Raw genomic sequence first — 50,739 nt, forward strand, 5'->3', positions numbered from 1 at the left:
TGGAGGAGTACGAACAATATGGAGAAAAATATAATGATAATGCTGGTTTCTTAGATGGTGAATGGACCACTTGGAGAAAAAATTATTATCACAAACCAATTGCCAATCTTAACTGGGATTGGGATATTAGTGATAATAAAACATTATCAACTGTATTATATGCCTCTTGGGGTAGAGGAGGAGGAACAGGTGCTTTAGGTGCAAGTTCAGATACTTATAATCTTTTAACTTCAGATAAAGGACTTGCTGATTTTGATGCGGTTTATGCAAACAATTTAGCAGAATCGGATGCCAATAATTTAGGATCTTATAGTAATGGAGGTGTAATTAGATCATCTGTCAACAACCATAATTGGTATGGTTTAATAACTAATTACAACTACGATACTCAAGAGAACTGGTCTTTCAATGTAGGTGCTGATTTTAGATTTTATAAGGGAACACACTTTAGGCAATTGGTAGATTTATTAGGACTGGATGGTTTTAAGGACAATTATAAATCAGCTAGAAGGGATAGTGATTATGTGTTATCAGAAACCTTTAAAGCAAATCCTTGGTCTGCACTTTTTGATTATGCTGATTCTGATCAAAGATATGATCGAGATTATTCTGAATGGATTAATTATCAAGGTATTTTCGCACAAGCTGAATATGCCAATAATGGTTTTTCAGGTTTTTTCCAAGGAGCCTTGTCTAATCAATCCTATCAAAGAGAAGAGAGGTATACGACGCCCACTGATGAAAAATCAGATAAAATAAATAAAATCGGTTATAACCTAAAAGGAGGTCTAGCTTACGAATTTATTGAAAACCATAAAGTTTTTGCTAATGCAGGTTATTATTCTCGCCAACCATTTTTGGATAATATTTTCGATAATGTAACTGAAGGAAATGATTTGGTAGATAATGGGGATGTTGATAATGAGGAGGTTCTTGGCTTGGAAGCCGGGTATACTTTTAAATCCAGCGATATCGTTATTAACCTTAATGCCTACTATACCAATTGGAAAAATCGATTTTTATCTGTAGGGGGGTCAACATTGGTAGATGGTGTTGACACTGATGTTTATTATTATTATACTGGTATTTCACAGGTACACAAGGGTCTTGAGGCAGATTTTAAATATAGGCCATCTACTGCATTGATGTTGAGATGGTATGGGACAATTGGTGATTGGGAATATGATGGATCAACACCATATCGTATCCAAGTACAAGATCAAGGATCAGGATCAAGCGATGTATTGGAAAGGGGCGAAATTGACCTTACAGGAACTTATGTTGGTAATGCCCCACAAGTATCTACTGGTTTTGGTCTTGATGTTGACGTCCTTAAAAACTTGAGTTTTGACATAGATATGAACATTTATACTAAATTATATGGCTTTGTTGATACTGAAGATGTAATTGATATTGCTTCCACTGGAGATGTATACCAAGCAGAGAAATTACCAGCCTATACTCTATTTGATGCAGGTTTAACTTATGATTTCTCTTTAGGATCAAATGATTTAAGACTTAGAGGTAATGTCTATAATCTGTTTGGTGAAAACTTTATTAATCAAAAGGATCAATATGGTTATTACTTGGGTAATGGAACTACATATAACGTTAGTCTACGTTTCAATTTCTAAGGATTGAAATAGTATTTAAAAAACCCTGACGGCAACGTCGGGGTTTTTTTATGCTCAAGAGGTAATTGTTCCAAGAGAACAAATGACTTATGTAAGTAGAAAATTTGATATACAAGCCTATTTATCATCGGCTTTTTTAACGGTTTCCTTTCTAGAGAGCAGGAGGGGCAAAGACACCCCAATAGTAATTGCAATCAGAATGAATAAGGTGGTAAAACCATTATAGAATATGGACACGATTAATTCAACTCTTTCCGGGCTCCCCTTTTCCATAAAAGTAAATGACATTATAGACAGTACGGTTTCATAGGCGTAATACCCTGGAATCATCGGAATAACGGCAGGAATCGAAAAAACGACCGGCGGATGATGGACCTTGTGGGCTAATGGGCTACTTAAAATCCCAACAAAACTGGCAGCCACTAAACTTGACAATACGATATTGACATTAAAATGAATAAGTAGGAATTTCACCAGACCTGCGGCGAACCCCAAAAAAAATACGACCAAAATGGTTTTACGGGGAATATTGAACAATATTCCAAAGCCAACAGCCGCAATACCTGACCATATGGATAACTCCAATACATTAATTATAGCTTCTTCCATCAATTCAATTGAAATAGTAACATGGTAACGAAAAGTCCAAGGGCAATGGATAGAAAGGTCATCGCCCCATTTGTGAATCTAACCATGCCATTCAGTATGTTGTTGTCCAATAGATCCGTAAAGGAATTTATCAAGGGAACTCGGGGTACTAAAAATAATACAGAGGTTGCCAAAGCTGCTTGGGGGTGCTCCCCTAAATGGTAGAACACACCCAATGAAGCAAGGAAAGAGGCGGAGAAGGAGGCCAGAAAAGTCGCTATATAGGCGTTGATTTTGTGGTTATGGGCGGTTTGTAGAATAAATAAGCCTATTAAGGTACTGATGAAGGCCACGAGCATATTTAGATAATCCCCCTTGAAAATATTACAAAACCCGGCTCCAGCGAGACTCACGGCTATAAGGACTAAGGTTCTGGGATACCTGTTATGTGATTTTATGATATGTAATTCTTTTTCTATTTGGGCTATGGTCCAATCATCCCTTAAAGCACTCCAACTCGCTCTACTAATAGACGAAATGGTAGAAAAATTGATTCGGTACTTAGGTATTTTCTTGACTCTTGTAAAAGTTGCTTCGGTTTCATTATCGGTAACGGTTAAAACCAGGGTCTTATGGGTGACCATACTATAGGCCTGGCAATTTAAGGTGGAAGCGAACCGGGTAAGACTTAGATTTATTCTGTTGGTGTTAGCTCCTGATACCATTAATAGGGAGGATATGTCCAACAATAGATCCGCCGTTTTTTTAAGCTTGTCCATGACGTTTGTTTATATCAGAAAAGAAAAAGCAAAATTACTGTTTTTGGGGGTTCGTGGTATAAGGCATAGATCTTATTTTTTATGCGTAAAAAGTAGTATTTTTAGGCAATCATATTAATCAACTTAAAAATTATGGAAGAACCAGGACTTGCATATCAATGGGTACTGCAATTACACTCGTATTTGGCCTACGTGGCATTAGCTGTATTATTTTTGGCCGTAGCCAATGCTATCATCGGATTGGTTAGCAATAAAATGTTTTTACCTCAAAAAGACTTCCGTATAAGCCTTTTCGCGCTTATCCTATGTCATTTACAACTCTTGGTGGGGCTTCTGCTTTTCTTTGTATCTCCCAACGGTTTAAATGCCATACAGCAATTGGGTATGGGCGGAATGGATTCGGCTTCCCGATTGTTGGCCGTTGAACATCCTTTTATCAACATTATAGCTTTGGTTTTGATAACCATAGGCTGGTCTAGGCATAAGAAGTTTATGGAAGGCCATAAAAAATTCAAGAGTATTGCCGTGTTTTACGGACTCGGATTAATACTTATTTTGAGTAGGATTCCATGGTCCCAATGGTTATAGGGAATTATGTTCTTACTTTTTGGCTTATACAATAGAATTCAAACTAAAAATAATCAATAATGAAAAATGCCTTACTACTAGTAGCCTTACTCTTTTCCGCATCGGGTTTTACCCAGGAAAAACCCTTGTTTAACGGAGAAGACCTTACCGGGTGGACGGTCTATGGTACCGAAAAGTGGTACGTGGAAGACGGTTTGTTGGTTTGTGAAAGTGGGCCTGACAAACAATACGGATATCTGGCGACCAATGAACACTACAAGGATTTTACGCTTACCCTGGAATTTAAACAGGAAGCTAATGGTAATAGTGGTGTTTTTATTCGTTCCACGATAGAAGGCACTAAAGTTAGTGGTTGGCAAGTTGAAGTGGCTCCTCCGGGCCATAGCACTGGTGGGGTTTACGAATCCTATGGGCGTGGTTGGTTGATCAAACCAGATCCAGAAAAAGACAAAGCCTTAAAGATGGGTGATTGGAACGAAATGAAAATTCGGATGAATGGCGACACCTTGACCTCTTGGTTGAATGGAGTGGAGATGGTCACCATTCAGGATGAAAAAATAGGTGCCGGTGAAGGTTCCATCGCCTTACAAATCCATGATGGGGGTGGCATAAAGGTTAATTGGAGGAATATTAGGATTTCAAAACCTCAATAACCCCTATTGTACAGGTTTAATAAGGTATAAATATACCGGAAAATGGTCACTGTACCCACCGGTATAACTGCCCCCTGCATAGGTGCGAAAAGGATAGCCCTTGTAGTTGCCCTTTTTTGTAAATAAATAGGGGGCGGTAAATACATTTGCCTTCCAGAATTGGTAACCATCCTTGCTATTCAAGAAATTGCTTGTGAAATACATTTGGTCAAAAAGGTTCCATTGGTCTCTGTAAGCCAGGGAGCCAATCCCTTTTTTGAATAGTTTTTCCATTGGATTGTAAAGGTCGTTTTCTTCCAGCCCGTTCTTCATTCCTTTGGTCTTGAGTATTTTCTTAAGGCTGTCATCCACGGGGTCATCATTCAAATCGCCCATACTGATTATTTTTGCCGATACATCCTGCTTTACAATAGAGTCGATAATCCTTTTGTTCAAAGCTGCGGCGGCCAACCGATTTGGTTTGCTTCTTTCGGCACCGCCACTTCGCGAGGGCCAATGATTAACGATGAAATAAATTTGTTCATCGTCCAATAAACCGCCGACAACCAGTTGATCACGGGTATAATCCCGTTCACCATCGTCATTCTGGAGTAATAGTCTTCTGCTTTGAAAACTTGTAGGAAGGAAGGATCCATGTTTGTAAATAAGGGCCACGTCTATACCCCGTTCATCAGGGGAATCAAAGTGGAGGATTCGATAATCCATTTTTTGCAGTCGGGGATGGTTTACCAAATCCTCTAATACTTTTAGATTCTCAACCTCACAGAGCCCTAGAACATCGGGAGAGGTGCTTATTTGGCTGCTACCGATATCCGAAATGACCTTAGCTATATTGTCAATTTTCCTGGAATACCTTTCAGTGGTCCAATGGTCTTTTCCTTGGGGAGTGCGATCATCATCAAAAGTCAAGGAATCATTTTCAATGTCGAAAAGATTCTCAACATTGTAAAATGCTATGGTCTTGATTTTAAACGTGTTCCCTTTTTGGGAAAATAGGATGAGTGGAAAACAAATTGAAAGAAAAACAAGCTTAAAATTCATAGGTATTCGCAGTAATTCATCGAAAATATAATAATTATTAGGTAAAAAACTACAAAATATTGCGTATTCTTAATATATTTAACAAGAGAATCAACCGAATTTTTAAGTTTTGCGACTTTTTTTAGTACCATTTTTCGCATTGTTTATATGCCAGTTGATAAACAGTCAGGAAACCGATCATGTTTCCGGCACTGTGCTTTCCTCATATTCAAAAAAACCCATTCCTGTAGGTATCATTAAGTTGGAAGGAAGTACTATTTCCTGTAAACCGGACAAGAAAGGCGTTTTTAGACTTCCGCTGCAGACTATAGGTCATTTTATCCTAAACATTACCGCTTCAGGGTATATTCCCAAACGTATTCCAATATTTTTCGAAGGTGACAATATGGAATTAGGCAATATCTTTCTTGAACAGGACATTGAAATGGACAAAACGGATAATCTTATAACGCTAACCGATGCTGAATTTTCTGATGGGGAAGATGCTATGGTCGCAGTAGGTTTACTTCAGGCGACAAGGGATGTATTCTTAAAGAGGGCGGCCTTCGATTTTGGTCAGGCTTTTTTTAGGGTGCGGGGTTACGACTCCAAGAATGGTATGGTCATGATCAACGGTATACCTATGAACAAATTATTTGACGGTCGACCACAATGGAACAATTGGGGCGGATTGAATGATGTTACAAGAAACCAAAATTATTCTAATGGACTGCATGCTTCGGAATATACGTTTGGGGGTATTTTGGGCAATACCAATCTCGATACCAGACCTTCTGGATTTCGTCCTGGACTTCGGTTTTCCGCATCGGCCTCCAATCGGACCTATACGGGTCGTATCATGGCTACTTATACTTCCCCAAAACAAAACAAAGGACTTACATATTCCATATCAACGTCAAGAAGATGGGCCAAGGAGGGTTATATCAATGGCACCCTGTATGATGCATATTCCGTATTTGGTGCCTTGGAATTTGAAATGGATTCAAAAAATAGTTTAATGGCCACGGTAATTATGGCTTCCAATCGACGAGGCCGTTCCTCCGCAATTACGGAGGAAGTACAAGATTTGGTAGGCCAACGATACAACCCCTATTGGGGATACCAAAATGGTGAAATACGAAATTCAAGGGAACGTAAAATTGCTGAACCCATCCTAATGGTAAACCACTATTATGAAACCGATAAATTTAATTTGAATACAGGAATCTCGTATCAGTCCGGCATCCATTCCAAAAGTAGGTTAGGCTATTATAACGCCCCAAATCCCGATCCAACCTATTATCGGTATTTACCCAGTTTTTATATCAATAGCCCTATTGGTGCCAACTTTATAAGTGCTGATTGGGCTAAACAAGGATTTTTGGGGAATCCCCAAATGGATTGGGAAGCGATTTATACGGCCAATGCCACAGAACAAGCATCCTATGTCCTTTATGATGATATTGTCGAAGATCAACAGTTGGTCATCAACAGTGTTGGAAACCTGCAATTCTCCGAAGGTATTAAATTGGATTTTGGCTTTAATTACAAGCAATTACAATCGGATAATTATGCCAAGATTGTCGATCTCTTCGGGGCTGAATATCATGAGGATATAGACCCATTCTCAAATACCGCCAATAATCTTGATGGAAACACGAATCGACAGGAGAATGAAATATTCAATTATAATTACGAACTGACCGCGGACCAATGGAACGCTTTTGTGCAATTGGGATATACCAGGAAGAAATGGAGTGGATTTGTTGCTGCCAACTATCTGGGTACCGATTATCAAAGAAATGGACTTTTCAGAAATGAACGATATGTCGATGATTCTTTTGGGGAAGGACCTGCGGTGGACTTCTCCAACTTCGGTTATAAGGGTGGAGTTTCCTATCAAATAACAGGAAGACATTGGATTAGGCTAAATGGTGGGGTTATTGAGCGACCCCCGGTTTTACAAAACACCTTTATCAATCCAAGGGAGAATAATGGGATTGTTTCCAATCTTCAAAGCGAAACGGTTTCGAGTATCGATTTTAATTATTTTCTGCGGTTACCGAAGCTAACAGGGCGGTTGACCGGTTTCTATACCCGCTTTCAAAATACCACGGATGTTAATTATTTCTTTGTGGACTCAGGGGTGGGTTCCGATTTTGTCCAAGAGGTCATTACCGATCTGGATAAATTGCACATGGGTACAGAACTGGGGTTGGAGTACGAAGTGTCCCCAGCCGTAAAACTTTCTGCCGTTGCGGCAATAGGTAAATATTTGTATGCCAGTGATCCTAATATCAACATCAATTTTGATACAGCCGGAGCGGAGGAAGAGTTGATAAATATTGAAGGAGCCATTGATTTGGGGATCGCAAAGATCAAGGACTATAAGTTGGCACAAGGTCCGCAGAAAGCCTATGCACTGGGAATAGAGTATCGAGATCCGAAATACTGGTGGGTGGGGGCCACGGCAAATTATTTAGCGGATAATCACGCGAATATCTCAATGATTACAAGAACACGTAGTTTTTATTTGGATCCTGAAACCGGGCTTCCATTTCCCGATGCCACTGACGAGAATGTGGCACGATTATTAAAACAAAGTCCAATGGATAATTTTTATCTGTTGAATTTGGTTGGGGGTAAATCATGGTTGAGGAAAGGGAAGTATATCAGTGTTTTTGCCAGTATCAATAATGTGTTCGACACTGTTTTTAGAACGGGAGGGTATGAACAAAGTAGAAATGGTAATTACGGACAATTAAAACAGGATAATTTAAGTGGTAATCCGTCTTTCGCCACCAAGTATTGGTATGGCTATGGGCGGACATATTTTTTGAATGTAGCGTATAGTTTTTAAGGATTGGTAGAATAAGTTTGTGGCGATTGGTAGCCAATTCACAGGGTATTCCCGTAAAGCTGGTTTGTTGTCCTAGGAGGTATCCCTGCGAAGCTGGGTTGTTGCCCTGCAAGGTATTCCCGTGAAGCGGGTTTGTTGACCTGTAAGGTATTCCCGCGGAGCTGGTTTGTTGACCTGCAAGGTATTCCCGCGAAGTTGGTTTTGTTGACCTGCAGGGTATTACCGCGAAGCGGGTTTGTTGACCTGCGAGGTATTCCCGCGAAGTTGGGTTGTTATCCTGCGAGGTATTCCCGTGAAGTTGGGTTGTTACCCTGCAAGGTATTCCCGTGAAGCGGGTTTGTTGACCTGCAAGGTATTCCCGCGAAGTTGGGTTGTTGACTTGCAAGTTAACTCTGGGAAGCGGGTTTGTTGCCCTGCAAGGTATTCCCACGAAGTTGGGTTGTTATCCTGCAAGGTATTCCCACGAAGTTGGGTTGTTGCCCTGCAAGGTAACTCTGGGAAGCTTGGTTGTTGTCCTGCAAGGTATTCCCGCGAAGTTGGGTTGTTACCCTGCGAGGTATTCCCGTGAAGCGGGTTTGTTGACCTGCAAGGTATTCCCGTGAAGCGGGTTTGTTGACCTGCAAGGTATTCCCGCGAAGCGGGTTCCTTGTAGGTCTAAAGAAAAATAAGTTGGTATGGCATTAAAAATATCGAAATCAAAAATAAAAATATGGATTACTATAGTAGTTATAGTGATGCCCTTTGGATGTATCAACGACCGAAGTTTTGATACACCAAAGGAATCGTGTACCACAGAATTGGCGGCTACTACTTCATATGCAGAGGTCAAGGCATTATATGTCGATGAGACCGTTCAAATCCAGGATGATTTGATTATTGAGGGTTACGTGATTTCATCGGATAGGGAGGGTAATTTTTTTAGTTCGCTTCATTTCCAGGATGGTTTGGAAAATCCGGAAGGGGGATTTCAATTGGATTTTGATTTAAGGGATTCCCATTTGTTCTTTCCCGTGGGAAGTAAAATATTCATAAAATTAAAAGGACTCTATTTAGGCAAACAACAGGGAGTTTATAAATTGGGAGGGGTTTTTACTTCATTTGGCAACTTATCTGTAGGCAGGTTGCCTGCCCATGTTGTTACCCAGCACGTATTTACCACATGTGATGATGTACAGGCAATTGTTCCCCCCAAAGTAAGCCTTGGCCAATTGGAGGAGAAGATGGTCAACACCCTGGTACAATTGGATAATGTAGAGATCACTGAAAATGAATTAGGGCTTCCTTTTGCGGAACCAAAGGAAGAAACAGAACGAACCCTCATTGATTGTGACGATAATGAAATCATCCTGTTGAACAGTGGGTATTCCGATTTTCAATCGACGCTATTGCCTGAGGGCAGGGGATCGGTTGTAGGGGTACTTTTGAAGGATAATAGGGATTATAAGTTGGTGATTCGGGAGTTGGGTGATATCGATTTCCAGAAGGAACGATGTGCGGACTTAATTGACGAATTCACGTCAAACTCAATATTCATTTCAGAATTGGCCGATCCCAATAATAATTCTGGGGCCCGCTTTGTAGAACTTTATAATTCAGGGACGGAAGTATTATCCTTAAAAGGCTGGTCCTTAAATCGATTTACAAATGGTAATACGGAAATAAGTTCAACCATTGATTTATCAGGGTATGAAATTGGGGCTGAAAGTACATTTTTGATTTCTCCCAATGCTTCTGAATTTGAGGCTGTATATGGGTTTGCACCGGATTTAGCCGTGGGTACCAACAGTCCGGCAGATTCCAATGGTGATGACAACCTCCAATTGGTGGATCCTTTTGGGACTGTAATCGATACTTTTGGAATTATTGGGGAAGATGGCTCGGGTACCAATCATGAGTTTGAGGATGGGCGAGCCTTGAGAAATCCCAATAATATCCAAGCAAATGCTACCTATACGTTTAGTGAATGGATTATTTTTAATGATACTGGGGCCTCGGGTACCACGAATCAACCTCAAAATGCACCGGAGGATTTTTCACCGGGAATTAGATAGAGCTAGGGTCATTAGGCAATTCTTCGAGCACGTTTCGAAGATCTTGGTGTGTAATAGGTTTAAGAATGTAGTTGTGGACTATCTTGTACTCATTAACACGTTCAACATCACGTGGGTCAACAGAGGAACTTATGATATAGACAACAACATTGTCCTGGTTATGATTGGGGATTTTGACAAAATCCTCTAAAAATTCCCATCCGTCCATTACGGGCATGTTCAAATCCAGAAAAATAACCGAAGGCAATTTTTCACCACGGGCGGTTATATTCAAAAGTCCGTCAATGGCTTCCTGACCGTTGTTGAATACTAGAATCTCATCACAAAATTCCATTTCTTTCATAATCCTTTTAGCACCATAAACAAATATGGGGTCATCATCGATGATGCAAGTACTCATTATCTTTTTCATTTATTTGGGTGTTCTAGTTCATATATTTCTACGCAGCGTAAGTGTAAAGGTTGTTCCTTTATCTACGACACTCTCTACTTCGATACTGCCTTTCATTGCTTCAATCTGGTTCTTGGTGATAAAAAGTCCTATCCCCTTAGAGTCTTTATGTCTATGGAAGGTTTTGTACATTCCAAAGATTTTTTTACCATGTTTATCCAAATCTATGCCTTGACCGTTGTCCGAAAACGTAATACTAACCTTGTTATTGTTTTGCTTTGCGGCTACATTGATTATAGGTGTTCTTTTAGGGGAACAGTATTTTAAACTGTTTGTGAATAAATTCAGGAAAATACTGTCCAAATAGGCGGGTACGGCTTGAATGAAAAGTGATTTGTCTATGTCTATATTACAAACCGCTTCTTTCTCCTTTAGCAATGCGCTAATATTATTTTCCACATTCTTTACGGCCTGGCGAAGTTTGATTTTCTTCATCTTTTCGACCGAATTGGTCTTTACGTGCACCACCTCGCTCAAATGTGTAACGGTGTCATTTAGACTTATCGAGGCATCGGTCAACATTTTTATTAGATTCTTTTTTTCATGCTCATTTTCCTCGGTATTTAGAAAGCTAGTGAGCATGGAGAGATTGCTGGAGTGTGATCTTAAATTATGCGAAACGATATGGGCAAAATTCAATAGACTTTCATTCTGTCCATTGGTGATCTCCAATAAGTCTTTAAGCTTTTGTTCTGCAACTTTGGATTCGGTATTATCCCAAGCAGCCCCAATCAGACGTATGGGTTTGCCTTTTTGGTAACGACTTGTGGTAAATTCTGTCCGAATATGTCTTATTTCGCCATTTGGCCAGAATATCTTAAATTGGAGACTGTATTTTTTGTCTTCGGAAATTGCCCTTTCCAGCACATTGTGGCATCTTAATTTATCTTCCGGGTGTATTATGGCTTCCCAGGCATCGATCGTTTCGGAAAAGTTATCTTTGGCTACGCCGTAAATACGATATAGGTTATCATCCCAAACTAAATGTGCATCGGGTATGTTATATTCCCATATACCGAGATTGGTAGCATCGGTAGTGGCCATCGTCAATCTCTCGGAGATTTCCTTATTATGGATTTCAATCCTTTTCTTTTGGTCGATGTCTTGGAGGGTACCATAGATTCGAATACATTTATTAGCCACAATTTCACATTCCCCGATACTTCTGACCCAGCGTTCGTCACCGTTTGTCGTGACAATCACTATTTCTATATCCCAAGGTGTTCCATTGACCATAGCCTCATTGACCACTTGTGTTATTCTACGGCGGTGTTCCCCTTCTTTATAAAAATTGAGACCTTTTTCTAGATTTATTTCATAATCCAACGGCAGGCCGTGTAATTGCTTTAACGTATCACTTAAAAAGGCCTTATTGGATATAAAATCGAATTCCCAACCTCCAATATTTGCAATATTCTGGATATTTAAAAGGAGTTTCTCGTTTTTTTTATCCGTAGTAATGTCTTCGGCTACGATCAACAAGCCACTCTGATTATTTTCCTTATTGTTCCACCCTTTTATTTGCCAGTTCAGCCATTGTACCCTTCCGTCTGGTTGAATGATTTTTTGGTTTTTATTCAGCTTTGTTTTGTGCTCCAGACAAAATTGATGGATGTTTTTTATCTCCTGGGTAACATTAGGGACCACATCATAAAAGGATTTTCCAATTATGTCAGGATCGGCAATATCCAAATCCTTTAACCATAGCTTGGAATGGTTTAAAAAACGCATTTGATTGTCTACCACTGCCATGGGGTAGATGGATTCTTTAAACAGGAAATTAAATGAACGTGTTTCCAAGAGGTTAGTGTTTAGTTTATTAAAGATATAAAATTAACAGTATAACGTAAGAAAAGACCTTAAAAGTATGGAACATTCAACCACTTTTATTTAAAAATACCGTAAAACATGGACCTTAATCCCATATTTGACAGTTTTAATCCAATTGTTTGCCCGTCTGATTCTAAGGGAATCTTGAAAATAGCTTGTACTTAGAGGAAGAATGAAGATTCCATGGCTATGGCGCCATTTTATTTTTAGATAGGATTTTCGTTGCTTGGGTTTTACTGCATTGGAAAGTTTTCATGGGCCATAACTTCCTCCATTTGTAGTATATGTCGCTCTGTATGGCCACTTATGAATAGTAGTATTTGAAGTCCATCAATGGTGGCAAAGGGCAATTGGCCATAATGGTTTCTTAGGTCGTCTTTGGTGGTTTTCAGATATTCAATATGTTCTCCCCGTTTTTGTAAGAAGGCTTTTACCGTCTCATCGTGGGATCCGAATTTTCCGGAAGGTTCAAAGGCTTTTCCGGTTTTCACTTTATTTTCCCGGCTTGAAATCATAATCAAAAGATCCTCATCACTTAAAGTAACAGCGTCCCTCTTCGAAGGGTCGGCCGGTGTTTTCAAGGCTTCTGTCAACATCCCTCCAAGCATTTGTTCGGAAATTGATAAATGTTCCACGCATTCCGCGATCGACCAGGATTCAGGACTAGGTTTATACTTAAGTTGATTTTCAGTAAGGCTTTCTAGGGTGTTTATTAAATAATCTTGGGTTCTCTCCATCTCTGTAAGGGCCATATCCCGTTCTTCTTCGGTAATTCCTGAAGTTCCAATTCCAAAAGCAACAAGAGTCAGTGCTATGATGGGTAAAATGATCTTTTTCATTTTTTTATGTTTATGATAGTGTTAAGCTACAATTTTAAGGCAAATAATTCATTGGTTGATTACAATCGATTGGTAAATGAGATTGCTAAATTAAAAAGAATAGATAAAATCTATCAATCAATAATCTATAAATATAATAAATCTATATTGGATGTTATTCTATGTCGTATCTTTAAAAGACTATGATTTAACCTATAACAGGTTAGTATTTAAAGACATAAAATCAAAAATGAACTAGAATATGGATCCAAAAAACAGTAAGGACAGTACACTTTCCGAAGTGAACAGTGGGGGGAAATGCCCGTTTCACCATGGCGGTAACACAGTGGCCGGTACATCGGTAATGGATTGGTGGCCAAACGCACTTAATTTGGATATTTTGCACCAGCACGATACCAAAACAAATCCTTTAGGGGCGGATTTTGATTATCACGAAGAGTTGAAGAAGTTGAATGTAGAGGGACTAAAAAAAGATTTGCGTGATTTGATGACCGATAGCCAAGACTGGTGGCCGGCAGATTGGGGACACTATGGTGGACTAATGATTCGAATGGCTTGGCATTCAGCTGGATCATATAGAATAGCCGATGGTCGCGGTGGTGGAGGAACGGGGAACCAGCGTTTTGCCCCATTGAATTCCTGGCCGGATAATGTAAGCTTGGATAAGGCCAGAAGATTATTATGGCCTATTAAAAAGAAATACGGAAATAAAGTGAGCTGGGCAGATTTGATTATCCTAGCGGGTACCATTGCCTATGAAAGCATGGGACTTAAAACTTTTGGTTTCGCATTTGGCCGTGAAGATATTTGGCACCCAGAGAAGGATGTGTATTGGGGTGCTGAAAAAGAATGGTTGGCACCTAGTGATGAGCGTTATGATGATGTTGATCATCCTGAATCTATGGAAAATCCATTGGCTGCCGTACAAATGGGATTGATTTATGTAAACCCGGAAGGGGTAAACGGTACGCCAGATCCATTAAAGACTGCAGCCCAAGTGCGTGAAACTTTTGAGCGTATGGCTATGAATGATGAAGAAACCGTTGCACTTACTGCAGGAGGCCATACCGTTGGTAAAACCCACGGAAACGGTGATGCAAGTATTTTAGGACCAGATCCAGAAAGTGCAGGGGTAGAAGAACAAGGTTTAGGATGGTCTAACCCACATAAAACTGGAGTAGGGCGATATACCGTGACTTCTGGTTTGGAAGGTGCTTGGACCACGCATCCAACAAAGTGGGATGGAGGTTTCTTTGAAATGCTTTTTAAACATGAGTGGGAACTTCGTAAGAGTCCGGCTGGCGCTTGGCAGTGGGAACCTGTGAATATTAAGGAAGAGGACAGACCGGTAGATGTGGAGGATTCCTCTATTCGTCATAATCCCATGATGACGGATGCGGATATGGCAATGAAAATGGACCCGATCTATAGGGAAATCTCCCTAAAGTTTAAGGAAGACCAGGCGTATTTCTCTGAGACTTTCGCTAGGGCTTGGTTTAAACTTACGCACAGGGATATGGGTCCAAAATCGCGCTATTTTGGTCCCGATGCACCTCAAGAGGATTTAATCTGGCAAGACCCGGTTCCTGTAGGAAAGACAGATTATGATGTGGAGGCTGTAAAGGCGAAAATCGGAGCGACCGGATTATCTATTTCAGATATGGTTGCCACGGCGTGGGATAGTGCAAGAACCTTCCGTGGTTCAGATATGCGCGGCGGGGTAAACGGAGCAAGAATAAGATTGGCGCCCCAAAAAGATTGGGAAGGAAATGAACCAAAACGTTTGGCACGGGTTTTATCCGTACTGGAGCCAATCGCTTCAGAATTTGGTATAAGTGTGGCAGACACCATTGTGTTGGCAGGTAATTTAGGCGTGGAGCGAGCTGCTAAAGAGGCAGGTTTTAATATCAATGTCCCCTTTGCCGAAGGTCGTGGTGATGCAACCGATGAAATGACCGATGCCGATTCCTTTGCACCGTTGGAGCCATTGGCAGATGGCTATCGCAATTGGATGAAAAAAGACTATGTGGTCAGTCCAGAGGAAATGATGTTGGACCGTACACAATTAATGGGACTTACAGCACCGGAGATGACGGTTTTGGTCGGTGGAATGCGTGTTATGGGAACCAATTATGGGGGTACAAAACATGGCGTGTTTACAGATAACGAGGGAGCGTTGACCAATGATTTTTTCGTGAATTTGACAGACATGGGCAACGTTTGGAAACCTACTAGCAAAGAACTGTATGAGATCAGGGATAGAAAAACAGGGGATTTAAAATGGACCGCTACCCGTATGGATTTGGTCTTTGGCTCCAATTCCATACTTCGTTCCTATGCTGAGGTATATGCGCAAGATGATAATAAGGAAAAGTTCTTGAAAGATTTCGTTGCCGCTTGGAATAAGGTCATGAATCTTGATCGATTTGATCTGGATTAAATCATTTTTTTAATAGAAGGGTTCATTTCAATCCGAATACATAAAAGGAAAGCCATTACATCAGTATTTCATTGGTGTGATGGCTTTTTACACACATATTTTTATGGTATACACAACAAAGGACTTTTTTGACGAAATCAGAAAAGGGAATTTAGAAAGGTTGTCAAAATAGTGTTGGCAAATAAGGAGGATACCACCTTCAGGGGTACCTGGTGATGTTCGGACTTTGACCGAGTAAAGATCCGTGGTAACCCTACATATATCAAATTGCTGTAAAATGAGTAATATTGGTTTATGAAAAATAACGAATTGCATATAGCTTTGGTTCAGACCAGTTTGGTTTGGGAAGACCCCGACCAAAACAGGGAGAACCTTAGTAAAAAGTTCACTTTGCTTCCGCAAAATGTCGATTTGGTCATATTGCCCGAAATGTTCATTTCCGGGTTTACCATGACTCCTGGGAATATTAGTGGTACAGAAGGCCAAAAAACGTTGGATTGGATGCTAATGGAAGCCAAAAAACACAATACTGCTATAACCGGCAGTATTCCATATTTTGGGAATGGACAATATGTTAACCGATTGCTATTTGTTGAAGCCAATGGTAAGGTTTACCACTATGATAAACGCCATACCTTTACCTTGGCAGGCGAAGATAAGGTGTACCAAGCGGGTGTAGCGCAGTTGATTATTGATTATAAGGGGTTTAGGGTCAATCCGATGATATGTTATGATCTGCGATTTCCGGTGTGGGCAAGGAACACCCAAGATTATGATGTTTTGATTTATGTGGCCAATTGGCCTAAACCGCGCATCGTGGCTTGGGATGCCCTTCTTAAGGCCCGTGCCATTGAGAACATGTCTTATTGTATTGGGGTAAACCGTTGTGGTAAAGATCAAGCGGGTTATGAATATTCAGGACATTCGGCGGTTTATGATAGTCTTGGGGAGCGATTGGTTTTCACCGAAAAGGAAACGATTATTTATTCAACGTTGAAAAAAGACCACATAGAAACCACCAGAAACAAGTTAAGATTCCTTGAAGACCGTGATGGGTTTATTCTGAAATTGTAAAAGACTGTTCCAGTTCCCAGTTAGCCCGTACTTCGATAACACCTGGATAATAGACCACCTTTTCGGGTTGTATTCTTTTGAGATAATTCCCGGGATCCCATTTACCATTCCTATTCGAGTCCAAAATAATGCGTACCAAATAATTTGCCGGTTCAATATGGATGAATTCGACCGATTTGGGCTCCTCTGCGTATATTTCTTGTTTTACCTCTCCCTTTTCCGAGGTTAATTGGATGATCATTGGGTAATTTCCTGGTTCGGATTTAATATCCATGCTTAGGTTGCCAAAATCGGCATAACTCTTGGTGCCCAGCCGTATGTACATACTGTCGTTTTGTATACCAAAGAAGTCGGTTACCGCCCCTGGCAATAGTTCTAGTTCGTAGTTTTCTTCCGGTTTCTTTTCAAAGTCAAAATCCACTTTGTTTTTTAAACTGTCCAAGGTGACCGTGAAATCAACACTTAGGGAATCCTTGTCCATAAGCCCCATTTTTGAGGTGTCTATAGCGACCAGAGGTGTGTTGGCCTGTATATTGAACGGCGTATTGAAACTCAAACTACCGCTGATATTGGGTTTTAATTGTAACGTATCGAAACCTACTTTCCGTTTTTTTATCGTGAAGGTATCAATGATCTTTAGGGCTTTGTTTTTCACTGTGAAAATTAAGGAGTCCATTTCAAAAGGGGTGAACCAAAAATTAATGGTGTCCTTTTCACGTTCTTTGGTAATAGTCGTCTTGATCGAATCGGGCAATACCGATACTGGTGAAATCTCAATATCCTTTCCATCGCCATAATAACCGAAAATAATCCTATTGTTGGCAACAAGGCTAGGGACGGACACTTTGTAATCAGGGGTTTCTTTGAACAAGGTTAAAAGAAAGGTCGAATCGGTAGGTATCGATAGGGTGTCCTCTATAAAGCCTATCTTATCCAAATTCTGGTCGAACATATAGTTCTTATTCTCATCTTTCAAAGCGAACAGGGCATATTTTCCCGCCTTAATGTTTTTTAAAGTGAAAATGACCGCACTATCCAGTGTGTTGGTAATATAATTCGGGGGTCTTTTGTATATGGTGGAATCGGTATAGGCTGAGTCGATCTCATAGAGCATTACACTAACAAATTCATCCGCTTTTCGGTTGAAAGCATCCTTAATAGCTCCTTTGATCTCCAAAGAATCAATATAGCTTCCGGTGGAAAAGACATATGTCAGGAAGCTATAGGGGTTTTCTTCATTGTTGTCCACGATACTCTGTCCGAAGTTCAAAGTATAGGTGGTGTTTTCCTGAAGGGTATCCTTTAAGGTGATTTCAATGAATTTGTTGGTTCCTCCCTGTGGTGTTATTATCGGGGTATATTTTAGTGGTGGGGAGATAATAAGTTGTTCCTGAACATCTTTTAACTTTACCAATTCGTCAAAATAGAGCCGAATCTTGGTCGCCTTGAAATTCGTTGTCATATTCTCGGGTTCGGCTTTCAATAAGACTGGTGGGGTAATATCCTTGGGGCCTCCTGTAGGTCTTCCGCGCCTTGCACATTGCATTAATGCAGTGGCCATAAAGAAGAGGAAAATATATGCGAAAATTCGTTTGAACATCTATTTATGATCTATTTGGCAAAGTAACACATAATTTGGAAATTGCATTCAAGAATTAACAAACCTTACAGATCTTATTGGTAATTATACCAAAGGAACCACGGCCATACTGGTAATGTAGATGGAGACACCTTGGGATTCCGCCAAGGCCTTTGCACAGGCCTCCATGGTAGCACCCGTGGTAATCACATCATCGACCAAAAGTATTTTCTTGCTTTCCAATAGTTTAGGGTTGTCTACGATATAAAGAGCCTGATTATTCTGCCAACGGGCGATTCTACTTTTCTTTGTCTGAGTTTTTGTATTGGCAGTCTTTACCAGGGCGTTTTCTAGAAATTCGGCATTTAGGTGATACGCTAACCGCTTCCCAAAAGCCGAAACTTGGTTATACCCCCTTTTTCTTAATTTTTTTCGATGTAGGGGAACGGGTACTACAAAATCTATTTTGTCCAAGTAATTGTTCTCGGCGATAATCTGTCCATGCCAATCCCCTAAAAAGGTTCCGATTTGTTCTTGGTTTTTGTATTTTAAGTGATGGATTAGGTTTTTTACAATGCCGTTTTCGATGAAAAAAAGGAAGGAATTTGCTTTTTTGATGTTAATTCTACCATAAAAGATACGGTCAACCGCATTTTCAACGTTAAAGGTATATTCGGTGAGAGGTAAATGATTCCGACAAACGGTACATAGGTGATTCTCTCCTCTATATAATCGTGCATTACATCCAAAACACACCTTGGGTAACAAGATTGAGTTGATATCATTTAGTATCTTTGAAAGCTTGGAATGGACAATTCTTAACATTAAATAACCTACTTAAAGCCGACTTTAGATTGATGGACGGACAAGATACTAAATTCAACTACAAGATTATTCTTGCTGCTTTGGTTGCTGTAATCATAGGTATACTTATTGCCTTTTATTACAGTTATGCCCAGTCCCAAAATGAAATTAGTTTCTTGGAAAAGGAAAAAGAGATCATGGTTAAGGATCTTACCCTGATGAAGGCAGACGTTGACAGACTAACCGCATTGAATGAAGTTAATGAGATAGAGATCCAAGGTGCCCGATATGAGGTACAACAACTTTTGGATTCTGTAGGAAGACTGACGTTCACTATAGATAAATTAAGGGAATTCAAGTCAGAACTTCGCAGGCTCGAAGCTAAGAACGATAGTTTAAAATTAAAGAATAATTTTCTGCGTTATAACAATATGCTTCTTACTAATAAGTATGAAGAGTCAAAAGCACAGATGGAGGCTTTAAGGAAAGCCAGTAGTTCAATTGCCAAGGCTGAAGCCATGCAACGCCAGAAAATCCTTGAACTGAACAATGAGCTTAAGACAAAAAGTTATTTGAAGATCCAAGGTGCAGAGGGTGCTAGTTTTCGATTGCGTGGCGGTAAGCCCCTTAGGACAAACAAAGCTTCAACAGTGGAGAAATTGCGGGGATGTGTTACGATAATGGCCGATCCTACGATGATCCAAAAGGAAAAAGTATTGTATTTTCAATTTTTGGGACCCAATATGGGTGTCATTGAGGATAATGCCAATACCATTACTGTAAATGGCAATGTTTATAGTAAACGGGTAGAATTTGTGTTCATGGGGGAAGAAACCCAAGTATGCGACTTTATTACCATGCCAGAGGGGTCTTTGAAGGAAGGAAACTACATCCTGAATATCTTTGAGGATGAAAGATTGTTAGACTCCACAGAATTTCAGCTAAAATAATATCTTGCTTTTAGGGGAATATTCTATTTTTGCCAAATGGCAAAACAAGAAGATGATTTTAAAAAGGTGATTTCACATGCAAAGGAATATGGTTATGTATTCCAGTCCAGTGAAATATATGACGGATTAAGTGCTGTTTATGATTATGCTCAAAACGGTGCGGAACTCAAAAAGAACATTAGGGAGTACTGGTGGAAAGCGATGGTAAACCTCAATGAGAATATCGTTGGGATCGATGCTGCCATATTTATGCATCCTACGACCTGGAAGGCCTCTGGTCACGTTGATGCCTTTAATGATCCGTTGATAGATAATAAGGATTCCAAGAAAAGATACCGTGCCGATGTTTTGATTGAGGACTATGTTGCCAAGATCGAGGCGAAAATTGAGAAGGAAGTAGCCAAGGCCTCAAAGCGTTTTGGGGATACTTTCGATAAAAAACAGTTCTTGGCCACCAACCAAAGAGTGGTGGATTATCAAGAAAAGGCTGATGCAATCCTTAAAAGAATGGGTAAGTCATTGGAAAATGAAGACCTGGCCGATGTTAAAAGCCTTATTGAGGAATTGGATATCGCATGCCCAATGTCAGGTTCCAAGAATTGGACCGATGTTAAGCAATTCAACCTTATGTTCGGCACTAAATTGGGTGCCTCTGCAGAAAGTGCGATGGACCTATATTTGCGGCCTGAAACCGCCCAAGGTATTTTTGTTAACTTTTTGAATGTTCAGAAGACCGGTCGTATGAAAATTCCTTTTGGGATTGCACAGACCGGAAAAGCATTTCGTAATGAAATCGTTGCCAGACAGTTCATCTTTAGAATGCGTGAGTTTGAACAAATGGAGATGCAATTCTTCATTCGTCCTGGTACTCAAAAGGAATGGTACGAAAAGTGGAAGGAAAATCGATTGAAATGGCATTTATCTTTAGGTCTGGGAGAGGAAAACTACCGTTTTCACGACCATGATAAATTAGCCCATTATGCCGATGCCGCAGCCGATATCGAGTTTAGGTTCCCCTTCGGGTTCAAGGAATTGGAAGGAATACATTCCCGAACCGATTTTGACTTGAGCCAGCACGAGAAATTCTCAGGAAAGAAATTACAGTATTTTGATCCCGAACTTAAAGAGAGTTATGTGCCTTATGTTGTAGAAACCTCCATTGGTCTGGATCGTATGTTCCTCGCTGTTTTTTCAAATTCTTTACAAGAAGAGGAACTTGAGAACAACACCACGCGAACCGTATTGAAATTGCCTGCTGTCTTAGCGCCTACTAAAGCGGCTGTTTTGCCATTGGTAAAGAAGGACGGACTCCCAGATGTGGCGCACAAGATCATTGAAGACCTTAAATGGGATTTCAATGTGATCTATGATGAAAAGGATGCCGTCGGGCGAAGGTATAGAAGACAAGATGCGGCAGGTACACCATTTTGTATCACAGTAGACCATCAGTCACTTGAAGATCAAACCGTGACGATTCGTCATCGCGATACCATGGAACAGCATCGGGTTGCTATTTCGGAGGTTAAGTCCATTATTCACAAAGAGGTTGATATGCGTTCTTGGTTACAGCGAATGGGCTAGTTGTCCTTTGTATTGATGCTGGGGTAAGTAGGTTGTTTGCCCGAAGTTGGCTTATCTGTAATGTTAGGGAATTCAGGGGTTATTCGATATGTATCGGACGCCAGACCCCACCATAAATCTCATCTTCAGTGCCAAAAGAATGGGTGCCTAAAATGTTTTTGCAAGGACCTGATAAAGCTTCAATCTTAAACCCATTGACCTCTTTTGCAATGGTGATATCCTTAAAAATGGTGAAAGGCTTTTCTTTGTTAAGGGAATCGGTTTTCCCCAATTTATAGATGATGGAATAAAAAGGTCCCGTATCCCCAAGGTCCTCTGATGCCGAGGCCCATATGATCCCTTCCTGGTCAATATGGAAATCGGTAATACTTCTTTTGGTCGCTTTATCGGTCCAATGGCCAGGAACATCGATTGGGATGCCTGTTGTACCTTCCTTACCCATTTTGAATGAATGTTCCTGAATATTCAAAACCCCCCATCGTACAATACCGTTGGGATAGTTTTTTGACCCTCCCCGTTCTCCCAAAATCACAATTCTATTGTTTTTGTCATAGGGCAAACAGGTTATTGCTTCATATTGGTCCCCGGTAACATCGAAGTCATTCCTATAAAGCATCGGGAGTTTGATGCTACCCAGAACAGTGGCAAACAATTTCATGGTATCTACCTTAATATGGAAGATACGACCTAATTCACCCTGCCAATTTCCGGATTCGGCGATTAAATATTCATTGTCCTTTCCGGGAATGGCACAAATGCTTTCCAAATCATTGGATATACCGTCTTTGTCCCAACCATGGATTGGAATAGGGGCAACGGTTAAGGATTCATTATTGACCCTTATGAGGCCCAATCGAACATCCTTAGCGTTCTTTTTATAATCATAAACAGCCAAATATGAGCAATCGTCAATTTGTTCCATACCACTTGATCCGCCTGAATTTTTGAACGTTTGGGTCAGTGCATTGTTTTCGTTCGTTGATGGATTTACCACAGTTTTATTACTGGTGCAGGCAGCTAAAGAAAGAAGCAGGCAAATAGCTACCAAAAAAGGGAAGTGTTCAATTTTAAAGGTCATTGTTTAGGTGTTTGAACATTGCAGATCTATCATACTAAGTTAACCAATACTTTGCTAAGGAAAGAATTCTTACAGGCTATATTTTAGGAGTAAGGAACCATAAAAATTCCTGTCATTGCCAGGATAAAAATACCGGGGGTCACTACCTCCAAAACCAACGGCGTTGATTAGTACCGATTGGGCGTAATGGGTATCGGTGAAATTGTTGATGCCAAAATCGATTCCAAAGAGTAGTTTTTCGGAGAGCTGTTTTTTATAACCAAGACGTGTATGCCATAAATTAAAGCTGTCGCTAGAAAGGGTATTCGCATCTGTGAGCGGAATGGCACCAACATATTGGTGGGTGGTATTCCAATAAAAACCATTTCGCCATTGAAGTTGCAATCCCGTATTCAATCGATGTTTTGGTACCCCGGTCAAAGGGTTGCCGGAATAGTCATTATCACCATCAATAAAATCAACAAACTTATGGTTGCTATAAGAATAGCTCATAAAAGGAGTTAATTTAAGTTGGGGGGTAAGTTGTACTTTATAGTCGAGCATAAGCTCCATTCCTTGGTGTTTGGTGCTTCCGGCGTTCTTACCTATAAATTCGTCCTCGCCTATGCGTTGGGCGACCAAAAGGTTTTTGATTGACATGCGGTAAAGTGCCACATTTATTTTTAGCTTGTTGTTCACTAAAAACAAATCGCATCCCACCTCATAATTGGTGCCGGTTTCTTGGCTGATATCGGGGTTTATGCTCCCGCCAGGGGTTAAAGTCTCCTCTAAGCTAGGATTGGAAAAACCTCGGCTGATGTTCATGTAAATTTCCTGTTTCGGATAAAAGGAATACCTTAAATTAAGGCTAGGTGAAAAAATGGTGCCAAAACGTCGCTTTCCACTGGTGTTTTCAGCCCCACTCTTGTGTAAATCCCTAAAGTCATAAAAAGTCTTATTAATATTTAAACCCAGTTGGGCCGAAAAAAATTCGGCCAGAGGAAAGGTCAAGGTGCCAAACGCATTGAATTGGGTCCTAAATTCCTTGTTATCACTTAATAGATTCCCTTTAATACTACCTTCTTCAGTATTGGTTTCATAAAGGTTTTCATACGTGCTCCAATTGTATTCGTCCTTATATAATTCGGCCCCAAATGTGTATTGGGTGGCGTGGTCCCTGATCTTGAAATCGCCCAAGAAACGTGTTCTGAATCCATAGCCATTGGTGAACTCATCCAAGATATTGAAAGGCCGTGGTTCATAATGATCCAGATAGGTATAGAATAGGCTGGTAGTATTTGAAAGCTTTTGATTGAAAGCATGGGTAAGGGAAATTCCGGCCAAGGTATATTTATTGGCTTCATAGCCTTTTGAGGTCTTCCAGGTAAATGCGGCTTGGGTGGGGTCTTCCTCAAAAGCATCTTGGCTGATTGAGCTTGCGATTTGGGCGTTATAATCGATATGATTCAATAAAAACGCAATTTTGTTTTTTGTATTGATCGTATAAGAAGTATTCAAAAGTATTCCATCGCGCTCAAAACGACTGTTCTCACGATAACCCTCCAAGGTCATATGGCCATAATGCAGTTCCAGGGCCAACCGATCATCGGCATGGGTAAAACCAAGACTGTTTTTTAATAACCCATAGGAGCCGACCGTAAAATTGTTGCTTAGGGTGGTGGCTTGTTGCAGTGCTTCCTTGGGATTTAAAACAATAGCACCACCTAAATTGGCTCCAAAAGCTGTGCCTTTGGGACCTTTAATAACCTCTATGGAATTCATATTTTCAAGGTCATAGGCTTCTATCGTAGAAAAACCTGTACCATTGGTAATCGGAATTCCATGGTAATAGAGTTTTAATTTATCGGTGCCGTAAGGTGTTCTGGCCCCGACACCGCGAATTGTGATCCGGTTGGTGTTCAGTGCTCCAGAAAGCACATATACCCCGGGAATCTGGTTCAGCGAAGAAACCATTTCAACCGGACTGAAATTTTGAAAAATCTTGATATTGATTACTTGTGAGGGTGTGATGCCTGTGGCTTGTTTTGCCTTTAAGGAATCGATCAACACTACTTCCTTTAATTGATTGATGCTGTCCTTGATCATGATGTCCTGGCCAAAGGACATTATATGGGGACTAAAAAAAAACATACACACAATTAAAAACCTCATGGCCCCAAGATAGCTAACAAAAGGATGTTATAATAACAAAAACGCATTCAGTTTATTAATGTACATTGGTCGATGTTAAAGGCTAAAGGGGTGTTGTGAACAAGCAAAATCGATAAAATCATAAAATTCCTACAATAATTATAAGAGCTATTACAACAATTATGTTGGTTTTTACAACAATATGCGGTTTAAATACGTTTAATCCCGACAAGCTTCCCTATTTTAGAACCTTGTAGAAGTGAAATAGTAGAAAAAGACTACATGTAGTATTTAAAATCCAATAGCAGAAAACACATGATTGCAAAACAATTATTTTATCCTTTTATATTCATTTTGTTCTCTTTCTCGATGTATGCCAAGGTACCACAGTCTGAGAAGGAGGTACTAATAGCGTTGTACAATAATACCCAAGGGGAAAATTGGACGACCTCTTGGTCATTGAATAAACCCGTTTCCAAGTGGTATGGGGTTCAGGTTGAGGATGATCATGTTGTGGGCATTGACCTATTCAATAATAATCTGGTAGGGCAATTGCCTAATTCCATTTCCAAGTTGGAGAAATTAAGGGAGTTGAATCTCGCCTTCAATCGATTGAACGGAGAAATCCCTGAAGGGATAACCTCATTAAAGTATCTAAAGGTGCTCAGGATGGGTAAAAATTCATTGACAGGATCCATCCCCGAAAATATTGGGAATCTACAATCTTTGGAGATTCTTGAATTGTTGGATAATGACCTTTCAGGTGTATTGCCTTCCAGTATTGGAAAATTGGTCAATATTAAGTTCATTGTACTATCCAGTAATGAATTGGAGGGTGAGATTCCGGATTCAATCGGTGGCTTAACGCAATTGGAGGCTTTGGAACTAGGGGATAATAAGATCAAGGGTGAAATTCCAGAGAATATGGGAAAACTTTTAAACCTTAATCGCCTAGTACTTTTAGAAAACCAATTGATCGGATTTGTGCCAAACAATATTCTTTCATTGCCGAAATTAAGGTTGCTGCAATTACAGAATAACAACTTGGGAATGGATATGGCATTTCAAAAATCGGGAAATGAAGCCAATTATGCCATTTTTGATGTGGGGCAAAAGATCTTACATTTTGATCAAAAGCCTATTCCTAAGTTCGAATTTAAAGGGGATACCAGAATGGCAGACACCAAGTTCGAGGATGAGGATTAGATCAAATTTCCGTACCCTTTTGTTTTATAAAGGAGGCCCAACCTAATACTCTGGTGGTAAAATGCTCCGAATTGGGGCAGAAACCTGGTATTCGTATATCTAAAACCGTATCCCGATCGATAAGCCGGCACGGAACATAAAAGTATCCTGAAAATCCTCAGGGTTTATATTTCTTCCTACACCTGCGTTTATTTCCAAACTAAATTTTTCACTTTGGGTTACCCATTTGTTGCCAACCCCCAAACCAAGGGCCGTGGTACTATAATCGTTATTGCGAACCCCGAGATTGTTGTCCGGTATTTTGTCCTCCCCAGTATAGTAAAGTCCAAAAGCCTCGGCAAAGAAACCGCTTCTTGGCATATAGCCAAAATAGGCTCTTAAATTGGGTCCTATTCCAAAATTCCCATTATAATCGGTTGCATCACTATCAAAATACAGGGTTCCACCAATACTCGTGTCCTCACTGAAAAAATATTCATAGGAGCCTTCCACCGTGCTATTGGCCAAAAATTGGCCAATATTGAACTTGAGTTCATTGTTGTTGGTAAATCTGGGATAGGCTTGTGCACTTAACACTCCTGCGCTTAATAATGCGATTACAACATATAGATTTTTCATTGGGCAATGTGTTTATTCTTTAAAGAACGAATCAAATCCTGTTCCAAAGCGGTAAAAATAAAACCTATTCTTGAATTAATGCTGATTGGTCAAGGATTTTAGATAAGTGGGATAGCGGGCCATCGAACAAAAAACATTCGTTATTTTTAGGCAAAATTTAACGAAGTGAAAATAGCATCTTACAATGTAAACGGTATTCGTGCCGCTATGAAAAAGGGGTTTCTTGACTGGTTAAAAGCCGCTGACCCGGATGTAATATGCCTTCAGGAAATCAAGGCGATGAAAGAACAATTGGATCTTTCGTTGTTTGAGGAGGCCGGGTATGCGCATAATTATTGGTTTAGTGCACAGAAAAAAGGTTATAGTGGAGTCGCAATCTTGAGTAAAGGCAAACCCGAACAGGTCGAATACGGTACAGGCATTGAATCCATGGATTTTGAGGGTAGAAATCTAAGGGCCGATTTTAATGGGGTTTCTATTATGAGTCTATACTTGCCTTCGGGAACAAATATGAATCGGTTGGATTTCAAGTTGAATTATATGGCCGAATTTCAAAAATATGTGGATAATTTACGGAAGGAATATCCCAATTTGATTATCCTTGGGGATTATAATATCTGTCATCGGGCCATAGATATCCATGACCCTGTGCGTAACAAGAATGTTTCCGGATTTTTACCCGTCGAAAGGGAGTGGATTGGAAACTTCATTAAAAGTGGATTTACAGACAGTTTTAGGCACTTTAATGAAGAACCTGATAATTATACGTGGTGGACCTACCGTGCCAATGCCAGAAACAACAATAAAGGCTGGCGCTTGGATTACGGGATGGTGAGCGAGCCTTTGGAAGAAAGGCTGAAGCGCTCCGTGATTTTGTCCGATGCCAGGCATAGTGACCATTGCCCCATTATGGTCGAATTGGAATAAAAGGAAAATACCCAATGGGAAAGGGTGTATAAGTTGTATTTTTAACGCTTGAAAATTAAATAAGGATTTGTTGGATGATTTATACCAAGTTACCGCATACCGATATTGAAGTAAGTAAATTATGCCTGGGAACCATGACCTGGGGCAATCAGAATAGTGAAGCGGAAGGTCATCAGCAAATGGATTATGCCGTTGATCAAGGCGTTAATTTTTTTGATGCTGCAGAGCTCTATCCAGTGCCGGCTCATCCCGATTATCAAGGCGAGACTGAAAGGATAATCGGTACCTGGTTTAAAAAAAACAAGAATCGCGATCAGATTGTTTTAGCCTCTAAGATTGCTGGAAATGGGGATTACACCAAATTCATTCGAACAACGGGTTTTTCAAGGGAAGCCATAATAAGTGCTGTTGAAGGTAGTTTAGAGCGTCTACAGACCGATTATATAGATCTATATCAATTACATTGGCCGGAGCGCAATGCAAATTATTTTGGGAAACGTGGCTACCGACACGATATTACGGATTATTGGGAAGATAATTTTCATCAGGTCTTGGAAACATTACGCGATTTGATTCATGAAGGTAAAATAAGGCAAGTGGGTATATCAAATGAGACCCCTTGGGGTACCATGCGCTATTTGGAGGAAAGTAAAGTGCATTCAAGTCTTCCGAGAATGATTACCATTCAAAATCCATATAATTTATTAAACCGATTGTTCGAAGTGGGCTTGGGCGAAATCTCAATGCGTGAACAAATAGGGTTGTTGGCTTATTCCCCTATGGGTTTTGGCGTTTTAAGTGGTAAATATTTAGGGGGTAATATACCTGAAAAATCCAGATTGGCCCTTTTTCCCAAACTTGATAGATATAGCAGTGAAAATGCTTCGTTGGCCACTCAAAAATATGATGTGCTTGCCAAGGAGCATGGAATGACCTTGGCAGGGATGTCCTTGGCGTTCGTTACTTCAAGACCCTTTGTGACCAGCACTATTATTGGGGCATCGACCATAGATCAACTTAAGGAAAATATAGGGAGTATCGATGTTCAATTAAGCGATGAACTGCTAAAGGGAATTAATGCCATACATAATAAAATCCCAAATCCTTCACCATAAATAAAGTGATATGCATTTTCTGCAAGTAGGTTTCGGACAGTTTGTTTTGATTATCGTAGTTATAGTCATTATCCTCGTTTTTGCTAGAATAATGCGGGATAAGCGTTAATCGAACAGACCACTGACCACATCCTCTATCCGAGCGACAAGTTCAATATTGATTTCAGGATTTTTGAGACTGATTTTATTGTTTTTGGAAACATAGATGGTGTCAAAACCTAATTTCTCTGCTTCAAGTATGCGTTGTTCTACCCGTTGTACGGGTCTGATTTCCCCTGCCAGACCGACTTCGGCCGCGAAACAGATTCCTTTTTCAATGGGAATATCGGAATTACTGGATAGAATCGCTGCGATAACAGCTAGGTCTATGGCCGGATCATCAACGGAGATACCTCCCGTGATATTCAAAAAGACATCTTTGGCCCCTAATTTGAATCCGGCCCGTTTTTCAAGCACCGCCAATAACATATTCAATCTTTTGGCATTGTAACCCGTGGTTGATCGTTGGGGTGTGCCATAGACGGCTGTACTTACCAAAGCTTGTATTTCAATCATTAGGGGGCGCATACCTTCAACCGTAGAGGCTATGGCAGTACCACTTAGGCCTTCGTCATTTTTTGAAATCAAAATTTCCGAGGGGTTGTTCACTTCACGGAGGCCACTGCCCTGCATTTCATAAATGCCGAGTTCTGCGGTGGATCCAAAACGGTTTTTGAGGGCCCTAAGAATACGATACACATAGTTGCGGTCACCTTCAAACTGTAGCACGGTATCGACCATGTGCTCTAGAATCTTGGGTCCTGCAATGGATCCATCCTTAGTGATGTGACCGATTAGTATCACAGGAGTATTGGTTTCCTTGGCAAATTTGATGAGTTCCGCGGTACATTCCCTTATTTGTGAAATGCTTCCGGCTGCTGATTCAATGTAATCGGAGTGTAAGGTCTGTATCGAATCAATGACCACGATATCAGGTTCCATGGCTTCAATCTGTTGAAATATATTTTGGGTTTTTGTTTCCGTAAGGATATAGCAATTTTCGCTATTAGGAAGAATGCGGTCAGCCCGCATCTTAATTTGTTTTTGGCTTTCCTCCCCAGAAACATATAAGGTTCTATAAGGTAGTTTTAGGGCGATCTGGAGTAGTAATGTACTCTTGCCAACGCCGGGTTCCCCTCCCAACAAAACCAAGGATCCGGGAACGAGTCCGCCACCTAGTACCCTATTGAATTCCAGGTCATAGGTGTTTAAACGTAATTCCTTATCAATGCTAATCTCGTTGACCCGTAATGGTTTTGCTATTTTTTTTGAAGTGCCCGAAGGTGTTTTCCAGCTCTTTTTGTCTTCTTTTTGAACGACTTCCTCAACAACGGTGTTCCATTCCTTGCAAGCAGTACATTGCCCTACCCATTTGGCATATTGGGTGCCACAATTTTGGCAAAAAAAAGCAGTTTTGGTTTTGGCCATTACCTTGATTTTGGTTCTGGCTAAAGATAAAGCAAAGTTTTAAAAAAGTAAGGACTTTACCTTTTTAAGGTTGGGTTTTTCAATATCCAAAATCGGCTTTTAAGGCATCGATCTTCTCAAGAGCCATTTCTTTGGTCAGGAAATCGATTTCTTCCATGCCAAATGCCTTTTCAAAAGTACGTAGTGCTTTTTTTGGTTCACCCAATTGTTCATAATATTCCCCTTCAAAATAAAATCCCAACATGGTATCGGGAAACTCAGCCTTGCAAAGATCCGATAAAGGTTTTAGGGACTCGAAATCCTCTTTTTTCCTGGAACCGGCATAGATGGCCATGATGTCGTTGAGATCAACGGGTTTTTTTATCCCGAACAGATTTTCGATACTGTTGTATTTGTTCTCCAAATAATTGAAGACCGGTTCTTCGGAGGTCAATATCTGTGTTTTGTATTCTTTGGGGCTAATGGGTTTGAACATCCCAAAGATATTGTCAAACGCTTTCCCAATCCCATAGGTGGGTACGGATAAGTGATCAGCACTTGGATATTCATCAAAATAGTAATGCAAGGTTTCTTTGTCTATCGCTTTGATGGCCTTGTCCATTGCCAGTATTCTTGCGGTATTTTTGCTTTTTTCGCCTTCGAGGATCAGCTGGTAGAAAATCTGTTGGTCCAAGGCTTCCAAACGCATGGGGATGTTGGTTTCCATATCGGGTGCCAACGTAGGCGAAATGTTGATGTAGGCATCGAAGAGTGGATGTTCCTTGAACAACCAATAGTTTTCAAAATTCCCGGTAATATCATAACCGACGATCATTTTAAAAGGGGCCGTATTGTAGTTTAAGTCAAGATATGGTATGATTTCCATTCCCAAAAACTCAAAGAATTTGTTCCCTTTTTCTGCAGGTAATCCGGTTTGGCTATCATAAGCACAATCGTCCAAACGAATGCTTTCCTTACTTTGATGAATGCCGACAATAATGGATTCCGGCATACCATGGAATTTACTGTAATATTTTGCTGTTGCCACGACCTGTTCAAAAAGGTAATCGGCATCTAAAACGACGATAAGGGGGTGTTTTTTGTCTTTGTTGTATTCCTCAGGGAAATAATAACTGACGTCCCTTCTTTCCTGAAGTTTAAACGATTCGAATATTTCTTTGGTTATTTGGGCATTGACGCCATAGCATATAAGAAAGGTGAAAAGTACAAGTAAACGTTGCATAAAACAGCTTTTAGGCAACCTTGTGGGTTACCGGTTTCTGTTCAATAACGGCAATAACAGAAAAGATATTGCCCCAAAAACAACTACGACTACGGTTTGTGATATCCACATGATCCATCCAAAGGCATCGCCCGATACGGAGGTAATCCCAAAAATGGCCAATGCCTTGCTTACGGCAATGGGGTATAGTCCTACCCCACCATTGGTAGTGGTTATGGCAAAAGCACCGGCCACAAAGGCAACCAAGAGTTGGCTAATGGTTAAATGCGTGGTTTCCGCAAGGGTGTTCTTAACGACTACGAACATACCGACATAGCAAGTCCAAATGAGTAGGGTGTGAAACACAAAAGCCCATTTGTCTTTCATTTTAAAAATGCTTAATACCCCGTCTAGAAGACCTTTTACGAATTTTTTGATTTTTAGGGCTAAACCATTTTTTGATTTTTTTATGAAAAGGAAGAAAATTAGGGCAGCGATGATTGCTGCCGAGAGTAACAAAAGTATTTTAGTATAATTGAACCCCTTGTTTTCCAAGAACTCAACGATAATCTCGGTTTGTAATATTAACGTGGTCGTGATTATCGACAAAAGCATGATCATATCTATTACCCTTTCGGTGACAATGGTGCCAAACCCTTTTTCGAAAGGAACATCCTCGTAAGTAGTTAAGGCAGTTGCCCGTAGTATTTCACCAGATCTGGGGATACCTAAATTCGCAAAATAAGAAATTAAGATGATCAAAAGGTTATTGCTCAATTTTGGTTGGTACCCCAAAGGTTTCAGTAAGTAGTTCCAGCGAATGGCTCTTGAAACATAAGCAATGATCCCCATGAGAATTGAAATTCCCACCCAAAACAAATCGGCTTCCTTGATATGGTAGATAATCTGCTCCCGATCCGCTTCGGAGGTTGAGTTGTACCAGTACCAAACCAAAAAAACTCCCAATGCGATTGGGAGTATGGTTTTTAAGCTCTTTTTTACGGATGTGGTCAAAAAATCAGTTTAACAGGTTTGTCGCTTCATTCGGGAAAACCAAGGCCGGTTTGAATTTTTTGGCCTCCTCAATATCCATTCTGGCATAAGTGATCAATATCAATATATCGCCAACGGCCACTTTACGGGCTGCGGCACCGTTCAAGGTAAGTTCACCACTACCCCTTGGTCCGGGAATGACATAGGTTTCCAATCTTTCGCCATTATTGTTGTTCACAATCTGCACTTTTTCACCTTGGATAATGTTTGCAGCATCCATCAAATCCTCATCTATGGTAATACTACCAATATAGTTAAGGTCTGCACCGGTAACTTTTACACGATGTATTTTAGATTTTACAACTTCTATTTGCATGGGACAAAGTTAATCAATTAAGGGCTATGTTGTCTATGAGACGGACTCCTTCCGTATAAACGGCAATAAATGCCCTATATTTTTTGTTTTTTTGTTTTTTCACTACTGGTTTCAAAGTGTCTGCCTGGGCAATCGCTATATATTCCAATTCTAGTTCTGGGTGTTCGTCAAATTGTTTGGTTACCCATTCCGTAACATATACAGCACTTTCCGTGCCAAATTTCTTTTTGGCAGTTGTCAATGTGCTATAGATGAAGGAGGCTTCTTTCCTCATGTTTTCGGTCAATCTTTCATTTCGGGAACTGAAAGCCAATCCGGTCTCTTCCCGCACTATTGGGCAACCGACTATTTCTACGGGAATATGCCGGATTTCAGTTAGTTTTTTAATAATTTGAAGTTGTTGGTAGTCCTTTTCCCCAAAATAGGCCCTTGTGGGTTGTACCAAGGTCAGTAGTGCTTCAACAATGGTGCCTACACCATCAAAATGCCCTTCCCTAAAGGCTCCTTCCATCACTTTGTCCAGACCATCGAAATCGTAAGTCCTCGATGTCACATTTTCCGAATACATTTCCTCTATGGTCGGTGCAAAGACAATGATATGGTTTGCGATTTTTTCTAAAATACCCAAATCGGCTGTCAGTGTCTGTGGATAATTTTCAAGGTCTTCAGGATTGTTAAACTGCGTGGGGTTCACAAAAATACTCACGACTACAACGGAATTTTCTTGCACTGCCCGTTCAACTAGGGCCGCATGCCCTATATGTAAGGCCCCCATGGTAGGCACGAGACCTATACTATCGTTTTTTTTTAACGAAGAAAGGCGGTCCTTTAGTTCTTTTCTGGTATTGATCAGCAACATAGGTTACATTTAAAAGGGAGCAAACTTACTATAAATACTGCTAATCTGCATAATTTTTGTAATTTTGCATCAATCTTTTCAAGATAAATAAAATATTGCTTTTATGAATGGTAAAAAGATATTGTTTGTATCTTCTGAATTAGTCCCCTACCTTCCAGAGAATGAAGTATCCTTAATGTCATACGAAACCCCAAGAATGGTCAACAGCAATGGCGGCCAAATTCGGATTTTTATGCCAAGGTATGGAAACATCAATGAACGTAGGCATCAACTGCACGAAGTCATTCGTCTATCAGGGATGAATCTTGTCATTAATGATATGGATATGCCTTTGATCATAAAAGTGGCCTCTATACCAAAAGAGCGTATTCAGGTGTACTTTATCGACAATGAAGAATATTTCAAAAGAAAGGCAACCTTTACCGATACGGAAGGTAACCTTTTCGAGGACAATGACCAACGAGCCATTTTCTTTGCAAAGGGAGTTGTTGAAACAGTCAAAAAATTGAATTGGTCTCCAGATATCATTCATGTACATGGCTGGCTGGCTTCCTTACTGCCCTTATATTTGAAAAAATACTATGCCGATGAGCCTCTGTTCGGGGATAGTAAGATCGTTACCTCGGTCTATGGAAAGGGTTATGAGGGCGAGCTCGACAAGGACATGATTAGTAAGATTGCCTTTGATGGCGTTTCAGAGGATAGTATAAGCGCCTTGAAAACACCTAATTATAATAATTTGTTAAAAGTTGCGGTAGATTATTCCGATGCTGTTATTTTAGCTGCGGAAGAAATTCCGGAAGAATTAATAAATTATATTTCCAACCTAGAAAAACCCGTGTTGCCTTATGTTCCTTTACAAGGTTTTGAAGAAGCATATGCCAATTTCTATAACACTGAAGTTTTAAAATAATCTAAATGAGTTTTTTTAAGCGAATTAAATTTCCTGTGCTGGCGGGTGTTTTATGTATTGGTTTGTTTGTTTCCTGTGAAGAAGAGGTTACTACCATAGGGTCAGAAGTTATTGGAGGTAAGGCTTTTACATCGAATAAGGCCGTTTTTGACGTATTTGCATATAACAAAAAGGTTAAGGCGCTACGTACAAATAAATTGCCAGTATACCAATTAGGGGTTTTCGATGATCCTATTTATGGAAAGACAGAAGCAAGGATCACGACTCAATTGCTTTTGTCCCGTAGCAATCCTTCCTTTGGGTTTTATAGTCAGGAGGTTGAAGATCAATCCAATACTGACGACAGTGTGACTACCATTCCTGAAAATGAAACTGTTGATTCTGTTTATTTGTACATTCCCTATTTAAAGAATCCGAAGGGTGATATTGATAATGATGGGGTGGCAGATGCTTTTGATATAGATCCGGAAGATGCGACTAGTGATACCGATGGGGATGGTTTAACGGATGCCCAAGAGAAATTGGCAGGGACCGATCCACTAAATTCCGATTCTGATGGGGATGGTGTCAATGATGCGGATGATGATTCCACTGCATCGAACAATTACGCACAAAGGGTCGATATTGATAGTGTTTATGTCAATGGCCGCAATTACGATGACAATGTAGAAACATCTTTTAATTTAAAGGTAGAGCGATCAACCTATTTTTTAAGGGATTTAGATCCCAATACTGATTTTCAGGAATCGCAGGAATATTATTCTTCCCAACAATTTTCACCAAACTTTGTTTCCGATCTGCTTTATGAAGGGGAATATGTGATTGATGATAAACAATTTTTATTGAAACAACAAGATGATGAGGATACCGATGAGGATGAGTCCGAATTGTTCACTAAGTTGAATCCGGGAATCCGGGTGCCGCTTGATAAAGCGTTTTTCCAAGAAAACATACTCGATAAAGAAGGGGGAACAGAGCTTTTAAGCCAATCGAACTTCAATGATTATATCAGGGGCTTGCATTTGTCCATCGGACCTGGTTCACAGGATGTGATGTTGTTATTGGATATGAGCGGGGCTTCGGTAACTATGTATTATCATTACGATAAGGTAGATACGAACAGTACTTCGGACGATACTTCGGATGATTCGGTATTTCAAGAGCAAGCTGAATTTGTGTTTAACCTAACCAGTCAGACTACCAATTATAATATGGTAAACACTTTTGAGAGTGAATCCTATCCTATTGAAATAGCCAATGCCTTGGATACTGGTGGGAATGCCCAAAGAATCTATGTCAAAGGTGGGGCTGGAACCTATGCCGAGTTAAAATTATTCGCGGAGGCAACAGCGGATGCCCAGGAATTGATCGAACAAATCCAAAGTAACAATTGGGTTATCAATGAGGCCAACTTGGTGTTTTATGTAGATCAAGAGGCCATAGCTGTACCGGGTGGTGTGGTTGAGCCACCTAGATTGTATTTGTATAATCTGGATGAGCAGGAGCCATTGATCAACATCAGTACGGAACAGAGTGATACAGGATCTTTGCCTTTATTTGGCAGTTATCTTAATTATGATGGTGTTATTGAGAAATCATCCGATGGTATTGGCGAGAAATATACCATAAGGATAACCGATTATATCAATGATATAATTATCAGGGATGAGGCCAATGCTACTTTAGGGTTGACAATTACTCCCGATATAAATCTAACCGTATTGAATGTGTTTGGCAATGCCGTCCTTGAAGATGGAGAAAAGGATTTGCCTGCAGTATCCGCTTTAACTCCTTTAGGGACTGTGCTCCATGGGGCTACCGAAGATAATGGGGCGAAAAGATTGAAACTTGAAATATTCTATACCGAAACAAACCAATAGTAATACACCTTCCCCCGAGTTACAATTTTCAAATTTTTTGTAGTGGTAATATACCACTTACAGAGTATTAGCGTTTTACATCTAAATGAGAAAGGATTTTTCGTCCTTAAGGGTATATTTGTAAAAATTCATTTAATACCATTCAACTAAAAAAAATAATATGTGTGGAATTGTAGGGTATATTGGACACAGGGATGCCTATCCCATCATAATTAAAGGACTTCAACGCTTGGAATACCGAGGTTATGATAGTGCTGGGGTTGCTTTGTTCGACGGTAAAGACATTAACCTTTCAAAGACCAAAGGCAAGGTTGAGGATTTAAAAAATAAATGCAAATCCTCGATTTCGTTGGAAGGTAAGTTGGGAATTGGCCATACGCGTTGGGCTACCCACGGTGTACCAAACGATGTCAATTCACATCCACATTACTCCAATTCAGGGGATTTGGTGATTATACATAACGGGATCATTGAAAATTATGAATCCTTAAAGAAAGAATTGATAAATAGGGGGTATTCCTTTACTTCAGACACAGATACGGAAGTATTGGTGAATTTAATTGAGGAGGTACAAAAATCGGAAGGGGTTTTATTGGGTAAAGCTGTTCAAATAGCCCTGAACCAAGTAGTTGGCGCCTATGCCATCGCTGTTTTCGATAAGAAAAAACCCGATGAGATTGTTGTGGCGAAATTGGGTAGTCCGTTAGCCATAGGTATTGGTGAGAATGAGTTTTTTATTGCTTCCGATGCCTCACCTTTTATCGAGTTTACGAATAATGCGGTTTATCTAGAGGATGAAGAGATGGCCATAATTCGTCTTGGGAAAGAGATTAAATTGAGAAAAATTAAGGATGATGCCATAGCCTATCCCAATATTCTGGAACTTCAAATGAATCTGGAGGAAATAGAAAAAGGAGGGTATGATCATTTTATGCTCAAAGAGATCTATGAACAGCCTAGGGCCATTATGGATACGTATCGCGGTCGTTTGCTGGCAGACCAAGGTTTGATAAAAATGGCGGGTATTGATCAACATTTGGAAAAATTCATCAATGCCAATAGGATTATCATTGTCGCCTGTGGTACTTCATGGCATGCGGGATTGGTGGCAGAGTACATTTTTGAGGACTTGGCCAGGATACCCGTTGAAGTTGAATATGCTTCGGAATTTAGATATAGGAATCCCGTGATTACGGAAAAAGATGTTCTGATAGCGATATCCCAATCAGGGGAAACAGCCGATACTTTGGCGGCTATCAAATTAGCTAAGGAAAAAGGCGCCTTTGTTTTTGGGGTTTGTAATGTAGTTGGTTCCTCTATTTCAAGGGAGACCCATGCCGGTGCATATACCCATGCAGGACCTGAGATTGGGGTTGCCTCGACGAAGGCTTTTACGACACAAATTACAGTGTTGACGTTATTGGCCTTGAAATTGGCGAAGGAAAAAGGAGAATTTTCAGCATCCCGATTCCATGAATATTTAACAGAATTGGAAACGATTCCGGCGAAAGTGGAAAAAGCTTTAGAGGCCAATCCGTTGGTTGAGATTATCGCTGACGTATATAAGGATTCCACAAATTGTCTTTATTTAGGAAGAGGGTACAATTTTCCCGTAGCACTTGAGGGGGCCTTGAAATTAAAGGAAATCAGTTACATTCATGCGGAAGGGTATCCAGCTGCTGAAATGAAGCATGGTCCGATAGCCTTGATAGATGAACAAATGCCTGTGATTGTTATTGCTACCAAAAAGGGGCACTATGAAAAGGTGGTAAGTAATGTGCAAGAGATCAAATCACGGAAAGGTAAGATCATAGCTGTTGTAACGCAAGGTGATACACAGGTTACACAACTTGCCGATCATGTCATCGAAGTACCTGAAACATTTGAGAGTTTAACTCCGTTATTGACAACCATTCCATTACAATTGTTATCATATCATATTGCAGTGATGAGGGGTTGTAATGTGGATCAGCCACGAAATTTAGCAAAATCTGTTACAGTGGAATAAGGTAAAAAGCTTATAATTATAAAAAAAAAGGCCGTGATATAAATCATGGTCTTTTTTGTTGAAAAGTTATAGATAGTGCAAAATATTGGCTATATATTTAGTAAATAATTACTATGCGTGCATAATTTTATGGGTTTTTCATTTTTCAATATGAAAAAATCTGTATATTGGCAACAAACTAATTTAACTTATAACTATAATGAGAGCGATACTTTTTTTATCCTTAATGATGTTGGGTGCCCTCGGGTTTTCCCAAACTACGATTTCAGGAACTGTTGTTGACCACAACAATGAACCTGTGCCAGGGGCTAATGTGATTATTGTCGATAAGACAGTAGGAGCAGTATCGGATTTTGATGGTAATTTTACTTTGAAAACTTCTGAAACACCCCCATTTCAATTAAAAATTTCTAGCATTGGTTACACCGATACCACGGTGGATGTGACTTCGAATAATGAGAAAATCACAATTGTACTCGATGAGTCACACACCATGCTTGATGAAATCGTTATTTCTGCGTCCAGAACACCGGAGCGGTTGTTTGAATCCCCCGTTTCCGTTGAACGTTTTGGCTTAAAGGAAATACAGAATACGTCTTCCGCATCCTTTTATGGTGGACTCGAAAATTTGAAGGGAGTCGATATCAATACAAACAGTTTGACTTTCCAATCCATTAATACCCGTGGTTTTGCCAGTTTCGCCAACACGCGATTTATGCAATTGGTAGACGGTATGGATAACTCTTCCCCGGCATTGAATTTTGTTATGGGGAATTTGGTGGGGATGAATGACCTGGATGTCCAGAGTGTTGAGATATTACCTGGTGCTTCGTCTGCACTTTATGGGGCTAACGCTTTTAACGGTATTCTATTTATGCGCAGTAAGAATCCCTTCGATTTTCAGGGAATCAGTTCGTATTTTAAAACGGGGATAACTTCCCAAGATGCTGCCGGTGATAATGAGTATTATGATATAGGAATTCGTGCTGCCCATGCATTTAGTGATAAATTGGCAGTTAAGGCAAGTTTTTCCTTTATGGAAGGCACCGATTGGTATGCCGTTAATGAAGAAGATTTGGACAATCCCGGGCTTACTAGGGCCGACCCTGGTTATGATGGACTCAATATTTATGGTGAAGCGGTCAATACGACGCTTAATTTTGATACTTTGGCAGGATTACCTTCGGGAACATTGGGTTCTGCTTTTGTCACTAGAACGGGTTATGCCGAACGTGACCTGACCGATTACAATGCGCAAAGCGTTAAGTTTGATGGTGCTATTCACTATCGCCCCTTCGCCGATGATTTCGAAATCATTTATAACGGTAGGGTAGGACGAGGTTCCACAATTTACCAAGGGGCCAATAGATATTACCTTAATGGTTTTTCCTTACAGCAACACAAATTGGAATTCAAGAACAACAACTTCTTTGTAAGAGGCTATATTACTTCAGAAAATGCGGGTAATACCTATGATACCAGATTGGCGGCGGTCAATGTTAATCGAAATTGGAAGGGTGATACCCAATGGTTTACCGATTATGCTACTACTTTTATCGGTGCTAAATTGGGCGTAGGTACTGGGGTACAGTTGGATGATGCCACTGCACATGCCGCGGCAAGGGCCGCTGCGGATACAGGTAGATTGATTCCGGGAACACCCGGATTCGAGGCTGCCTTTAATTCGGTAATAGCCGATGGGAATGTAGCCACTGGTGCCAGGTTTATTGACAATACAAAATTAAGGCATGTCGATGCAAACTATAATTTTAGCCATTTGACAGAAAATTTTGCGGATATTCAAATAGGGGGTTCGTACCGTGAGTATGAATTGAATTCCAGTGGAACCATTTTTACCGATCAGGATGGCCCTATTCCTTATTCAGAATATGGATTGTATACCCAACTCCAGAAAAAATTCATGGATGATCGTATCAAGTTCACCGGTTCGGTCCGTTATGACAAAAATGAGCTTTTTGATGGATTTGTTTCCCCAAGGGCTTCATTGACCTATACGGTTGGGGAAAATAGAAACCATAATTTCAGGGGGTCGTTCCAAACCGGTTTTAGAAATCCGACCACCCAAGATTTATATATTGGTTTGGATGCTGGTAGGGCGCGTTTGGTCGGTGCTTCACCGGATAACTTAGATCGATATGTTTTTGACACCTCGGTCTCTACCGATGGTGCTGACATTATTGGATCCAATACCGTTACGTTAACAGGTAGGGATGCTTATGAAAACACATATTCCCTTAGTTCGTTGGAGGCAGGTACACCTGAAGCAGTCAACACACCCTTGGTGAAGCCTGAAAAAGTGACGGCGTTGGAATTAGGGTATCGTGGTCAAATAGGAAAAGTAGTCGTTGATGTCAGTGGTTATTATAATGATTATCAAGATTTTATATCACAAAAATTGGTGGCAACACCAAAATATGGCCAAGCAGGTGATGGTGGACTTTCGCTTTTGGCCTTGCAAAACCGCGATATCCAAATATTTAACGCCTATACCAACTCATTGGCCGATATTACCTCTTATGGGGTAACCGCTGGGCTTGAGGCCAAGGTGTTGGGCAATTTTGATTTCGGTGTGAATTATACGTTCTCCGATTTTGATTTTGACGAGACATCGGATCCGGACTTCCAGCCACAATTCAATACGCCAAAACACAAGGTAAAGGCTTCTTTTGGCAACACGGAGTTGTTTGAGAAATTCGGGTTTAATATCAATTACAGATGGACCGATGGATACCTTTGGGAGAATTCCTTTGCTACGGGCGACATCCCTTCGTTCAGTGTGTTGGATGCTCAGGTAAATTATGCTGTTCCAAGTATAAAATCAATATTTAAATTGGGAGCGTCCAACCTTTTAGGGGAAGAGTATGTTACCGCTGTGGGAACGGGTTACATCGGATCTCAATTTTACCTATCTTGGACGATAAACAATTAAATTAAAATGAGTTAACTCGTGAAAAAGGCGCTTAAATAGGCGTCTTTTCGCTTTTTGAAAAAAGGCAAGAAAAGCATTTCAATTTAAAATTGAAAAACATATCTTTGCAGCCTTTAGTGCAAGAAATAGAGACCTTTGAGGTCTAGAAACCAAAAACATAAATACGTTAGTAATGTCGAAAGTTACAGGTAAAGTTTCCCAGATCATTGGGCCAGTTGTGGATGTAGTATTTCAGTCTGAATCAGATCTTCCAAAAATCTATGATTCACTTGAAATCATCAACAAAGATGGCTCAATCTTGGTTTTGGAGGTACAATCCCACGTTGGGGAAAACACAGTTAGAACCATTTCTATGGATTCTACCGATGGTTTAAGCCGGGGTGTTGAGGTTGTTGCGACAGGTAGCGCTATCCAAATGCCGATAGGTGGTGATATTTACGGGCGTTTGTTCAATGTGATCGGTGATGCTATTGATGGTATCGGAAATTTACCTAAAACAGGTAAGGACGGTTTGCCAATTCACCGTGAAGCACCAAAATTCGAAGATCTTTCCACTTCTACGGAAGTACTTTTTACCGGTATCAAGGTAATTGATTTGATCGAGCCTTATGCAAAAGGTGGTAAGATTGGATTGTTCGGTGGTGCAGGAGTTGGTAAAACAGTATTGATCCAGGAATTGATTAATAACATCGCCAAAGGACATGGTGGACTTTCGGTTTTCGCTGGCGTAGGGGAACGTACCCGTGAAGGGAACGATTTGCTTCGTGAGATGTTGGAATCGGGGATTATAAAATATGGTGATGACTTTTTGCATTCTATGGAAGAAGGCGGATGGGATTTATCAAAGGTTGATAAGAAAGCAATGAAGGAGTCCAAAGCGACCTTCGTTTTCGGACAAATGAACGAACCTCCTGGAGCACGTGCCCGTGTGGCACTTTCAGGATTGACCATTGCCGAGTATTTCCGTGACGGAGCTGGTGAGGGTCAAGGAAAGGATGTTTTGTTCTTTGTGGATAATATCTTCCGTTTTACGCAAGCGGGTTCAGAGGTATCGGCACTATTGGGTCGTATGCCTTCTGCGGTAGGGTATCAACCTACTTTGGCTACCGAAATGGGGGCCATGCAAGAGCGTATTACATCAACCAAAAGAGGTTCCATTACTTCAGTACAGGCGGTTTACGTACCTGCGGATGATTTAACGGATCCAGCACCGGCAACAACATTTGCCCACTTGGATGCAACTACGGTACTTTCACGTAAGATTGCCGAGTTGGGTATTTATCCTGCAGTGGATCCATTGGATTCCACATCTAGGATTTTGACCGCTGATATTTTGGGTAATGATCATTATGCCTGTGCACAAAGGGTAAAAGAGTTGTTACAACGCTATAAAGAACTTCAGGATATTATTGCCATCTTGGGTATGGAAGAATTGTCTGAGGAAGATAAATTGGCTGTAGGTAGGGCAAGACGTGTACAACGTTTCCTTTCACAGCCTTTCCATGTAGCAGAGCAGTTTACCGGTATCCCAGGGGTTTTAGTGGATATTAAAGAAACCATTAAAGGCTTTAATATGATTATGGACGGTGAATTGGATCACTTGCCAGAATCTGCATTTAACCTTAAAGGTACTATCGAAGAAGCTATTGAAGCTGGTGAGAAAATGTTGGCTGAAGCATAAATTAGTAAACAGTGATTGGTTTACAGTGGGCATTAAGCTACTGAATACTGAATACTGAATGCTGAATATTGATAAACTATGTATTTAGAAATTGTATCCCCAGAAGCTATCTTATTTGCAGGCGAAGTAAATTCGGTTACAGTCCCAGGTATTAATGGGGAGTTTCAAATGTTGAAAGATCACGCCCCTGTAGTTTCATTATTGCAACAAGGTAATGTTGTTGTGGATGGCACTATAACTATAGCGGATGAATATCAAAATAAATTCACAAAAGACGCCAAAGGTAGAACGGTATTGGCCATTACCAGTGGCACCGTTGAAATGAAAGATAATAAAGTCATTGTTTTAGCGGATTGAACATGAATAACGATTTAAGAAAGCCCTAGCGATGATATTGTTAGGGCTTTTTTTATAGCATATATTCCCGTGGATTGGTGTAGGTGATAATAAACATGGGAAACAAAATGAATCTTCAATAGGAAGTAACACAAGCTATTCTAAATGGATTTTATAGGAAAGCGATATAACGATTATAATTCTTTTGTAAAGTTGCATTTTGGGGAACGGGTGCAAAAAATCTCCTTGGATGTGGGTTTCTCCTGTCCTAACCGGGATGGCTCCAAGGGATATGGTGGTTGTACCTATTGTAACAACAATAGCTTTAATCCGGATTATTGCGAACCCCAAAAAAGTATTTCGGCCCAATTGCAGGAAGGGATCGAGTTCTTTGCCAAACGCGGTAAGAACAAGAAATTCCTTGCCTATTTTCAAGCCTATACGAACACTTATTCTGATATAGAATCGCTTAGGGCGATGTACCAAGAGGCTTTAAATGCACCAAGGGTCGTCGGTTTGGTCATCGGTACCCGTCCGGATTGTATTTCGGATGAAGTCATCGATTATTTGGAAGAACTATCGAAAGATTATTTTATTTCGTTGGATTTTGGAGTGGAAAGTACCAATGAAAATACGCTTTTGAATATCAATCGCTGTCATACTTTTAGCGATACCATAGCAACGTATAGAAAGTGTATGGATAAGGGGTTTCATTTGGGAGCGCATATTATCATGGGGTTACCTGGTGAGACCAAAACTGATTTAATGAAACATGCCCAAGAGCTCTCCAAATTGCCTATTGATACCTTGAAAATACATCATTTACAGATTGTAAGGAATTCGGTAATGGCCGTGCAGTATAAACGGAATCCTGATAATTTCAATCTATTTACGTTGGAATCCTATATCGATTTTGTTACTGATTTCATTGGTCATTTACGTCCCGATATTATTATTGAACGCTTTATTAGTGAGGCCCCGAAAGAGTTGTTGGTTGCCCCAAAATGGGGAGGTATCAGAAAACAGGAAATATTGGATAGGATCGACCAAAAATTAAAAATCAAAAATACTTGGCAGGGTAAATATTATACACCCGAAGAAGTCATGAGCCCAAGGTTGTAATTTTAATTCATTTTATACGAGGGGGCAAGAGGATAACCCTACAACTTTACTAAGTGGGAGTCTTACCCTAGTTCATGCGCGAGCATGATGCTAATAACCAAGGACATTAGTGTTCATTGATCTTCTATTTTTTAATATGCCCAATAATATCTCCTCATTATTAATTACCCCTTTGAAGGGGTAATTACACTTCAACGGGCATTGTCCCCTTGAGGACGGTGCAGTGCTAACTGCTCGCGAGCTGTGGTGTTGGTGGGGGGTGTTTTTCCAAAGGGTTTCAATTGGGTATTTCCATAATGCATAGCTGCCATTTGTTGTAAATGGGCCAGATGGTTTTTATCGGCTACCAAGGTTTTGGTGGTGTCCTTTTTGGTGGTGGGTATGGTGTCTTTGGACTCTAATAGGTGTTTGATATCCCCCGCCTTGCAGGCACCCCCTTCACTTCGACTGCGCTCAGTGCAGGCAAAGGGGGAATTGGTTGCGTTGGCACTAAGAAGACCGCACCAAAAGAAAAGGATGATATATAGGTAGTTTTTATTCATAATTGGTGGTTATGATTTTTTATTCTTAAATTTTCAATTCATTTTTATTTGGAAAAAGATTATGTATTTTGTTCATGTATTTACAGTCTTTCGATACTTTTATAAGTATGGTATCTCCAATATTTAATTTTTTTAAGTATTTTATCTTCGTTGATTTTATTGATTTTGCCTCTTTCCCATTAAATTCAAAAGAAAAGGGACATGCGTGTGTTCTTTGGCCTAGGGCTATATCATAGATAATTGCCTTTTTGATTTCATTTGGTTTTGCTTCGATTCTCGAATTAAGTAACTTCTCTTTCATAGGTACGATATATAATAGTGTTAATAGGGGTAATAACAAGTAGTATCTAAAAGTAAGCTCTTTAATGTTTTTTAATTTCACATACAAAAAACCTAAGAAACTCATTAAAAGATAAGGACCCACCGTGCCTATCACGGTTACTGAGGTCTTATAAAATTTGCAGTCATCTGTCCACAAAATAGTGCCACTTTTTGACAAGACAATTATTGCTATACAACTGAGATAGATTATTGTCAATAATTTTCTTTTTATCATTATAGATCCAAAATTTCTTTTAATTCCCTGGTGCCATATCCTTTAAGACGTTTACAGATGTACCATAAATCAACTGAATTATTTCAGCACCAGTTTTCTTGCCAAAATCAATAACAATTCTTAACCCGTCACTACCATTCATTTTTGTATAAAAATGAACATTTCCCATAACATTGTGGTAGTATTTGTAAGTAACACTACTACTGTTGAAGTAGTCATTTATCTTTGATAAAGGAGAGTTCTTTATTCTTCCACATGAAATCAATTTGAAAATTATTATTAATCTGATTTTTATACATTAATCTTTTTTCCTCCCAATAAGGAAGCTCTTCTTCCATGCGGTTTCTTATATAATCAATGTACTCTTTGTTATTTTCAAGTTTCGTCACCATACTAATTTCCAATATTGATTCCCCGCTAGCGCAAGCGTCACGCTTGAGCCCATACAACCTTGTATTAAGCTGTAACGCATTTTCATAACATACCTAGTGTTAAACCTTCATTGTTAATTTTTAAAATAGTTTAATCTTCTGCACAATTTCCAATCAGGGCAATTCCCCCTTTGAAGGGGGTGCCCACAGGGCGGGGGATGTAGCACCTACCCATCCTGTACGATTCTACCTTATGCTGAATTTTATAATAGTCCAACAACCTTACCTAACAATAATCTTCCTCAGTGAGTTCCCGTAGGGTGTTTCCAATAAAACGGCATATACCCCAGTTGGAAGGGTGGAAAGGTCAAAAGGAACACTATATGAGGTTTTCCCTTGTTCTTTTTCGGATGCCATCAGGGCATTATTCGCTAAACTAAAGACTTTTATACTGATGTTGCCCCTCTCGGTCAATTTCACTTCTGCCGTGAACTTCCCATCGGTAGGATTGGGATATACCAAGAAATCCTCGATCAAACGTTGCCCATTTTTGTTGTCCGTTTCTGCAATGGTGGGGTCTTTTGCGACCACGATGATGGTTTTGGTCTGTTGGGCCAAACATTCACCGATCTTGGTAAGGATACCCACTTCATATTCCCCAGCCTCGGCGAATACGATCTCGGCTTCGTCGCTATCCTGCAGGAGCACTTGTGCGCCTTCGGGCAGGATCCATTCGGTGATTTCGGGAAGGGGGTAACTGATATCTACCAACACTGCTGTTTCTCCAACAAAAACCTGACTGGACACTGCCAATTCAGCAGCGATTTGAGCGGTGCTCTTATCGATGGAAATGCTGCCGATAGCGGTACACCCTGTAGCGGATTGCACGGTAACCGTATAATCACCTTTTTCATTCACTACAATAAATGGTTCCGCACTTATAAATCCATTATCGGAATACCAGGAATAGGTTGCGGTGGCATCTTCCACCGTTGCATCGAGGAACAGTTCCTGTTCGGCACAGAGTACGCGGTCATCCCCTAGGTCAACGTTCAGAGGCAATGGGTCTTCCAAGATGTATGTTCTTTCTATGGTGCCATTAGGTAGCCCCGTGATCGTTACTGAATATTCCCCTGCGGGTAAGTTGTCAATGCGATTGGTGGATGCCCCCGTCGACCATGAATAGCTGTTATTGCCATTGCCTTGATTGACAAGCAAGGAGATACTCCCGTTGGATTCCCCTGAACATATCGGTTGCACTAGGGTCTCCTCAACGATATCGGGTTCTGTAATTTCGTATGTTTCAATTAAGGAACAACCATTGGCATCGGTGACGGTAATTGTGTATACATCCGCAGTCAGGTTTACGATTTCCGAGGTGTTCCCTACAATAGATCCGTCGGAAGCTCTGGTCCAGGATATGTTGTAAGTGGGTTGTCCGCCACTGACCTCAAGGACGATGCGGCCATCTTGGGCTTTATATTCAGAGGCATGCGTCAATGAAACATTACTTATCATTAGCGGATTGTCCGGTGCGGATATGGTAATGGTCCTATCGGAGGAACAGCTGTTGGCATCCACAACCTCGATAGTATATTCGCCATTGGCTACATCCGTGATATCTTCCGTATTGGCTCCATTGTTCCAATAGAATTCATAAGGCGTCGTACCCCCGCTGACCGAAATGTCGATGGCCCCGGTCTCCCCACCGTTGCACATTACATTTGTAATATTCTCCAAGGTTATCTCCAAGAGGTCTGGTTCTGTTATGGTAATGGAATCGGAATCTTTGACAATCCCATTACCATCCTTTACCCTCACGAAATAGGTCCCTGCGGTTAGGCCTCCTATGATTTCACTGGTTTCGGAAAGAAGGTCATCAGATCCATTAGAGGAATCGAACCATTCAAAAGTATAGGGTGCTATCCCGCCTTGAACGGTAGCCGTGATTTCGCCAAAATCGTTTCCGTTACATTCCAAGAAAACGGTCTGGGCCAAGGACACCAAAAGTTCCCCAGGTTCGGTAATGGTAAAATCCTGTGTAAAATAACAACCAGTGGTTAAGTCACCATTGAAATTGTCATCGGTAATCACTAGGGTATAGGTCCCTTCGGGAAGGTCAGCGATATCATCACTATTGTCGGTAGGAGGGACGAAGCCCGATGGTCCTGTCCAAGTATAAGTCAATGCACCGGTGCCCCCAAAGGCGGTAATACTTATGGCACCATCGGCAGCATTTGCCGCAGAAATAGATTGTTGTAGATCAAGGGTAATGGCAATGGGTTGGGGTTCGGTAATGGTGAAATCGACGTCCACGGTACATAGATTGGCATCTTGTACCCTAACGGTATGATTGCCTGCTTCCAAACCGGGGAAGGAATTACTGTTCTGGTAGTTGATTCCCCCATCGATGGAATAGTTGTAACCGGGTGTTCCCCCATCGGGGGTTATGAGTACACTACCATCTTCCGCACCAAAGCAAGTGACATCGGTAGTGAAGGCCTGGGCGGTGAGTTGGGTGGGTTCGGTAATGGTTATTTCCGCACTTGTGAAGGCAGGTGTCGTTGAGGCGTCGGTTACGGTAAGGGTGTAGGTGCCTGGTGGTAAGTTCTCAATATCATCTTCGGCCGTGGTGTTCAAAATACCTACGCCGACTTCCGTCCAAGTATAGGTGATGGGCGCTTCCCCCGTAACGGTGGTGAGGATACTCCCGTCATCGGCACCGAAGCAGCTTATATTGTTCGCTTCATCTATTACTATTGATAATGGTCCGGGTTCGGTAATTTCGAAGGGTTGTACCAGACTGCAACCATTATCGTCGGTCACGGTCACGGAGTAGGTACCTGGGCCGAGATCAAATAGGTTTTGATCCGTGATCCCGCCAACATTGGGACCTGCCCAGACAAAGTCCAGGTTCCCGAACCCACCGTTGAACACGGGTTCTATGGATCCATTGGAAAGGCCCTGTGCGGACACATCGGTGATGGTACTGCTTGCCTCGTCCCAAGTAATGGAAGGTGTTGATGTGATTGTTACCATCTGGGTATAGGTACAGCCTCCATCCTCTTCAATAACCACGATATGGTCACCAACGGGAACATCGGTAAAGACATTGAAGTTTTGAAAGTTCACCCCGTTGTCGATGCTATATCGGTACTTTGGGTTGGGATCCAAGGTACCGCCCAGAACGTTCGTTATGGTGATCGTCCCATTATCAATGCTCGGGCAAGACGGTGTAAGGTCGATCGTCGCAGAAATGACCATTGGCTCCTCGATAACAACATTCGTTGTACTAGTTAGGAGTCCGACATCGGAATCTTCTACGGATAAGCGATAGGTACCCGGGGAAACCCCTGTCAAAGTAGCGGTATTATCGCTATTGGTCTCGGTAGCTATGACCGTGCCGTTTGGACTGCCATCCTCAAGGATAAAAGTATAGGTCACCGGGAAGGTACCCTGAACGGTTGCGGTTAATGTTCCGTCGTTCATTCCGTTGCAACTGATATCGGTTCCGGTAAAGGATAGGATCTTCAAGGGTCCGGGCTCGTCAATTCGGATAGGGCCGTAATTTTGGGTACACCCTTTGTCATCGCTGACCTCGACATTGTATTCACCGGCATAAAGACCTGATAGGGTCAATAGACCGGTATTGTCGGAAAAGGAGCCCCCATTGTCCTGGGTGCCCGTCCAGTTGATACTGTACGGTGGGGTACCGCCGGATATGTCGATGGTCAATGCCCCATCGGAACCGCCGATGGTCGTTGCATCCTGATGTAAGCCCAAATCTTCGGTGACGGAAAGTAAATCAGGTTCGTCCACAAGAATTCCCAAGACGGGTACAGCCTCACAGCCATTTTGGTTTCGTACGTAAACGTCATAGAATCCTCCGGAAACTATGGGGATCGAATTACTGAGCAAGTCCAGCCAATCCCCATAAAAGCCTAATTTGTATTGGTAACCGGTGCCACCCGATACAGTGACCGTGATACTTCCGTCTTGTGCAGCATTACAGCTGATATCGGAAGGTGTTGTATTTTGGATAACGACTTCACTGGGATTATTTAGGGTTACTTCTACGGTAACGGTTGAAAGCGTGTTCGATAGATCCATCCCATTGGAAGCAACGCTAAGCTCATACACTCCATCATCCAAGGTGTTTAAGTCGATAGATGGATTAGAAGTGGTTCCTGAACTAAAAGCCACACCATTAAGGGTCCATTCGAAAACATAGGGCGTTGTTCCCCCCGATATTGGAATGCTGATGGCCCCATCGGTATTTTCAGCACAGGATATCTCGGTAATCGTTGGTGTTCCCAATTCGGGCAAGGGTATAGCCTCCAAAACAATGGTATTGCTCGTGGCACTGCAACCGTTGTTATCCGTGACCACAACATAGTAGCTTCCTTCGCCTAGACCGGTAAAATTCTCTGAATCGTTGGCACTATCTGTAATTTCATCCAGTTTTTGATTGGTAGTATCAAAAAGCTCATAAGTAAAATTAGAGGTACCGTCGTTGGTAATGATATGAAGACTACCGTCCGTGGCATTCGGGGCGGAAGGTTGTTGTAGCCACCCCGACGAACCACTTTTCAAGTGGTACTAGAGAGCTGTTAATCTATTGATTAGCAGCTCTTTTCATTTTATATGGTATCAGATGATATCGTTTGATATCCTATAACTGGTGTATGG

The 50,739-nt window shown here is 40.8% G+C and carries 38 protein-coding genes (1 of these 38 running past the window's edge); 19 read left to right on the forward strand and 19 right to left on the reverse strand.

The genetic code is table 11. From position 1 onward, the window contains the following. Positions 1 to 1,634 carry the 3' portion of a TonB-dependent receptor gene (locus HPE56_RS16900; protein WP_188244933.1) on the forward strand. 976 nt of this gene lie to the left of the window's left edge, so the window shows 1,634 of its 2,610 coding nt (coding positions 977-2,610); its start codon lies off the left edge, out of view; the stop codon is at positions 1,632 to 1,634. 117 nt (positions 1,635 to 1,751) lie between these two features. Here the strand turns inward: HPE56_RS16900 and HPE56_RS16905 are convergent, their stop codons facing one another. Both HPE56_RS16905 and HPE56_RS16910 read right to left on the reverse strand, forming a co-directional pair. Next, entirely contained in the window at positions 1,752 to 2,243 is a 492-nt protein-coding gene (locus HPE56_RS16905) for a threonine/serine exporter family protein (protein ID WP_188244934.1), read from the reverse strand. Continuing rightward, the gene (locus HPE56_RS16910; RefSeq protein ID WP_188244935.1) at positions 2,243 to 3,001 is read right to left on the reverse strand and encodes a threonine/serine exporter family protein; all 759 of its coding nucleotides are present in this window, start codon (positions 2,999 to 3,001) and stop codon (positions 2,243 to 2,245) included. The genes HPE56_RS16905 and HPE56_RS16910 overlap by 1 nt, the downstream gene beginning before the upstream one ends. Positions 3,002 to 3,133: 132 nt before the next feature. On the opposite strand from HPE56_RS16910, the gene HPE56_RS16915 reads away from it, so the two are divergent. Together HPE56_RS16915 and HPE56_RS16920 are read left to right on the forward strand one after the other, a co-directional pair. Next, positions 3,134 to 3,589 carry a hypothetical protein gene (locus HPE56_RS16915; RefSeq protein WP_188244936.1) on the forward strand — a complete coding sequence of 152 codons (456 nt, stop codon included), beginning with the start codon at positions 3,134 to 3,136 and terminating at the stop codon, positions 3,587 to 3,589. 59 nt (positions 3,590 to 3,648) lie between these two features. Continuing rightward, the gene (locus tag HPE56_RS16920) at positions 3,649 to 4,242 is read left to right on the forward strand and encodes a 3-keto-disaccharide hydrolase (protein ID WP_188244937.1); all 594 of its coding nucleotides are present in this window, start codon (positions 3,649 to 3,651) and stop codon (positions 4,240 to 4,242) included. Positions 4,243 to 4,245: 3 nt separating this feature from the next. Here the strand turns inward: HPE56_RS16920 and HPE56_RS16925 are convergent, their stop codons facing one another. Further along, entirely contained in the window at positions 4,246 to 5,283 is a 1,038-nt protein-coding gene (locus HPE56_RS16925; protein WP_188244938.1) for an endonuclease/exonuclease/phosphatase family protein, read from the reverse strand. A gap of 109 nt (positions 5,284 to 5,392) precedes the next feature. On the opposite strand from HPE56_RS16925, the gene HPE56_RS16930 reads away from it, so the two are divergent. Further along, on the forward strand, positions 5,393 to 8,122 hold the full coding sequence (locus HPE56_RS16930; protein ID WP_188244939.1) for a peptidase associated domain and porin domain-containing protein: 2,730 nt from the start codon (positions 5,393 to 5,395) through the stop codon (positions 8,120 to 8,122). 674 nt (positions 8,123 to 8,796) lie between these two features. Continuing rightward, on the forward strand, positions 8,797 to 10,173 hold the full coding sequence (locus HPE56_RS16935) for a DUF5689 domain-containing protein (RefSeq protein WP_188244940.1): 1,377 nt from the start codon (positions 8,797 to 8,799) through the stop codon (positions 10,171 to 10,173). Here the strand turns inward: HPE56_RS16935 and HPE56_RS16940 are convergent. From HPE56_RS16940 to HPE56_RS16950, 3 genes are all read right to left on the reverse strand, one after another. Further along, entirely contained in the window at positions 10,166 to 10,585 is a 420-nt protein-coding gene (locus HPE56_RS16940; RefSeq protein ID WP_188244941.1) for a response regulator, read from the reverse strand. The two genes, HPE56_RS16935 and HPE56_RS16940, sit on opposite strands and share 8 nt — an antisense overlap. An 18-nt stretch (positions 10,586 to 10,603) precedes the next feature. Further along, on the reverse strand, positions 10,604 to 12,424 hold the full coding sequence (locus HPE56_RS16945; protein WP_188244942.1) for a PAS domain-containing sensor histidine kinase: 1,821 nt from the start codon (positions 12,422 to 12,424) through the stop codon (positions 10,604 to 10,606). A gap of 263 nt (positions 12,425 to 12,687) precedes the next feature. Then, entirely contained in the window at positions 12,688 to 13,293 is a 606-nt protein-coding gene (locus HPE56_RS16950; protein ID WP_188244943.1) for a DinB family protein, read from the reverse strand. Between the two features lie 241 nt (positions 13,294 to 13,534). Here HPE56_RS16950 and katG point away from each other — a divergent pair, with 241 nt between their 5' ends. Both katG and HPE56_RS16960 read left to right on the forward strand, forming a co-directional pair. Next, the gene (katG, locus tag HPE56_RS16955) at positions 13,535 to 15,733 is read left to right on the forward strand and encodes a catalase/peroxidase HPI (RefSeq protein ID WP_188244944.1); all 2,199 of its coding nucleotides are present in this window, start codon (positions 13,535 to 13,537) and stop codon (positions 15,731 to 15,733) included. 294 nt (positions 15,734 to 16,027) lie between these two features. Continuing rightward, positions 16,028 to 16,807 carry a nitrilase family protein gene (locus HPE56_RS16960; RefSeq protein ID WP_188244945.1) on the forward strand — a complete coding sequence of 260 codons (780 nt, stop codon included), beginning with the start codon at positions 16,028 to 16,030 and terminating at the stop codon, positions 16,805 to 16,807. Here HPE56_RS16960 and HPE56_RS16965 read toward each other — a convergent pair. Further along, positions 16,791 to 18,407 (reverse strand): Ig-like domain-containing protein, encoded by a 1,617-nt coding sequence (locus HPE56_RS16965; protein WP_188244946.1) that lies wholly within the window; start codon positions 18,405 to 18,407, stop codon positions 16,791 to 16,793. The genes HPE56_RS16960 and HPE56_RS16965 overlap by 17 nt on opposite strands. 84 nt (positions 18,408 to 18,491) lie before the next feature. Beyond that, positions 18,492 to 19,211: a ComF family protein gene (locus tag HPE56_RS16970; RefSeq protein ID WP_188244947.1), complete on the reverse strand. Its 720-nt coding sequence runs from the start codon at positions 19,209 to 19,211 to the stop codon at positions 18,492 to 18,494. A 32-nt stretch (positions 19,212 to 19,243) separates the two neighbouring features. Here HPE56_RS16970 and HPE56_RS16975 point away from each other — a divergent pair, with 32 nt between their 5' ends. Both HPE56_RS16975 and HPE56_RS16980 read left to right on the forward strand, forming a co-directional pair. After that, positions 19,244 to 20,140 (forward strand): hypothetical protein, encoded by an 897-nt coding sequence (locus HPE56_RS16975; protein ID WP_188244948.1) that lies wholly within the window; start codon positions 19,244 to 19,246, stop codon positions 20,138 to 20,140. A 36-nt stretch (positions 20,141 to 20,176) separates the two neighbouring features. Then, positions 20,177 to 21,721 (forward strand): glycine--tRNA ligase, encoded by a 1,545-nt coding sequence (locus tag HPE56_RS16980; protein ID WP_188244949.1) that lies wholly within the window; start codon positions 20,177 to 20,179, stop codon positions 21,719 to 21,721. A 79-nt stretch (positions 21,722 to 21,800) separates the two neighbouring features. On the opposite strand, the gene HPE56_RS16985 is transcribed toward HPE56_RS16980, so the two are convergent. Then, on the reverse strand, positions 21,801 to 22,799 hold the full coding sequence (locus HPE56_RS16985) for a hypothetical protein (RefSeq protein ID WP_188244950.1): 999 nt from the start codon (positions 22,797 to 22,799) through the stop codon (positions 21,801 to 21,803). A 69-nt stretch (positions 22,800 to 22,868) separates the two neighbouring features. Then, positions 22,869 to 24,929, reverse strand: coding sequence for a TonB-dependent receptor family protein (locus HPE56_RS16990; protein WP_188244951.1), 2,061 nt, complete (start codon positions 24,927 to 24,929; stop codon positions 22,869 to 22,871). Between the two features lie 315 nt (positions 24,930 to 25,244). Here HPE56_RS16990 and HPE56_RS16995 point away from each other — a divergent pair, with 315 nt between their 5' ends. Continuing rightward, positions 25,245 to 26,135, forward strand: a complete 891-nt coding sequence (locus HPE56_RS16995; protein WP_188244952.1) for a hypothetical protein — start codon at positions 25,245 to 25,247, stop codon at positions 26,133 to 26,135. A 99-nt stretch (positions 26,136 to 26,234) separates the two neighbouring features. Here the strand turns inward: HPE56_RS16995 and HPE56_RS17000 are convergent, their stop codons facing one another. After that, the gene (locus HPE56_RS17000) at positions 26,235 to 26,753 is read right to left on the reverse strand and encodes a hypothetical protein (protein ID WP_188244953.1); all 519 of its coding nucleotides are present in this window, start codon (positions 26,751 to 26,753) and stop codon (positions 26,235 to 26,237) included. Between the two features lie 165 nt (positions 26,754 to 26,918). Between HPE56_RS17000 and HPE56_RS17005 the strand changes: the two genes are divergently transcribed. Together HPE56_RS17005 and HPE56_RS17010 are read left to right on the forward strand one after the other, a co-directional pair. Continuing rightward, complete coding sequence (locus HPE56_RS17005; RefSeq protein ID WP_188244954.1) at positions 26,919 to 27,680, forward strand: exodeoxyribonuclease III; 762 nt, start codon at positions 26,919 to 26,921, stop codon at positions 27,678 to 27,680. A gap of 74 nt (positions 27,681 to 27,754) precedes the next feature. Then, entirely contained in the window at positions 27,755 to 28,795 is a 1,041-nt protein-coding gene (locus HPE56_RS17010) for an aldo/keto reductase (protein WP_188244955.1), read from the forward strand. A gap of 105 nt (positions 28,796 to 28,900) precedes the next feature. On the opposite strand, the gene radA is transcribed toward HPE56_RS17010, so the two are convergent. The 5 genes from radA to panC form a co-directional block, all read right to left on the reverse strand. After that, positions 28,901 to 30,262: a DNA repair protein RadA gene (gene radA, locus HPE56_RS17015; RefSeq protein WP_188244956.1), complete on the reverse strand. Its 1,362-nt coding sequence runs from the start codon at positions 30,260 to 30,262 to the stop codon at positions 28,901 to 28,903. Between the two features lie 79 nt (positions 30,263 to 30,341). After that, positions 30,342 to 31,484 carry an alpha/beta hydrolase gene (locus tag HPE56_RS17020; protein WP_188244957.1) on the reverse strand — a complete coding sequence of 381 codons (1,143 nt, stop codon included), beginning with the start codon at positions 31,482 to 31,484 and terminating at the stop codon, positions 30,342 to 30,344. 27 nt (positions 31,485 to 31,511) lie between these two features. Further along, positions 31,512 to 32,477: a lysylphosphatidylglycerol synthase transmembrane domain-containing protein gene (locus HPE56_RS17025; protein WP_188244958.1), complete on the reverse strand. Its 966-nt coding sequence runs from the start codon at positions 32,475 to 32,477 to the stop codon at positions 31,512 to 31,514. A gap of 4 nt (positions 32,478 to 32,481) precedes the next feature. Further along, complete coding sequence (panD, locus tag HPE56_RS17030) at positions 32,482 to 32,832, reverse strand: aspartate 1-decarboxylase (RefSeq protein WP_188244959.1); 351 nt, start codon at positions 32,830 to 32,832, stop codon at positions 32,482 to 32,484. 13 nt (positions 32,833 to 32,845) lie between these two features. Beyond that, the gene (gene panC / locus HPE56_RS17035; protein WP_188244960.1) at positions 32,846 to 33,691 is read right to left on the reverse strand and encodes a pantoate--beta-alanine ligase; all 846 of its coding nucleotides are present in this window, start codon (positions 33,689 to 33,691) and stop codon (positions 32,846 to 32,848) included. A 103-nt stretch (positions 33,692 to 33,794) separates the two neighbouring features. On the opposite strand from panC, the gene HPE56_RS17040 reads away from it, so the two are divergent. From HPE56_RS17040 to HPE56_RS17070, 7 genes are all read left to right on the forward strand, one after another. Then, positions 33,795 to 34,604: a glycogen/starch synthase gene (locus HPE56_RS17040; RefSeq protein ID WP_188244961.1), complete on the forward strand. Its 810-nt coding sequence runs from the start codon at positions 33,795 to 33,797 to the stop codon at positions 34,602 to 34,604. 5 nt (positions 34,605 to 34,609) lie between these two features. Further along, positions 34,610 to 36,484, forward strand: a complete 1,875-nt coding sequence (locus HPE56_RS17045; protein ID WP_188244962.1) for a DUF4270 family protein — start codon at positions 34,610 to 34,612, stop codon at positions 36,482 to 36,484. Positions 36,485 to 36,644: 160 nt separating this feature from the next. Continuing rightward, a complete protein-coding gene (gene glmS, locus HPE56_RS17050; RefSeq protein ID WP_188244963.1) occupies positions 36,645 to 38,492 on the forward strand; it encodes a glutamine--fructose-6-phosphate transaminase (isomerizing) in 1,848 nt (615 codons plus the stop codon). A gap of 199 nt (positions 38,493 to 38,691) precedes the next feature. Next, complete coding sequence (locus HPE56_RS17055; RefSeq protein ID WP_188244964.1) at positions 38,692 to 41,442, forward strand: TonB-dependent receptor; 2,751 nt, start codon at positions 38,692 to 38,694, stop codon at positions 41,440 to 41,442. A gap of 172 nt (positions 41,443 to 41,614) precedes the next feature. After that, the gene (gene atpD / locus HPE56_RS17060) at positions 41,615 to 43,123 is read left to right on the forward strand and encodes a F0F1 ATP synthase subunit beta (RefSeq protein WP_188244965.1); all 1,509 of its coding nucleotides are present in this window, start codon (positions 41,615 to 41,617) and stop codon (positions 43,121 to 43,123) included. Positions 43,124 to 43,201: 78 nt separating this feature from the next. Then, positions 43,202 to 43,480 (forward strand): F0F1 ATP synthase subunit epsilon, encoded by a 279-nt coding sequence (locus HPE56_RS17065; protein WP_188244966.1) that lies wholly within the window; start codon positions 43,202 to 43,204, stop codon positions 43,478 to 43,480. 144 nt (positions 43,481 to 43,624) lie between these two features. Beyond that, positions 43,625 to 44,581: a TIGR01212 family radical SAM protein gene (locus HPE56_RS17070; RefSeq protein WP_188244967.1), complete on the forward strand. Its 957-nt coding sequence runs from the start codon at positions 43,625 to 43,627 to the stop codon at positions 44,579 to 44,581. Between the two features lie 191 nt (positions 44,582 to 44,772). On the opposite strand, the gene HPE56_RS17075 is transcribed toward HPE56_RS17070, so the two are convergent. The 3 genes from HPE56_RS17075 to HPE56_RS17085 form a co-directional block, all read right to left on the reverse strand. Then, on the reverse strand, positions 44,773 to 45,123 hold the full coding sequence (locus HPE56_RS17075) for a hypothetical protein (RefSeq protein ID WP_188244968.1): 351 nt from the start codon (positions 45,121 to 45,123) through the stop codon (positions 44,773 to 44,775). Between the two features lie 25 nt (positions 45,124 to 45,148). Next, entirely contained in the window at positions 45,149 to 45,424 is a 276-nt protein-coding gene (locus HPE56_RS17080; RefSeq protein WP_188244969.1) for a hypothetical protein, read from the reverse strand. Between the two features lie 908 nt (positions 45,425 to 46,332). Continuing rightward, positions 46,333 to 50,643: a T9SS type A sorting domain-containing protein gene (locus HPE56_RS17085; RefSeq protein WP_188244970.1), complete on the reverse strand. Its 4,311-nt coding sequence runs from the start codon at positions 50,641 to 50,643 to the stop codon at positions 46,333 to 46,335. Positions 50,644 to 50,739: the final 96 nt, after the last annotated feature.

The organism is Maribacter aquimaris (genome assembly GCF_014596745.1).
GTDB lineage: Bacteria > Bacteroidota > Bacteroidia > Flavobacteriales > Flavobacteriaceae > Maribacter_A > Maribacter_A aquimaris.

Excerpts from the sequence above, each read along its gene's own strand:
- HPE56_RS16905 (WP_188244934.1), bottom strand. The coding sequence starts at position 2,243 with ATGGAAGAAGCTATAATTAATGTATTGGAGTTATCCATATGGTCAGGT.
- HPE56_RS16910 (WP_188244935.1), bottom strand. The coding sequence starts at position 3,001 with ATGGACAAGCTTAAAAAAACGGCGGATCTATTGTTGGACATATCCTCC.
- HPE56_RS16915 (WP_188244936.1), top strand. The coding sequence starts at position 3,134 with ATGGAAGAACCAGGACTTGCATATCAATGGGTACTGCAATTACACTCG.
- HPE56_RS16920 (WP_188244937.1), top strand. The coding sequence starts at position 3,649 with ATGAAAAATGCCTTACTACTAGTAGCCTTACTCTTTTCCGCATCGGGT.
- HPE56_RS16925 (WP_188244938.1), bottom strand. The coding sequence starts at position 5,283 with ATGAATTTTAAGCTTGTTTTTCTTTCAATTTGTTTTCCACTCATCCTA.
- HPE56_RS16935 (WP_188244940.1), top strand. The coding sequence starts at position 8,797 with ATGGCATTAAAAATATCGAAATCAAAAATAAAAATATGGATTACTATA.
- HPE56_RS16940 (WP_188244941.1), bottom strand. The coding sequence starts at position 10,585 with ATGAAAAAGATAATGAGTACTTGCATCATCGATGATGACCCCATATTT.
- HPE56_RS16950 (WP_188244943.1), bottom strand. The coding sequence starts at position 13,293 with ATGAAAAAGATCATTTTACCCATCATAGCACTGACTCTTGTTGCTTTT.
- katG (WP_188244944.1), top strand. The coding sequence starts at position 13,535 with ATGGATCCAAAAAACAGTAAGGACAGTACACTTTCCGAAGTGAACAGT.
- HPE56_RS16960 (WP_188244945.1), top strand. The coding sequence starts at position 16,028 with ATGAAAAATAACGAATTGCATATAGCTTTGGTTCAGACCAGTTTGGTT.
- HPE56_RS16965 (WP_188244946.1), bottom strand. The coding sequence starts at position 18,407 with ATGTTCAAACGAATTTTCGCATATATTTTCCTCTTCTTTATGGCCACT.
- HPE56_RS16970 (WP_188244947.1), bottom strand. The coding sequence starts at position 19,211 with ATGTTAAGAATTGTCCATTCCAAGCTTTCAAAGATACTAAATGATATC.
- HPE56_RS16975 (WP_188244948.1), top strand. The coding sequence starts at position 19,244 with ATGGACGGACAAGATACTAAATTCAACTACAAGATTATTCTTGCTGCT.
- HPE56_RS16980 (WP_188244949.1), top strand. The coding sequence starts at position 20,177 with ATGGCAAAACAAGAAGATGATTTTAAAAAGGTGATTTCACATGCAAAG.
- HPE56_RS16985 (WP_188244950.1), bottom strand. The coding sequence starts at position 22,799 with ATGACCTTTAAAATTGAACACTTCCCTTTTTTGGTAGCTATTTGCCTG.
- HPE56_RS16990 (WP_188244951.1), bottom strand. The coding sequence starts at position 24,929 with ATGTTTTTTTTTAGTCCCCATATAATGTCCTTTGGCCAGGACATCATG.
- HPE56_RS16995 (WP_188244952.1), top strand. The coding sequence starts at position 25,245 with ATGATTGCAAAACAATTATTTTATCCTTTTATATTCATTTTGTTCTCT.
- HPE56_RS17000 (WP_188244953.1), bottom strand. The coding sequence starts at position 26,753 with ATGAAAAATCTATATGTTGTAATCGCATTATTAAGCGCAGGAGTGTTA.
- HPE56_RS17010 (WP_188244955.1), top strand. The coding sequence starts at position 27,755 with ATGATTTATACCAAGTTACCGCATACCGATATTGAAGTAAGTAAATTA.
- radA (WP_188244956.1), bottom strand. The coding sequence starts at position 30,262 with ATGGCCAAAACCAAAACTGCTTTTTTTTGCCAAAATTGTGGCACCCAA.
- HPE56_RS17020 (WP_188244957.1), bottom strand. The coding sequence starts at position 31,484 with ATGCAACGTTTACTTGTACTTTTCACCTTTCTTATATGCTATGGCGTC.
- panD (WP_188244959.1), bottom strand. The coding sequence starts at position 32,832 with ATGCAAATAGAAGTTGTAAAATCTAAAATACATCGTGTAAAAGTTACC.
- panC (WP_188244960.1), bottom strand. The coding sequence starts at position 33,691 with ATGTTGCTGATCAATACCAGAAAAGAACTAAAGGACCGCCTTTCTTCG.
- HPE56_RS17040 (WP_188244961.1), top strand. The coding sequence starts at position 33,795 with ATGAATGGTAAAAAGATATTGTTTGTATCTTCTGAATTAGTCCCCTAC.
- HPE56_RS17045 (WP_188244962.1), top strand. The coding sequence starts at position 34,610 with ATGAGTTTTTTTAAGCGAATTAAATTTCCTGTGCTGGCGGGTGTTTTA.
- glmS (WP_188244963.1), top strand. The coding sequence starts at position 36,645 with ATGTGTGGAATTGTAGGGTATATTGGACACAGGGATGCCTATCCCATC.
- HPE56_RS17055 (WP_188244964.1), top strand. The coding sequence starts at position 38,692 with ATGAGAGCGATACTTTTTTTATCCTTAATGATGTTGGGTGCCCTCGGG.
- atpD (WP_188244965.1), top strand. The coding sequence starts at position 41,615 with ATGTCGAAAGTTACAGGTAAAGTTTCCCAGATCATTGGGCCAGTTGTG.
- HPE56_RS17065 (WP_188244966.1), top strand. The coding sequence starts at position 43,202 with ATGTATTTAGAAATTGTATCCCCAGAAGCTATCTTATTTGCAGGCGAA.
- HPE56_RS17070 (WP_188244967.1), top strand. The coding sequence starts at position 43,625 with ATGGATTTTATAGGAAAGCGATATAACGATTATAATTCTTTTGTAAAG.
- HPE56_RS17075 (WP_188244968.1), bottom strand. The coding sequence starts at position 45,123 with ATGAATAAAAACTACCTATATATCATCCTTTTCTTTTGGTGCGGTCTT.
- HPE56_RS17080 (WP_188244969.1), bottom strand. The coding sequence starts at position 45,424 with ATGAAAGAGAAGTTACTTAATTCGAGAATCGAAGCAAAACCAAATGAA.